Genomic DNA, 55194 nt, shown 5'->3' with positions numbered 1-55194 from the left:
TTGACATAGATCAAGACAGCGCGCCGGGCCTGTCACGCTAGATTGACGCGCACGCGCTCGAGCCGTCGCGTCGGCGCGGCCCGGGAGAAGCAGATGGCAATGCTTGGCGAGATCACGCACACCACGACTTACCGTTATGCCAGGCCCGTCACCTTCGGCACGCACCGGGCCCTGTTCCTGCCGAGGCGTGGGGCTTCGGCGCGCCTGCTCAACTGGTCGGCCACGACCAACCCGCCTTCAAAGATTCACTGGATCACCGACTCCAGATCCAACGCCGTCACGGTGATGGATTTCGTCGAAGCGAGCAGCGAACTGACGCTCACCTTCAGGGTTCGCGGGGTTTATTTCGGCATCAAGGGCATCGAGGCGTTTCCGCTGGAGCCGCGCGCCTATGAGGTGCCCGTACAATATACGTCCGACGAGTGGACGGATCTCTCCGGCTATCTGCGGCCGCACGCCGACGATCCGGATTCGAGCCTGGCGGCCTGGACGAAGAGTTTCGTCGCCGGCGACATGGATCAGACGACCGATGTGCTGCGGCGGATGCTGAGCACGTTCCGCGCCTCGTTCAACTACCGCGCCAGAGACACCGAGGGGACCCAATCCCCAGGCGAAACCTTGCGCACGCGATCGGGCACCTGCCGCGACTTCGCTTGGCTGATGATCGAGGCGCTGCGCCGACTGGGGTTCGCGTCGCGCTTTGTCAGCGGCTATCTGTACGACGCGGCGCTGGACGGCGGCGCCGTCGGCATGACCGGCTCCGGCGCAACGCATGCGTGGCTGCAGGTGTTTCTTCCGGGCGCCGGCTGGCTCGACTATGACCCGACCAACCAGATCAATGCCGGGTTTGATCTGATCCCGGTGGCGGTGGCCCGGCATCCGGCGCAGGCGATCCCGCTGTCAGGCGCCTGGTTCGGCGACGCGCAGGACTATCTCGGCATGTCGGTCAACGTCACCGTCCGCAAGATCGGCGAGATCAACGATCCCTCCGAAGGTTAGAGCGCAGTGCGCTTGGGTGAATCATCATCGCGCTTCAGCTCTTCTCTCAAGCATGATCTCCGCGCAAACGCGGCATACGAACCGAAAAGCGCTCGCCGGAGCGCGTTTCGAACTCCAGCGCTGGGTTGACATGTCGTTCCCAATATGGGAACATGGGCGGTGTGAGGATCATCAAGCAATCCACGCTGGTTCAGTTCGCTGCCGCGAATCCCAAGGCGAAGCCTGCGGTCGGGCGCTGGATCAAGCTGGTGAAGGCCGCGCGATGGACCTCCATGAACGACTTGCAGATGACGGTTCCAGGTGTCGTCGTGCTGAACGCCGAGCGTGCACGCTTTGAGATCGCCGGCGGCAATTTCCGGCTGATTGCGGCATTCTCGTTTAAGCATCAGATCGTGTTCATCAAGTTTGTCGGGACCCATGCCGAGTATGACAAGGTCGATGCGTTGACCGTTGCAAAATATTGAGGAGCGAGCCGTGGAAATTCATCCCATCCGGACCAAGGCCGACTATGAAGCCGCAATCGCCGAGATCGAGCGGCTCTGGAACGCTGAGCCCGGCACGGATGATGGCGACAAGCTCGACATCCTCGCGACCCTCGTCGAGCGGTATGAGAACGAGCACTGGCCGATCGATACGTCGCGCGTCGATCCCGTCGATCTCCTCAACTATCTCGTTACTGATGCGGGTCATACGCAGGCCGAACTCGCCGAATTGCTCGGCTCGCGGTCACGCGCCTCGGAAGTCCTGAACCGGAAGCGAGCGCTGACGGTCGAGATGATTCACAGGATCAGCACAGAATGGAAGGTGCCCGCAGAACTCCTGATCAAGCCATATCGGTTGAAGGCTGCGTAGCTCGAAGGCGAGGGATTGCTTCTGCCTTCGTCCTCGCTAAGACGCACATCCCAAAAAACAAAAGGCGCCTCCTTTCGGAAGCGCCTTTCGCAGTCACCGAGCCGCGTTAGCTCAGTGCGAGTAGTACATGTCGAACTCGACCGGGTGCGGGGTCATCTCGAAGCGCTCGACTTCGGTCATCTTCAGCTCGATATAGGCGTCGATGAAGTCGTCGTCGAACACGCCGCCGTTCTTGAGGAACGCGCGGTCCTTGTCGAGGTTTTCCAGCGCCTCGCGGAGCGAACCGCAGACGGTCGGGATCTGCTTCAGCTCTTCCTTCGGCAGATCGTAGAGGTCCTTGTCCATCGCCGGACCCGGATCGATCTTGTTCTTGATGCCATCGAGGCCGGCCATCAGCATCGCGGCGAAGCCGAGATAGGGGTTGGCCATCGGGTCGGGGAAACGCACCTCGACGCGCTTGGCCTTCGGGTTCGCGGTGTAGGGGATGCGGCAGGAGGCCGAACGGTTGCGCGCGGAGTAGGCGAGCAGCACGGGGGCTTCATAGCCCGGCACCAGACGCTTGTAGGAGTTGGTGGACGGGTTGGTGAAGGCGTTGATCGCCTTGGCGTGCTTGATGATGCCGCCGATGTAGTGCAGGCAGGTCTCCGACAGGTCGGCATACTTGTTGCCGGCGAACACCGGCTTGCCGTCCTTCCAGATCGACTGGTGCACGTGCATGCCCGAGCCGTTGTCGCCGTAGATCGGCTTCGGCATGAAGGTGGCGGTCTTGCCGTAGATGTGCGCGACCTGGTGGATGCAGTACTTGTAGATCTGCATGTGGTCGGCCATCAGCGTCAGGGTGTCGAACTTCATGCCGAGCTCGTGCTGGGCGGAAGCGACCTCGTGGTGATGCTTCTCGACCTTGACGCCCATCTTGGCCATGGCGCCGAGCATTTCCGAGCGCATGTCCTGCACCGAGTCCTGCGGCGGCACCGGGAAGTAGCCGCCCTTGGTGCGGATGCGGTGGCCGAGATTGCCGCCTTCATACTCGGTCGCCGAGTTGGTCGGGAATTCCGCGGAGTCGAGCTTGAAGCCGGTGGAGTAGGGGTCGGACGAGAAGCGGACGTCGTCGAACACGAAGAACTCGGCCTCGGGGCCGACGAACACGCTGTCGCCGATGCCCATCGACTTGACCATGGCTTCCGCCTTCTTGGCCATGCCGCGCGGATCGCGGTTGTAGGGCTCGCCGGTGGTCGGCTCGAGCACGTCGCAGGTGATGACCATGGTGGTCTCGGCGAAGAACGGATCGATCGTCGCGGTCACCGGATCGGGCATCAGGCACATGTCGGATTCGTTGATCGCCTTCCAGCCGGCAATCGACGAGCCGTCGAACATCGTGCCCTCGGCGAAGATGTCTTCGTCGATCATGCTGACGTCGAAGGTCACGTGCTGCCATTTGCCGCGCGGATCGGTGAAGCGCAGATCGACGTATTTGACGTCGTTGTCCTTGATCGATTTCAGGACGTCCTTGGCGGTCTTCATGAATACCCCTTTTGGCTACGGGTCGGTTTCCAGCTTCAGCGACGTTATTCCCGCTTGTGGCGAGTTTGGATGACGAGACAAACGAAATCAGGCCGCGAAAGCGGCCTTTTTTCTCAATCTAGTGTCGCAAAATTCGGGATAGCACCCGGCTCAGATAGCGTCCAGCCCGGATTCGCCGGTCCGGATGCGGATCGCCTCTTCGATGTTGGAGACGAAAATCTTGCCGTCGCCGATGCGCCCGGTCTGCGCCGCGCGGCGGATCGCATCGATCGCTTTCTCGACCAGCTCGTCGCCGATCACGATCTCGATCTTCACCTTGGGCAGGAAGTCGACGATGTATTCCGCACCGCGATAGAGTTCGGCGTGACCCTTCTGCCGGCCAAAGCCCTTGGCCTCGGTCACCGTGATACCTTGCAGTCCGACTTCCTGGAGCGCTTCTTTCACCTCGTCGAGCTTGAAGGGCTTGATGATGGCTTCAATCTTCTTCACTGAGCGCCTCCCGGGCATTTCAGATTGCAGTGTCGTGGTCGATGCGCGTGGGGCGCGGTGGTCGGTTCGAGTGTTCGGCTTCGTCAGCTTCCGGCGCAAGGGCCGAAAGCGCCCCAATGGTCGCAGGTGCGCGAGCCAGCGGAGCGGCTTCCTCAAAAGCAGGGTCTATGCCAAGTTGTTAACGTCCCCGATTTTGGAACGTTATCAGCCTTTTAACGAGCAATCGGCTGATATCGAACCGCTTGCGCATCATAGCGAAGCTCAAAGATTAGGCAAACAGTTCAATCCGTATGCAGATTAGTCTCTCAAATACCGCTGCCGTCGTAGGAACTGCCTGTGCAAGAGGCGGTTGGATCGAGGATTCGGCATGCATGTGCTGACCACCCAGGAAATGGAGCGCGCCGACCGGCTCACGATCGCAGCCGGCACGCCCGGCTTTGCGCTGATGATGAGCGCAGGGCAGGCGGTGGCCGAGGCTGCGATGGACATGGTCGAGGAGGGGCCGATCGTCGTGGTCGCCGGCCGCGGCAACAATGGCGGCGACGGCTTTGTCGCGGCCGCCGAGCTCGCTGCGCGCGGCCGCGAGGTCTGCGTAATCCTGCTCTGCGAACGCGACAGCCTGCAGGGCGATGCGGCGCTGGCGGCCAAGGGCTGGAAATATCCGGTACTGCCGTTCAATCCGCAGGCGCTGGGCCGGCCCGCGTTGATCATCGACGCGCTGTTCGGCGCAGGCCTCAATCGTCCGGTGAAGGGCGATCCGCTGGAGATGATCGCGGCGATCAACGCCAATGGCGCGCCGGTGCTGGCGGTGGACCTGCCGAGCGGCATCAACGGCACCACCGGTGCGGTGATGGGCGCCGCGGTGCAGGCCGCCGAGACCGTGACTTTCTTCCGCAAGAAGCCCGCGCATCTCCTGCTGCCGGGACGGATGCATTGCGGACGCGTGCGGGTCGCCGATATCGGCATCGACGCGAGCGTGCTCGACGAGATCCGGCCGCTGGCGGCGGAGAACGCGCCGGAGTTTTGGCGCACGTCTTTCCCGGTCCCGCGCATCGACGGCCATAAATACGCGCGTGGTCATGCCGTGGTGCTGTCGGGTGACGTCGCGTCCACTGGCGCGGCTCGGCTTGCCGCACGCGGCGCGTTGCGGGCAGGGGCAGGGCTCGTGACGGTGGCCTCGCCGCGCGACGCGCTCGCGGTGAACGCGGCGGCGCTGACGGCTGTGATGGTGCGCGCGGTCGACAACGTCATCCAGTTCGCCGAACTGCTGGATGACAAGCGGCTCAATTCTATGGTGATCGGACCCGGCGCCGGCGTCAGCGCGCGCACCCGCGATTTCGTCTACACCGCGCTGTCGGCAAGGCGACATCTCGTGCTCGATGCCGACGCGCTGACGAGCTTTGCCCATGCGCCCGATACGCTGTTCGAGGCGATCAAGGCGTCAGACGGGCTCGAAGCCGTGCTGACCCCGCATGAGGGCGAGTTCCCGCGGCTGTTCAGCGACATCTCCAACAAGCATCCCGGCCGCTCGAAACTCGAGCGCGTCCGTGCCGCCGCCGAACGCTCGGGCGCGGTGGTGCTGCTGAAGGGCGCCGACACCGTCGTCGCTGCACCCGACGGCCGCGCCACCATCGCCGCCAACGCACCGCCCTGGCTCGCCACCGCCGGCGCCGGCGACGTGCTCGCCGGCATCATCGCGGGCCAGTTGGCGCAAGGCGTTGCCGCGTTCGAGGCCGCCAGCATCGGTGTCTGGATGCACGGCGAAGCCGCGAGCGAAGCAGGGCCGGGCTTGATCGCGGAGGATCTGACGGAAGTGCTGCCGGCCGTGTTCCGACGTCTCTATGACGGGTTTGGGATTGAGTATTAGGAGACTCGACCTCGCCGACATGGACGCCGCCGCGCGCGTGCACCGTGCCGCATTTGATCATGCGCTGCCGTGGCTGACCGGCCTGCACACGCCGGAGGACGACCTGTGGTTCTATCGCGAGCGGATGTTTGCGACGTGCACGCTGTGGGGCGCGTTCGACGATACGGCGATGATCGGCCTCGTCGCATTCCACGATGACTGGATCGAGCAGCTTTACGTGTTGCCGTCAGCGCAGGGGCAGGGCGTCGGCAGCGCGCTGCTCGATGTCGCCAGGCAAAGTTCTGATCGGCTGCAGCTCTGGACATTTCAACGCAACACGTCGGCGCGGCGCTTCTATGAGGCGCGCGCGTTCGTGCTGGTCGAAGAGACCAACGGCAGCCGTAACGAGGAGCGAGAGCCGGACGCGCGGTATGTTTGGATGCGCACGTCGGCCGCCTAGCTCACCAGATATTTCGCCACCGCCGACTCGTTCCACTCCATCCCGAGACCGGGACCACGCGCAATCACCGTGCCATCCACGATCTCCGCCGGCCTTGCCAGGATCGCACCCGCAAAATCCAGGAACTCGAGCCAGTGCGCGGTTGGCGTCACCGCTAGGAGATGCGCGCTGACCTCGGCGAACAGGTGGCTCGACATCGGGATCGAGGCGGCATCGGCCTGGCCTGCGACCTGCAGCCAGCCGGTGACGCCACCGACCTTCATCACGTCGGGCATGATGAAATCGGACGCGCCGGCGGCGATCGCTTCCGCGAAGCCACGCGGGAACCACCAGTTCTCGCCGGCCTGGATCGGCGTCGGCGAGGTCTCGCGCACCTTGGCATGGCCCGACAGGCTTTCCTGCGGCACCGGTTCCTCGATCCAGTGCAGATCGTAGGGCGCAAGGCGCGCGATGCGGCGCGAAGCTTCGGCCGGATCGAGCGACTGGTTGAAGTCGAGCATCAGTGCGATGTCGGGGCCGAGCAGGGCGCGCACGCCCTTCACGACGCGCTCGTCATTGGCGGCATCGCCGTCGCCGCCCTTGATCTTGATGCCCCTAAAACCCTGGTCGAGAGAGCGGCGCAGCGCGCGCTCGTCTGCGATGGGATCGACGACGCCGTAGCTGTCATAGGCTTTGATCGGTTTCACGGTGCCGCCGAGCAGTTCGGCCAATGGCCGACCGGCTTGCTGGCCGATGATGTCCCAGTAGGCCATGTCGAGGCCGGAAACGGCCATGCCGACCAGGCCCTGCCAGCTCAGCAAACGAAACTTGGCGTCCATCGCCTTCATCAGCTCGAACGGCGCGACCGGCTTGCCGATCAGCTCCCGGCCGATCTGCTCGATCAGATAGGCAAGCGGCTTCAGCGTGAGCTTGCTGTAGGCGAAGATGTAGGAGCGGCCGGTAACGCCCTGATCGGTCTCCACATCGATCAAGACCAGCGGGCCGGAGTTGAACACGCCGAAGGCGTTCTTCAGGGGACGCTTGAGCGGCACCTCGACGCTTCGCGCACGGACTTCGCGGATCGCTGCAACTGTCTGGCTCATTGAGGCTTCCTTGGGTGTTTCCTCTTGTTCTTATTCGACACTGTACCATCGCAGGAGGCGCGGCGCCGCCCAATCGGTGGCAACCGACTCGATCAGATAGCGCCCGGGATGCTCGGCGAGGAAGGCGATGCGCTGGGTCTCGCCGGGCGCGAGCGCCAGCGTATCGAGCCAGAACGGCTTCCAGCCGTCGTCGAGCCGGTCGAGCAGGCGGAAGTGGTGGCCGTGCAGGTGGAAGACGTTGGTCAGCGGCCCGCGGTTGGCCAGGGCAAGAACCACCGGACGACCGGGCTTGACCTTGAAGGCGGGGGCAGAGGACGGCTTGAAGTCGATCGGCTTGAGCCAGTCGGCGGAATTGCCGAGCGGCAAGTCGACGCGCGCCGCGTTCTTCAGGTCGATGTTGGTCGGCAGGCCGTTGGAGGGCAGCGGCGGTGCCGGCGGCAACGGGGCTGGCCGAACAGGTGCTTCCTTCGAGATGCTCACTTTACCGGCCGGCCGCGCCTCCTTGCCATCGTGGAGCAGGACCGCGAAGCTGGTTCCCGCCGCGCCGACAACATCGACAAAGGCATCGGTCCGGCCGCCGGGCGCGAGGACCAGCGCGCCGTTGCGGGCCGGGAACGGCTCGGCCGGCTGGCCATCGACGCCCATCACGCGGACCTCGAGGTTTTCGATCTTCACCGCCATCACAGTCCGCTGCCCGGCATTGATGAAGCGGAGTCTCAGGCGGTCGTTGGCTCGGGCCGAGATATCGAACGAAGGCTTTCCGTTAATACTATGAAATACCTTAGCATTCTCTGGACTGAGGCCGGAAGCGAGGGCCTTCCCGTCGGGCTTGAGCCACCATTCTTCGATCAGCAGGAGCTCGTCGCGATCGACTGAAATCGGGGTGCTTTCGGTCACTACGATGGCCCGGCTCCGTGCTGGTCTGATGCCGCCATCCCCGAGCAATCCGGCCTCGCACAAGAAGGTGCCTGCATGCCGGAACTGGAGAGGGAACGTTTCGGAGGAGCCGGGTGCGAGCGGCGCCCGGGAAGCTAGCGGTTCGACAGCCGCTGCACCGTCGATTCCCCGCCAGTTCAGCGCGACCGGCCCAGGCTGGCCATTGGTGAAATTGACGTCGAGCAGGTCGCCCCGCTTGAACCGGAGTTCCGGGCCGCCGATCGACCAGACCGGAGTTTCGGCTTCGCCCGGACGCAGCGAAATCTGGTCCGCTTTGGCTTGAAGCGCGAGGGCGGCGCGGGCCTGGGCGACGGCTACGGAGGGCAGCGCCGGGATAAGCGCGGCGGCGCCAATTCCGGCTATCAGCCTGCGTCGATCTAGCGGGAAATCAGCACTTGCCATCGGCCCGATCCGGACCATTTTCTCACCGATCTGTCCAGCCGCGATCGGCCGCAGGGCAGGGTGCAAAACCGGCCATTTTTTTGCTGCGAACCGGTGAGCCCATGTTATAAGCCCGGCCGCCCGCGGCATCGCGGCCGGATTGGGATGCTTTCACGCGGGCGTGGCGGAATTGGTAGACGCGCTGGATTTAGGTTCCAGTGACGAAAGTTGTGGGGGTTCGAGTCCCTCCGCCCGCACCAAGCGCTTATCGCGTTTGCATGACGATTCCTTGGAGAACCTTCGCCCGCAAGGACGTCGGTTCGCCGAACCCACAGACGTTAGGCCTTAAAGGTCGCGCGTTAGATGATTTGAACAGAGTCGCGACCGTTCGGGCCGCGGCGCAAGCGGAAGAAGAAGATGCAGGTCACCGAAACCCTCAACGAGGGACTGAAGCACGAGTTCAAGATCAGCGTCCCGGCATCCGATCTCGATGCCAAGGCCGGCGCCAAGCTGACAGACCTGAAGGACAAGGTCCGCATCAACGGCTTCCGTCCGGGCAAGGTGCCGGTCGCGCATCTGAAGAAGGTCTATGGCCGCTCGGTGATGGCCGAGACCATCGACCAGACCATCCGCGACACCAACACCCAGATCTTCACCGATCGCGGCTTCCGCCTCGCGACCGAGCCGAAGATCACGATGCCGACCGAGCAGAAGGACGTCGAAGAGCTGCTCGCGGGCAAGACCGACCTGACCTACACGGTTGCGATCGAAGTGGTGCCGGCGATCACGCTCGCCGACTTCAAATCGTTCTCGGTCGAGAAGCCGGTGGTCGACGTCTCAGACAAGGATGTCGATGACGCGATCCAGCGCATCGCCGATGGCAGCCGTCCCTACAATGCGAAGGCCGAGGGCGCCAAGGCCGAGAAGGGTGACCGCGTCACCATCAACTTCAAGGGCACCATCGACGGCGTCGCGTTCGATGGCGGCACCGGCGAAGGCATCCAGGTCGTGATCGGCGCCGGCCAGTTCATCCCGGGCTTCGAGGAGCAGCTGATTGGTGTCGGCGCCGGCGAAACCAAGACGCTCAAGGTTGGTTTTCCGACCAACTATCTGAACGCCGAGCTCGCCGGCAAGCCGGCCGAGTTCGAGACCACGGCGACCCAGATCGAGGCGCCCGGTGAGGTCACGATCGACGACGAGTTCGCCAAGAACCTCGGCCTCGAATCGCTCGACAAGCTGAAGGACGCCGCGCGCGAGCGGCTGAAGGCCGAGTTCGCCGGCGCGACGCGCCAGCGCGTCAAGCGCGCGCTGCTCGACCGTCTCGACGAGAGCCACAAGTTCGAAGCGCCGCCGTCGCTGGTCGCCGAAGAGTTCAACCTGATGTGGACCTCGATCGAGTCGGAGATGAAGCAGTCGGGCAAGACCTTCGCCGACGAGGACACCACCGAAGAGAAGGCCAAGGACGAGTACCAGAAGATCGCCGACCGCCGCGTCCGCCTCGGCCTCGTGCTGTCGGAGATCGGCGAGAAGAACAAGATCACCGTGACCGACGATGAAGTGGGTCGCGCCGTGATCGAGCGCGCCCGCCAGATGCCCGGCCGCGAGAAGGAAGTCTGGGACTACTACCGCAACAACGCCCAGGCGCTCGCCCAACTGCGCGCGCCGATCTACGAGGACAAGGTGGTGGACTACATCCTCGAGCTTGCCAACGTGACCGAGAAGAAGGTCACCAAGGAAGAGCTGTTCAGGGATGAAGACGCTGAGAAAACTGCCGCTTAATCGCAGCACCTCGTGTTAATGATGAACCGTGAAAGCGCATCCGCGGCAGCCTTCCGTCGCTAGGCGCGGAGCTACGAATCGGTTTGAACTGACCGGCGTTCAGACCGCCCGTGATCCGGCCTTGCCGCCGGGGAATTGGCGCCTATCTGAACGCCGTATCTGCATCACGGGGCCTCTGTCCTCGCGGCCGGTTCTCAAGCCGGCCCTTATCCGGACAGGTGTCCCATCCAACCCCCAGGGTGATACATGCGCGATCCCGTTGAAACCTACATGAACCTCGTGCCGATGGTCGTCGAGCAGACCAATCGCGGTGAACGCGCCTACGACATTTTCTCGCGCCTCCTGAAGGAGCGCATCATCTTCGTGACCGGCCCGGTCGAGGATGGGATGTCGACGCTGATCGTCGCGCAGCTCTTGTTCCTCGAAGCCGAGAATCCGAAGAAGGAAATCTCGATGTACATCAACTCGCCGGGCGGCGTGGTGACATCGGGCCTTGCGATCTACGACACCATGCAGTTCATCCGCCCGCCGGTCTCCACGCTCTGCACCGGGCAGGCGGCTTCGATGGGCTCGCTGCTGCTGTGCGCGGGTGAAAAGGACATGCGCTTCTCGCTGCCGAACTCGCGCATCATGGTTCACCAGCCCTCCGGCGGCTTCCAGGGCCAGGCCACCGACATCATGCTGCACGCGCAGGAGATCCTGAATCTCAAGAAGCGTCTCAACGAGATCTACGTGAAGCACACCGGCCAGACCTACAAGACGATCGAGGATGCGCTCGAGCGCGACAAGTTCCTCACCGCCGACGACGCCAAGGCGTTCGGTCTCGTCGACAAGGTCATCGACAAGCGTCCTGACGATCCGAGCGCGGCGAAGGCTGCCTGAGATTAAGGGGTACTACTCCGGTGATCGCCGGCGTGCCTGACGCGCCGGCGGCTCGCCAATCCGGTCATTTTGGCCGAAGCGGCCTGCCGATATCTGCACGCAGGCAAAAAGTTCCGCTTTCGTGCTCATTGGCTGCCGTGGTAATCCCGCAACGATTGGCGGATTTCGACGTGTATTCCACGTGCGAAGCCGGAAAATCACGGTATTGTCACGGTCTTGAGGCCGCGGCCCGATTAGCGAATTCTTGATAGTCGCCTGCCAGCATGGTTGGCTGTGACGTATCGGATATGATCGCGGGAGATTCGAATAAACCGTGATTCGCACGGTGTGTATTGCGTAGGGTCTTTTTTGGTACGGAATTTGCTCTATCTACCCCAATGCGCCGGCGTCGTGCCGGAATGGGCCGGTCGAGCAAACTGGGATCGAACGGCGGACGGAGATAATGAATGAGTAAGGTCGGCACGAGCGACTCCAAGAACACGTTGTACTGCTCGTTCTGCGGCAAGAGCCAGCATGAAGTCCGCAAACTGATTGCAGGACCGACCGTCTTCATCTGCGACGAATGCGTCGAACTCTGCATGGACATCATCCGTGAAGAGAACAAGTCCTCGCTGGTGAAGTCGCGCGACGGCATTCCGACGCCGAAGGAAATCTGCAAGGTGCTGGACGATTACGTGATCGGCCAGAGCCACGCGAAGAAGGTTCTCTCGGTCGCGGTGCACAATCACTACAAGCGCCTCAACCACCAGACCAAGCACAACGACGTCGAGCTCGCGAAGTCGAACATCCTGTTGATCGGTCCGACCGGTTCGGGCAAGACGCTGCTCGCGCAGACGCTGGCCCGCATCCTCGACGTGCCCTTCACGATGGCCGACGCGACGACGCTGACCGAAGCCGGTTACGTCGGCGAGGACGTCGAGAACATCATCCTCAAGCTGCTGCAGGCCGCCGACTACAACGTCGAGCGTGCGCAGCGCGGCATCGTCTATATCGACGAAATCGACAAGATCAGCCGCAAGTCGGACAATCCCTCGATCACCCGCGACGTGTCGGGCGAGGGCGTCCAGCAGGCGCTGCTCAAGATCATGGAAGGCACGGTGGCTTCGGTCCCGCCGCAGGGCGGCCGCAAGCATCCGCAGCAGGAGTTCCTGCAGGTCGACACCACGAACATCCTGTTCATCTGCGGTGGCGCTTTCTCGGGCCTCGAGAAGATCATCTCGGCACGTGGACGTTCGACCTCGATCGGCTTCGCCGCCCAGGTGCTCGCGCCGGAGGATCGTCGTACCGGCGAGATCTTCCGCCATGTCGAGCCGGAAGACCTGCTCAAGTATGGCCTGATCCCGGAGTTCGTCGGCCGTCTACCCGTCGTAGCGACCCTGGAAGACCTCGACGAGACCTCGCTGAAGAAGATCCTGGTCGAGCCGAAGAACGCGCTGGTCAAGCAATACCAGCGGCTGTTCGAGATGGAGAACATCGAGCTGACCTTCGCCGACGAGGCGCTTGGCGCGGTCGCCCGCAAGGCGATCGAGCGCAAGACCGGCGCGCGCGGCCTGCGTTCGATCCTGGAAGCGATCCTGCTCGAGACCATGTTCGATCTCCCGGGCCTCGAAGGCGTCGAGGAAGTCGTGATCTCGCGCGAAGTGGTCGAGGGAACGGCCCGGCCGCTCTACATCTACGCGGATCGTTCCGACCGCGCGGTGGAGAACGCCAGCGCCTGACGCGCTGCGACAGCGATATGCCAAAAATGCACGGCTGCCGGGCGTCCCGGCGGCCGTTTTTATTTGTGCTGCAACCGCTTGTTTATCCTGAATTTACGGGCTTTTCTCCGGACTTGACACCCCTGTGCCCGATAGCCACCTAATGCTGTCTGTGACGGGTCCTCGTGTGTCGAGATTCGTCGCTCCAACGATGCGGACAAGGCGGCTCAGACGGCCACGAATTCCGCATCACCAAGGCACCTTGTGGCGGTTGCGCTCCTCAAGCGGGCTGCGAGCAAGGGGGCACAACAAAAGGAATAGGCCATGTCTACGTCATCAAAACCCAGGCCAACGATCGTTCACGGCGAAAGCCACTCCTATCCGGTACTGCCGCTCCGCGACATCGTCGTTTTCCCGCACATGATCGTGCCTCTGTTCGTCGGCCGCGAGAAATCGATCCGCGCGCTCGAAGAGGTGATGAAGAACGACGCGCTGATCATGCTCGCGACGCAGAAGAACGCGTCCGATGATGATCCTGCCCCCGACTCGATCTACGAGACCGGTACGCTCGCCAGCGTGCTGCAGCTCCTGAAGCTCCCCGACGGCACGGTGAAGGTGCTGGTCGAGGGCCTGGAGCGCGCGCGCGTCGAGAAATATTCCGATCGCGCCGAATATTACGAGGCGACCGCGGTCGCGCTCGCCGACACCGACGCCAACTCGGTTGAGGCCGAGGCGCTGGCGCGTTCGGTCGTGTCCGACTTCGAGAGCTATGTGAAGCTCAACAAGAAGATCTCCGCCGAGGTCGTCGGCGTCGTGCAGGCGATCACCGATTTCGCCAAGCTCGGCGACACCGTCGCCTCGCATCTTGCGGTCAAGATCGCCGATCGCCAGGGCATCCTGGAGACGTTGTCCGTCACGCAGCGCCTGGAGAAGGTGCTGGGCCTGATGGAGAGCGAGATCTCGGTGCTGCAGGTCGAGAAGCGGATCCGCTCGCGTGTCAAACGCCAGATGGAGAAGACCCAGCGCGAGTATTACCTGAACGAGCAGATGAAGGCGATCCAGAAGGAGCTCGGCGACGACGAAGGTCGCGACGAGTTGGCCGATCTGGAGGAGAAGATCTCCAAGACCAAGCTCTCCAAGGAAGCGCGCGAGAAGGCCCAGCACGAGTTGAAGAAGCTGCGCCAGATGTCGCCGATGTCCGCGGAAGCGACCGTCGTGCGCAACTATCTGGATTGGTTGCTGTCGATCCCGTGGGGCAAGAAGTCCAAGGTCAAGAAGGACCTCGAGGCCGCGCAGGCGGTTCTGGACTCGGATCACTACGGGCTGGAGAAGGTCAAGGACCGCATCGTCGAGTATCTCGCCGTGCAGTCGCGCGCCAACAAGCTGACCGGACCGATCCTGTGCCTGGTCGGGCCTCCCGGCGTCGGCAAGACCTCGCTCGGCAAGTCGATCGCGAAGGCCACGGGGCGCGAGTTCGTGCGCGTGTCGCTCGGCGGCGTGCGTGACGAGGCCGAGATCCGCGGTCACCGCCGCACCTACATCGGCTCGATGCCCGGCAAGATCATCCAGTCGATGCGCAAGGCGAAGTCCTCGAACCCGCTGTTCCTGCTGGACGAGATCGACAAGATGGGCGCCGATTTCCGCGGCGATCCGTCATCGGCGCTGCTCGAGGTTCTCGACCCCGAGCAGAACTCGACCTTCAACGACCACTATCTCGAGGTCGACTACGATCTGTCCAACGTGATGTTCATCACGACCGCGAATACGCTGAATATTCCGGGCCCGCTGATGGACCGCATGGAGATCATCCGGATCGCGGGCTACACCGAGAACGAGAAGGTCGAGATCGCGCGCAAGCATCTGATCCCGAGCGCGCTGTCGAAGCACGGCCTCGACTCCAAGGAGTGGTCGATCGACGACGAGGCGCTGCTTCTGATGATCCGCCGCTACACCCGCGAAGCGGGCGTGCGTAACCTGGAGCGTGAGCTCTCCACACTCGCCCGCAAGGCGGTGAAGGAGCTGATGATCTCCAAGAAGAAGTCGGTCAAGGTCACCGAGAAGAACATCGAGGAGTTCCTCGGCGTTCCGAAGTACCGCTTCGGTGAGATCGACGACGAGGATCAGGTCGGTATCGTCACGGGTCTGGCCTGGACCGATGTCGGCGGCGAGCTGCTCACGATCGAAGGCGTCATGATGCCCGGCAAGGGCAAGATGACGGTCACGGGCAATCTGCGTGACGTGATGAAGGAATCGATCTCGGCGGCGGCGTCCTACGTCCGCTCGCGCGCGATCGTCTACGGCATCGAACCGCCGATGTTCGATCGCCGCGACATCCACGTTCACGTGCCGGAGGGCGCAACCCCGAAGGACGGTCCGTCGGCCGGTGTCGCGATGGCCACCGCGATCATCTCGGTGATGACCGGCATCCCGGTCCGCCACGATGTCGCGATGACCGGCGAGATCACGCTGCGCGGCAGGGTGCTGCCGATTGGCGGTCTGAAGGAGAAGCTGCTGGCGGCGGCCCGTGGTGGCATCAAGACGGTGCTGATCCCCGAGGACAACGCCAAGGATCTCACGGAGATTTCCGATGCGATCAAGGGCGGCATGGAGATCATCCCGGTCTCGCGCCTGGATGAGGTCGTCGCGAAAGCGCTGACCCGCGTGCCGACGCCGATCGTCTGGGAAGAGGATGCCAAGGTCGACGTCAAACCCGATACCAAGGACGAGGCGGGCGGCGGCCTGACGGCCCACTGAGCCGGTCACCACTGGGCCGGTCTGTGTTGCAAGGACATGAAAACGGCGCCTTCGGGCGCCGTTTTTGTTTCGCCGTTCCATTGTCGCGGTGCAGCTACCGCCGTGTCCGCGCTTGCGCCGCAGGGGCGGGCAGGGCTAAACAGGGCGCCTCAAGGGCGGCTAGCTCAGCTGGTTAGAGCATCTCGTTTACACCGAGAGGGTCGGGAGTTCGAATCTCTCGCCGCCCACCAGCCTTCGCCCTGCGGGCTACGGCTGGGCATGCCAGCCTTCGCGGCAGAGAGTCCTCTTGCTCAATTCGCAGGGCGAAGGCTGTCGCGCCGAAGCTCGAAGAGCGAAGGCGGACCGTCTCAGATGCCCTGCGGGCTGCGGCTCGGCATGCCAGCCTTCGCGGCACTTTTGCCACAAATTCACTGCGCGCAGGGCGAAGGCTGTCACGCCGAGCTCGCAGAGCGTAGGCGGACTCCTTCGGCAGACTCGACGCTCTCCCTCCAAACATCACGGCGCGCCGCATTGGCGCCGTCATCGGGGCGATGGTATGGTCCCGCGCCAAATCCGGGAGCGAAAAGCAATGCGAATTCTTCTTGCCGTGATCATCAGCGCGCTGCTGGCAGGGCCGGTTTGTGCGCAGTCGCAACAGCCGATCCCGAAGTATGGCGAGGAGGACAAGGAGAAGACCCAGGCCGAGAAGAACCGCGAGCGCGACGAGCAGCGGGCCTATCAGCGCTCGCTCAACAACATTCCCGCCAAGGGCAATACCGATCCCTGGGGCACCGTGCGTAGCGAAAACCCGCCGCAGGGGGCCGCGAAGGCGCCCGCCAAATCCGCTGCGAAGACGGCTGCGCCGAAAGCCACCAAGTCGCCCGGTTCGGCGTCGAACTGATCCGGCGGCGCACGCAGCCATGAAATACTATGTCTGCCGATTGACCGGCCCGCGTCCGACCTTCCCGCAGGACATGACGCCTGCGGAGGCCCAGATCATGCAGGCGCATGTCGCCTATTGCGGCGCGCTGCTGCGCGACGGCAAGGCGCTGGTGTTCGGACCGGTCGCCGATCCCGCCGGCGTCTGGGGCCTCGGCGTGCTGCAACTGCCTGACGACGCCGATCCGCAAGTGATCATCGCTGATGATCCCGTCACCAAAGCCAATGCCGGTTTCAGCTATCAGGTCATGCCGATGCTGCGCGCCGCCACGAAAGAGACCTGCTGATGGCTACCGCGACGGGCCACGAACGCAACGCCGACCAGATCGCCTACTGGAACGGCCCCGGCGGCGAGCGCTGGGCCGCGCGGCAGGCGGCGCAGGACATCATCCTCAAGCCCGTGCTCGACGTTCTGGTCGATCGCGCGGCGCCTGTTGGCGGCGAGCGGATCGTCGATGTCGGTTGCGGCAGCGGCGCGTCGAGCTTTGCGCTCGCCGCGAAGGTCGCGCCCGACGGACACGTGTTCGGCGTCGACGTCTCCGAGCCGATGCTGACGCGGGCCCGCGCCAGCGCGCCAAAGGGACTTCCGGTCGATTTCGCGCTGGCTGACGCCACCGTCTATCCCTTCGATCCCGCCAGCTTCGATCTGCTGGCCTCGCGCTTCGGCGTGATGTTCTTTGCCGATCCGGTGCTGAGCTTCACCAATTTGCGCAAGGCGCTGCGGTCGACCGCGCGGCTTGCCTTCGCCTGCTGGCGCGAGCCGCGCGAAAACCCGTTCTTCATGGCGCCGCTGCAGGCGGTCTACAAGCACGTGCCGAAGCTGCCGCCGATGGGCCCCGAGGATCCCGGTCCGTTCGCCTTCGCTTCCGAGGAGCGGGTGAATCGCATCCTCAGCGGCGCTGGCTTTACTGATATCGCGATGGAGGCTGTACCGCTCGCGCTCGATATCGCGATCGGCGGCGGCCTCGACGCCGCCCTGCAGGGCGCACTCGAGATCGGTCCCGCCAGCCGCGCCCTCGACGGCCATCCCGCCGAGATCCGCGCCGCCGCCGTGCAGTCGATGCGCGAGACGTTGACGCCGTACGTGAAGGGGAACGCGGTGCTGCTTCCGGCTTCGATCTGGATCGTGACGGCGAGGGCGGGGTAACCGTCCCGTCATTGCGAGCGAAGCGAAGCAATCCATCTGTCCGCGTGTGCGGGGGCATGGATTGCTTCCGCCTTCGCCAAGGCTTCGGCGGACAAGTCGTCGCGATCGCTCCTCGCAATGACGGGGAGGGAGCGGTGCCCAGCTAGGCCTTCTCCTCCCAGATCATCGCCAGATGCACGATGGTCTGCACCGCCTTTTCCATGTCCTGCACGCTGACCCATTCGAGCCTGGAGTGGAAGGCGTGCTCGCCGGCGAAGATGTTGGGGCAGGGCAGGCCCATGAAGGAGAGGCGCGAGCCGTCGGTGCCGCCGCGGATCGAGGTTTTCACCGGCACAAGGCCGGCGCGCTTGATCGCCTCGATCGCGTATTCGACGATCTCGGGGTGGCGGTCGATCACCTGCTTCATGTTGCGATACTGCTGCTTGACCTCCATGCGCCAGCTCGAGCGCGGGTAGGATGTCATCACCGCCTTGACGATGTCCGCGAGCAGCGCCTCCTTTTGCTTCAGGCCCTCATCGGTGAAATCGCGTACGATGAAGTCGATCCGCGCCTTCTCCAGCGCACCGGAGATTGCGACCGGATGCAGGAAGCCTTCCTTGCCCTCGGTGGTCTCGGGCGAGCAGGTGGTCTTCGGCAGCCGGTCGACGATGGCGGAGGCGATCTTGACCGCGTGCTCCATCTTGCCCTTGGCGAAGCCCGGATGGGTCGAGACGCCCTCGATGGTGATGCTGGCGCCGTCGGCGGAGAACGTCTCGTCCTCGATATGGCCAGCGGTCTCGCCGTCCATGGTGTAGGCGAAATCGGCGCCGAGCTTCTTCAGATCGACCTTGTCGACGCCGCGGCCGATCTCCTCGTCCGGCGTGAACAGGATCTTGATGGTGCCGTGCTTCACCTGCGGATTGTGGATCAGGAAGTGCGCGGCATCCATGATCTCGGCGATACCGGCCTTGTTGTCGGCGCCGAGCAGGGTGGTGCCGTCGGTCGTGATGATGTCGTTGCCGATCTGCTCAGCCAGCGCCTCGTGCTCGGCGGCGCGGATGATTTGCGTGGGATCGCCCGGCAGCACGATGTCGCCGCCGGTATACGCCTTCACGATCTGCGGCTTGACGTCCTTGCCGGTGCAATCGGGCGAGGTGTCCATGTGCGAGCAGAAGCAGATCACCGGCACGGTCTTGTCGGTGTTGGCCGGGATCGTCCCGTAGACATAGCCGTGCTCGTCGAGATGGGCGTCCTTGACCCCCATCGCCTGCAGCTCGGCGACCAGCACGCGGCCGAGGTTCTTCTGCTTCTCGGTGGAGGGGCAGGTCGGGGAATCCGGATCGGACTGGGTGTCGATCACGACATAGCGCAGGAAACGCTCGGTGACGGTGTGCTTGAAGTCGAGGGCCGGTGCCAGCATGTGGTCCACGTCAGATGAGGGTGGGGCTGGAGCTATAACAGAAAAGCGCCACTCCGGGTCCGCAAGGCGCGGTCCGAAGTGGCGCTTTGATTTTTGACCGGGGCGAAGGCTTAGACGGCTTCCTTCAGCTCCTTGGCGGCGCGGAATGCGACCTTCTTGCTCGCCTTGATCTGGATCGCCTCGCCGGTGGCGGGGTTGCGGCCCATGCGGGCGGCGCGCTTGCGGACCTGCAGGATGCCGAGGCCGACGATGCGGATGCGGTCGCCCTTCTTGAGGTGCTTGGTGATGCGGCCGACCATGTCGGTCAGGATGGTCTCGGCCTGCTTCTTGGACAGTTCCTGGTCCTCGGCGATTCCCGCCGCCAGGTGCTTCAGCGTGATGGTCGCCGGGGTCGCTGCCTTCTTCGCCATGTCTGGCCCTCCTCGTTGCTGATGGCTGAATTTTCGTCTTCGGGTGGAACGCGCGCCGCCACGTCGCGTCAGGAAATCGCGTTCATGGGAGTCCCCGAAACCGCCGGTTTTTCAAGGCTCCGCGCCCGGCATGCCTCAGGAAACCCAGACGTATCAGGCCTTATTCGATTCGGGTCTTTGCTGACTACGCAGTTTGCCCTGAAAAGCAGGGCATAATTCGCATCGGCGGCGCGAAAACGGCCATCCCACGGGACGATTTGCAACGTCCTTGACTAACGGGATGCGGGCCTTTATGCCCTCGGTCCTGCGCGGATCAGTCCTGATCGGCATCCGCGGGAGTAGCTCAGTTGGTTAGAGCGCCGCCCTGTCACGGCGGAGGCCGCGGGTTCGAGTCCCGTCTCTCGCGCCATTCATTTCAATGGCTTAGCGCATTCCTCGTTCCCTCCAGCCCAGACGCCGGCTTCAGGTGCGAGCCGTCGCAATGCTCAACGATCATCGCTAGGTTGCAGACTTGGTAGACGCCGGCGCAGAGTCGGCAAATGCGGGTTCGCCATTGCCATCCTTGAGGATTAGCGATGCCTCTCTCCGTTGAGGATCTGCGTTTTGCGGTTAATGATGCGCGCGAACGGCACAAGGCCACGGTTGACTTGATCGGTCGGATCGATCAGCAGGCCTTAAGCTTGTTGCAGCTTTACGTGACGTTGGCTGGCGCTGCCCTGAGTGGGGCGGGCGTGATCCTCCTATCTGCACAATCGGGCTATCCAAGGGCGCTAGGCTTTGGGCTAATCGGATTTGCTGCACCACTAGTCTTCGGAGCGGTTCTTTGCGTTGCAACGATCTGGCCAGCCGCTGTCAATCTCCCAGGCCGTGATCCCGACTTCTGGCTGTGGGCAACCCACGATGGCGTGCAGGCTCAAGACGTGTACCGTTCTTACCTCGAAGCGCTTGCTCCTAAGGCCAAGCAAAATGTTGAGCTGAACCTACGAATGTCTAGGCTAATGCTCGTCGCGAAGATTGCAGGTATCGCTGCGCCGCTTCTAGGTGCCTTCGGTGCGGCGATCGCAATGCGCTCGATCTAGACTTACCTTTCGCGCGGTATCGGGGTCTCGCTCTTTCTGCGGTCAGTATCCGGTGGCGGTGGAGGCGGTGGAGAGGGCGTCGGCTGCCGTTTGTCATCGTCGGCGCTCATCGAACAGTTCTCCAACTGGGTCATCATTCGGTGATAGAGGCTCACCCCAAAGGCGAATCGGGATGTGCCATTTCTATAATAGCGGGTGGAAACGCGCTTGGTATTGGCAACTGCGCAGGAATACCCGCGGGCGTGGCGCTCGGTAAACTGGCAGTTTTCTGTGAATTTCGCGGAATACGCGTAACACGCATTGCGGAAGTCACGCTGGGTGGGACAACCTCGGATCTTTAGGACTTCCGATTCGAGGTTCAGAATGCCCTTTACGTACAGACCGTTACTCAAGACGAAGACAGGCGAAGCCGTAGCTCTCCTGCAGCTATCGACCGAAGACAAGGACCGCATTGAACCAATCTTTAGTGTGGGGGAAAAACCTCCGGCAAATTTCATTGCACGGATGGGGGCGGCGTGGCAGGGGCGCCGTTGTTTTCTCGACGGTTCCTTCAACTACAACGTCACTGGCGGCCCGTCAGATTTCGACACCATGTTTGCTGGACTAGGTGGCGCGGGCATTGCTGCGCTTCCGGTGATCGAGATCGGGGCTCTAGCCAACTATAACTTGGCGGCTTTCGCTCACAGGGGCCAATTCGCACCCGGCCTCATGCTCAAGTGCACCCACGGCCATCTTTCGTCCGCAGCTGGCTGGGCCCAGCAGATGGGGCTGCAACAAGCGCAGATTGATCTCCTAGTCGATGCAGGACACGTGGCAGAATTCGATCCAACCTCATTCGGAGGTTACATTGGCCATATTCTCGCAAACAACTTGCAAGGATCAAACTGGCGGTCAGTAACGCTGGCGACGTCAGCCGCTCCCAAGGACTTTGGCCAGCTCGCTCTCGGAACATCGCTGATTCCTCGCAACGATTGGCTCACCTGGACGCAGATTCAACAGACTGCCAACCCTATTGATTTCGGGGACTTTGGCATTTCACACCGCGATCTCGCCGAGCCACCCGGAGTGGCTATGGCGGGTGCTACCGTGAGTGTTCGCTACACGATCGATGGCGCTTGGGTAATGATCAAGGGAAGACGAATTACGGGCCCTACAGGCGTTGCGATGGGGGATCAGTACCGCCAGCACGCTCAGACACTATTCGCACGTCCGGATTTCGACAGGTTGCCAAATTGCTGGGGCGATCAGCGCATCACCACCATTGCAACCGATCCCACCGCCAGCGCCGGCGGAAGGGCGCAATGGGTCGAGATTAGCGCCAATCGTCACTTTGCTTTCATCGCCTCCACGCTTCCGTGACCAGTGCGGACGGGATTTTAGCGTCTCTCTCACTTCATCTCTTAGGAGTTCAAGAGGCAATTCCCCAGCCAAATAACGAAAAACTTTCTCAGCTGGCGCACTGCGGTAGCCTTTCGAAAGTCCATGCTGATGTAAGATCGTGAGCGCTTCTGACCGCCAAAGCAGGCGCGTCAACTGCAACGCGTTGACCGAAGGATTCAAAGCAGCAGGTCGACCCAGCTTGAGTGCCACGGTCCCATCTGATTCGGGAACGGCGACTATCGACCCCCACCAGTCTGGGACGAGCCCCCGCGACTTTGCAGCATGTTGCTCCGCGACTACTAGCGTGACGCGATCGAACACTTGGCTGTAAAGGTTCTCCTGGGAGGGCAGCCGGAGGAGATTGTCACGAGCGCTTTTTATCTCGTAACCACAAAGCTCTCCGTTGATAACCGCAACATCTACGCGAACCGTACCAGACCAAACACCCATCTCTTCGACGATCATGGTTCTGTCGTCGCCGTGATGTTGTCGCTCGAGTTCTCGGCGCAACGCGGTGCGCACATCGAGATCTCTCATCTGGATAATCCAAAGTTGCCAGCCCATGCGCGCTTAGCGCACCCGCGTATCGTATACAACACAGGGATTTATGGAACCCAAATGCTCCGAGCCACACAGCGACCTGTCAGCGTCATACCTCCGACGTCGATCGCTCAGGCGAAGAATGCCGCGATCGTGCCGAGGTCGGAAGTATCAGGGGTTCCGTTGCACAGATTGGCGTCGATGACGCGGCGGCAGGCCTCGACGGTTTGCGTGTCGCCGAGCTCGTTGGCGGCTTCGAGGATGGACCAGACGGTGTCCAGCGGGATGTTTTCGGCCAGTCCGGTTTTGGAGTCTGACATCATCGGCGGGGGCTTCTAAGGGTTAGAACTCGAAGACGTCGCGGCTGCGGCGGGCGAGCACCTGCAGGTCGGCCAGCGTGCCGCGGACCGCGTTGCAGTGACGGCATTCAATGATCGTGTCGTCGGAGGCGTGCGCCGGGTCGGTCGGCTTGATCGACAGGCTGCCGCAGTCCGTGCAGACGATCTTGAAGCCGGTCGTAACCGTGTCCTGATGCAAATTCATCTCGGTTGGCGTCCCTGTTGACGCTGACCTTAGGGAACAAATTTTAAAACTGGGGTCGTGGGAACCGTCGCAATCAAATGACCGAATTAGGAATTCTTAAACTAACACACTCTCAGTCGACGCGCCCCTGCAAATGTATCGCAGGCTTGCCGAGCGCGCGCGCCGCGCTGCGGACCGTGTCGCTGGCGGCGACCGTCACGATGCCGGCGGCCTCGCGCCAGACCGCGAGATCGGCGCGGCTGTCGCCGGCGTAGATAAATCCTTGCGGAAAGGTCCGGCGCAGCAGCGCGGCCTTGTTCGCGCCCTTCAGATTGTGCTCGCCGTCGGAGGCGAAGACATGGTCGATGCAGGGGATCATTGCGGCGAGTTGTCCGGCGAGCACGGCATCGGCCGCGGTCGCCAGCACGACGCGGCGGCCGGCGGCCTTCTCATGGTTGGCCAGCGCGACGACGTCGTGGTGCAGCTCGATGTTGTCCCAGTTGATCCGGTTGCGCAGCGCGAGCTGCCGCTTCAGCGCGGCACGGCCGCGCAACAGCCAGGCCGCGCAGGCGACCACGATCAGCGGATTGCGGCGCAGGATCGAGAAGAAGCTCTTGTAGAGCAGATCGCCCCTGATCAGCGTACCGTCGAGGTCGAGCACCAGCGGGATCGTGCTGGGCAGGCTGAACACGGTGCCGGCGCGGCCGCGGTGCGGTACGCCGTAATCGTCGTCGATTCCATCGGCTTCGGTGAAGAGATCAGTCACGCGCGCTCACCTGGGTTGATACCTTGCACACATTGATTTCACGCGCGCCGGTCCGGGTTGTCAGGCAATCGCCGTAACCCAATTTGCCGGCAATGGCCGCGCCGTCGGTGTCGGACGCCGAGACGATCAGCACCTGCGGGGCGCCACGGTTGGTGGCGCGGAATTTCGCGACGGAGGCAGCGTCGGGCGCGTCCTGCCAGTCCGGCGTGGCGCGCATGAAGTCGTGGGCCTCCGCATATTGCAGCGGGAAATAGCCGAAATAGCGTGTCGACGGCAGCGGCGACGACAGGCCGGCGCCGTGGCCCGCCAATGCGGCGACCTGTGAGGCATGCAAAGTGGGGCGGATGCGCCAGGCGAACAATTGGCTGTTGCGATCGGCGATCAGATCGGTGCTGACGAAGGTCCGGCCGGGATTGTCGCGGCCGGCGGCGAGCTCGCTCTCCAGCGTCGGCGCCCAGCTGAGATAGGCGAAGGCGCGAACCACGGTCTGACCGATCAGGCCGCACAGTGCCGCGACGCAGAGCAGCCGCGCCAGCGCCTGGCCGGGCTGGCGGCTTGCGATCGCCAGCACGATCGCGATCCCGCTAAAGGGCGCGAGCCGCTCCGACAGCAGCGCCGAGCCGGTCTTCAGGTTGAGCAGCGACAGCGCGACCACGAGGATGAAGAAGGCCGGCCACAGCAGATCGCCCGAGCGGAAACGGCGCAGCGCGATGAGACCGGCAAACGCGACGGCGCCGAGCAGCGGCGCGAGCGCCGCCACTTCCCACCAGGTGAAGGTGAAGAGATAGGTCGCGGCGGCCATGCGGCGGATGATCTGCGCCACGCCGCCTTCATTGCTGGCGGCCTCGCCGGGGATATTCTGGTAGGCGAGCAGGAAGCTTGCGATCAGCAGCAGGATCGGCAGCGCGGCAGCCGCAGCCCAGGCGCCGTCGATGAGGAGACGCCGCAGCGCAGCCTTCGATCCGGAGCGTTCCAGCGTCTCGACGGCACGCGCAATGCCGTCGGCGGCCAGCAGCAGGCAGGTCGCGACCACCGACGTGATGTGAGTGAGGTAAAGCGCTGCCAGGAACAGCGCGGTGGCAATGAACGCGAGCGGATCGCGCCGGCCGTTCAGCGCGCGCCAGAAGCTCGCAAACAGCAGGAACAGCGGAATGCCGAGCGCGAAATTGTAGAAGCCCCAATGGATGAAGACGCCGAACGCGATCGGCAGCAGCATCAAGGTCGGCAGCCACGGACGCTCGGCCTCGGCGCGGCTGATGATGTGGGCGGCGACCAGCCAGAGCAGCCCGTAGAGGCTGAGGAACAGGCTGTGGGCGACCAGCGCGTCGCCGGTGAGGCGGATCAGGCCGGCGAGCAGCAGATAGATCGCCGAGTTCGGCTCGATGCGTGAATTCCACTGATAGAAGGATGCCGCCGGCTCCTGCAGCGCCCCGCCCCAGCCGAACCGCGCGATCAGGTCGGCCTGCGCCAAATGCACCGGCCCGTCCTGGGTCGGCACCAGCTTCACCAGCCAGATCGGGCCGTCCAGAAGCACGAGCAGCCCTGCGAACAGCAGGGCGATCGTGAGGGCGCCGAGATTGGCTTTTGGCGTATCGAGGGGGGCCGCGATCGACATCAGCGGATCCCGCTGAGATGGATCAGGTCGGAGCTGGTCAGGCTGTTGAGCGTGGGCAGGTCGACGAAGGTCAGCACGCCGAACAGTGCCATGGTGACGCCGGCCGCGATCAGCATCGCCGGCTGCCGCATCAGCTCCTCGGGCCGGGCCGCCGCCGAGTCCGGCGTCAGCGCAAGGCGCATGTAGGAGGCGAACAGCGCGATCAAGAGCGGAATGACCACGAGATATTCAATGCGGTACTTCAAGAGGAAGATCGCCATCATGAAGGCAAAGCCCTGGGCGTAGACGAGGCAGCTCGTGACCAGGCTCGAATGGGTGTAGACGGCGAACGACGGACGGTAGGCCGCGAGATTGGCGGTGCCGCCGGCCTCGACGATGGCGCGGTGCTCGGAGACGCGCTTGGCCGCCATCAGGAAGGCGCCGCCGCACCAGTAGGCGAGCAGGATCGACACCGGCGGGGCGATCGCCGGCACCACCGCGAACCAGCCGAACAGGAAGCGCAGGGGATTGTTGAGGGACTCGACGATGACGTCGAGGAAGGCGCGGTCCTTGGCGCGGATCGGGCGCACATTGTAGATCACGCCGAACACCGCAAACACGGTCGCGGTGATCGCGAAGGCGTAGCCGAGCGTGTTGGCGGCCCAGATGCCGGCGGCGGTCAGCAGGATGTACTGCGCGAACACGATGGTCGGCGACATCGCGGTCTGCACCGCCGGCCGCGACCGCTTGGTCGGGTGCATGGCGTCGAAGGGCGCATCGAGCCATTCATTGATGGTGTAGTTGGCCGACGACAGCGCCATCGCCACGAACAGGCAGACCAGCAGGCGCTCGGCGAGCGTCGTGACGTCGATCGGCCCGGTCTGCGACATGATCATCGCAAAGGCGATGCCGGGGATGATCAGCACGTGCTTGATCCAGTGGTCGGGCCTCGCAATCGCGATGTAGTCGGCGATACCGGCGGTCGGCAGCGCGTGATTGGTGAGGGCCATGCAATCCTCCAAAACTCGACCTGTGCCGCATCGGGGCGGATGCGGGGATGAGATGCTTTGGATTGGCAGCGATCATGCCGCGGCGGCCGCCATGGCCCGGGCTCCCGAAAATGGCCGACAACGCGGTTAACGGCGGTATTGGGTGCGGGCCCGCTGCGGGTTTCCGGGGCCATGGCTGGTGTCGGGAAGCCGGGCCTCCCCGGCGTCGGACGGTTGCTCACGGGGCCATGTCGGCCCGGTGCGCCGGAACGGGACAGTTGTACCATTCCGGCCGGCCATCCCGGGCAACAAAAAAAGGCCGCCCCGGGGGCGGCCGAATTTCCTTGGGAGGTTGGATTGAAGGGCCTTAGCGGACCGTCGAGGTCTCCGACGACGTCACGACCACCGGCTTGCCGGCCTTCATGACGTGGGTGGTCTGGGCGGTCTCGGTGAAGTCGGCGTTGGTCCGGGCGGCGATGCCGAAACCGGCAACCGCGATGCCTGCCACGAGGGCGACAATCACGATCTTCAGGTGGGTTCCGCGATCTGCCGAATGAATTGAGTGGTTCATGGTCGCCTCCGGGCGTCTATGCGCCGTCTGTTGGCGACAGGTGTAGGCCCCATCTGTTTCCGGATCGTTTCGTGGTTTCCGTGAAATGGTTTCGTGCTGCGGCCCGTTTGGTTTCGCCGTGGGGTTCGCATTGAGGCGGTGAACGGGGACCGGCCCGGCCGGGGGCGGCAAAAAACACCGTGAAAACAATCAGACGGCCCCGGAATTGATGCGCTCATCCGCGAGCTATCGGCGCCGACGCCGCGGCGTCTGCGTCAACACGTAAGAAACCATACGCGCGTGATCCGGTAGGGACTGCGCGTCGTCGCGAGTCGATGAGAGCGACGTTTTACCTGCCACGTAATCGCCGGTGCGATCACCCTTCGTCATGATCGGTGCATCGGCCGCGCATGGCGTGCCGACCGAACTGCCCAGGGAAAAGCACGATGAATCGTCGGACCGTCCTCGAAGCCACCTTACTCGGAACCGCCTTCGCCGCGGCGTAAGTCGCGAGCGCCCCTGCGACCCCCGCCGCGCGGCCGCTCTATGCGACCGCTAAGGATGGCACAAAACTGTTCGTGCAGGACTGGGGGAGCGGACGGCCGGTGGTGCTGCTGTCAGCCTGGACCTTCGATGCCAGCTTCTGGGGCTGCCATATCGCAGCGCTCAACGCCGAAGGGTTTCGCTGCGTCGCGCCCGACCGGCGCGGGCATGGCCGATCCGACATGCCATCGACGGGCTATGACCTGGATACGCTCACCGATGACGTTGCCGCAGTGATCGAGCAACGGGATCTCCGCGACGTTGCGCTGGTCGGCTTCTCGATGGGGACGGCCGAGGCGGTGAACTATCTGGCGCGCCATGGATCGGAGCGGATTTCGCGGTTGGTGCTGGTGGCGCCGACGACGCCGTTCCTGGTGAAGACCGAGGACAATCCGGACGCAGTGCCGAAGGCGATGATCGACGCCGACAACGCGGCCGTCGCGCGCGACTTCGCGAAATGGATTGCGGCGAACGAGGCACCGTTCTTCACGCCGGAGACGCCGGAGATCACGCGGACCTGGATCCGCGAGATGATGCTGAGCGTACCGCTGCCGGTGGCGCTGGCATGCCGTAGGACCATCGCCTTCGCCGATCTGCGCGCGGCCGCGGCGAAGATCGATCGGCCGACGCTGATCCTCCACGGCGACAAGGATGCCAGCGCGCCGCTGTCGTTGACGGGGGCGAAGACGGCGAAGCTGATCAAGGGCAGCAGACTGATCGTCTATGAGGGCGCACCGCATCCGCTGCCGCTCACCCATGGCGAGCGCCTGCTGGCGGACATGCTCGCCTTCATGGCGGCGTGAGTGCGCCTCAGTTCGCCCGCTTGATATCCGTGCGGATGGTTCGTGCCGCCCAGATGAACAGCAGCGCACCGACGGTGGTCGTCACCGCGGCCGACAGCAGCGAGTAGCGCACCGCGTCGGTGCCGTAGGTGCCCTTCAGCGCGTCGTTGAGCGCGCCGACGACGAGCGGGCCGACGCCCTGGCCGAAGCAGGTGGCGGTGAGCGCGATCAGCGCCGAGGCCAGAGCGCGCATGCTGGGCTTTGCCACGGTCTGTGCGATCGCGAAGATCGGGCCGAGGTGGAAGCCGACCAGGAACGAGGTCAGCGCCAGCATCGCGACCATGGTGGCGAAATCCTGCGTCAGCATGCACAGCGCAAAGACTGGGCCGGCGAGGCCCGAGGTGATCGCCGGCGCCCACAGCTTCCAGCGGTCGTCGCGGCGGCTGATCTGCGCCACGACGAAGCCGCCGAGCAGGGTGCCGGCCATGCCGGCGAGGCCCTTGAAGGTGCCGGCATAGGTGCCGATCTCCGCGCTCGACAGATGATGCACGCGGGCGAGGAACGGCGGGATCCAGGCGGCGGTCGCGTAGTTGGTGTAGGTCGTCAGGCAGAAGCCGATCAGCACGATGATGAAGCTCTGTTGCGAGCCGAGGAAGCTGAGCGTCGGGCCGAGCGGCTCGGGCGTGAAGGTTTCCGCCATCGCACCGCGCTTCGGCTCCTTGATGGTCAGCCACAGCAGCACGGCGAGCAGGATGCCGGGGAGGCCCGCGACATAGAACGCCATCCGCCAGCCATAGTGCTGGTTGACGTAGCCGCCGACGAAATAGCCGAGGAAGACGCCGAGATAGGTGCCGATGGCGTAGATGCCGAGCGCGCGGGGCCGCTCGTTCTTGGCGAAGAGATCGGCGACGATCGATTGCGAGGCCGGCGAGCCCGCGGATTCGCCGATGCCGACCCCGATCCGCGCGAACGCCAGTGACGTCAGGCTGCCGGCCATGCCGCACAGCGCGGTCATCGCGCTCCAGAACGCAAACGCGATCGCGACGATGTTGCGACGGTTGATCCGGTCGGCGAGGCGGGCAATGGGGATGCCGAGCAGGGAGTAGAACAGCGCGAAGCCGAAACCTGCGAGCAGGCCCATCATGGTGTCAGAGAGCGCAAACTCCTTTTTGATCGGCTCGATCAGAACATTGAAGATGGTGCGGTCGAGGAAGTTCAGCGCGTAGACGACGGTGAGCAGGCCGAGCACGTAATAGCGCCGCGCGGACGGCGCGGCGGCTGTGGCCTGCGGTTGCACGACGGCCTGCGGCGCGAGATCGACCATGGCTTCCCCCTGCAATGATTTGTTCGATCAGCTTTCAATCCGGGGCGACACGGACGCCGCTTTTCAATCCGGCTTGATCGATGGCCTTTTGAACGACGCCTGTACGCTTCGCTTCACTGACAATTTCGGCGAGCCGCGCCTGTGCGGCGGCCGATCGTCCCTTGGGCAGCGCAAGGGCTGCTCGAACCGTATTGAACGCGCCCGGAACGATGGTCGCGCCGGGATAGCCGGCTGCAATGGATGCGATCAGGCCGGAGTCCGCGCCGAACACATCCGACTTTCCGGCACGCAGCAGTTCGATGGCATCTCCCGGAAAGTTGGCGCTCAGCGGGATGCGCACCAGTTCAGCCGATTTCAGCGCGCGTGTGAGAAACCGGTCGGAGGGACTGTTCTGGATGGTGCCAACCTTGACGCCCGCGCGATCGACCTGATCGGCGGAGGCAAATGTCTTTCCCTCGGCCTCCAGGTAGAGAAGATCGATCAGCCAGACATCGGCGGTGACATCGGCCTTGTCGGCAGGAGCCAATACGCGGGGCCCGATCGCGATATCCCATTCGTCCTTACCGAAGCTTTGCTCATAGGCCTGCGGATTGGGGTAGACCACGGGCTCGAACGATACGCCGAGCTTCTCCGCGACAAATCTGCCGATCGGCTCGCCCACACCGCCGAGCACGCGGATGCCGATCACCGCACCGCGCAATTTCCCTCCCGGGGCGATCTCAGAGCCGGGCATCGGCTGTCCAACGGCGGTCCCGACCGAAAGAAAGGTCAACACAAAGGCAGCAAGCAATCTCCACAAACCGCGCGGCATGACGACCTCCATGTCTAGGCTTCGCGAATGTAATTCCCCGCCTCGAATTCCACCGGCTTGGCATCCGCCGCGAACGACACGCCGATCGGATCCTTGCCTTCAGCAAGCGCTGTGAGCTGATCGCCGAGCATGCGGCGGATCATCAGGATGCCGCGGTCGCTCTGGCCAAAGTGTTCTTCGGAATGGATCGTCGTCGGCCCCTGGCCGACCTGCGCCTCGTAATCGCCGGGGAATTGCTGGTGCTCGCGCTCCGTCATGTCCCACCAGAACTTGCCGTTGAATTTCGATCGCATCCGGCTGATCTCGCCGGCGGTCTTGACGCGGCCGGCGACATAGATGCGGAACGAGGTGTCGTCGATCGGCAGCACCCAGCCGATTGATTCCACGCGGGCGAATTGCGCGACGCGCGGGTTCGGCACCACGCGCAGCGTCGGCAGCGCGGTCTCGCTGACGCGGTAGAACACGCGGCCGTCATCCTGCTTGCGCTCCGAGCGCACCAGCACGCCGCGCGGCGACTTCTCGAACTTCACCTCGGGGATCGAGGCCATCATGTTGGTGAATTGCGGCCCGCTGAACGAGCCGTGCAGCACGGGCACGTGGTAGGGATCGACCACGTTCTCGAAATGCTGCAGCCAGTTGCAGGGGATGATCGCAGGCCCGCCGCCGCCGATCGAGGAATCGTCGGCCTCGACGAACTCGCCGTCGTCCATGTTGTCCAGGCATTCGTAAGCCGGCAGCACCGGCTTCTTTTCGGCCGGCCCCATATAGGCGAAGATTAGGCCGTAGCGCTCCTGGAGGGGATACCAGGGCTGGCGCACCTTGTCCTTGAACAGGCCGCCGTCGGGCTCGCAGGGCTGCTCGAGGCAGCGGCCCTCGGTGTCGAACTTCCAGCCGTGATAGCAGCAGCGCAGCCCGTCCTCCTCGACCTTGCCGTAATACAGCGTGGTGCCGCGATGGCAGCAGCGGGCGTGCAAGAGGCCGGGACGGCCATGCTTGTCGCGGAAGAGGATCAGGTCCTCGCCGAGCGCGCGCACTTTTCTGGGGATATCCGTCGCGTCGGAGACGAGCCCGATCGGGTGCCAGTAACGGCGCAAGAGCTCGCCCATCGGCGTGCCGCGGCCGACCGCGGTGAGCTCGGTGCGGGTCGCCGGCGGCTTCATGGCATAGGCCGTGCCGAGGTCGCGATCGGCTTGCGTGATCGTCATGCGGTTTCCTCCTGCCGCGGCTCTCAAAGGGCCCTGCGGTCGATAGCGTTGACCAAGTCAACGATAGATCGATGACAATGTCAACGATCTCGTCTAGCTTGGCAGCGAGAGCCTTTGTTGGCAGAGGTTGGCGCATGACCGAGAAGCTTCGAGCCACGCGGGCACAGCCTGCGGAAATCCTGTCCGACGCCGAGCTGGCGCCGATCACCGCGATGATGTCGTCGCGGCTGATGGTGCTGGCGAACCTGCTCAAGCGGGGCGCGATGCTGCGCTACAAGCGGCTGACCGGCCTGTCCTCGGTGGAATTCGGCCTGGTCGCCTCGCTCGGCCGCCGGCCGCCGATGAGCGTAGTGCGGTTGGCGGAAGCGGTCGGCATGGACAAGGGCCAGATCAGCCGGGCGCTCGCCGAGCTCGTGGCGCGCAAGCTGGTCGCCAAGGCGGTGAACCCCCGCGACAACCGGGAAACGCTGGTGTCGCTGACCAAGGCCGGCCTTGCCGCCCACGACACCATCGTGGCCGGCGCGCAGGAGCGAAACCGGGCCTTGCTGGAACAACTGAGCCCGCAGGAGCTGGAGCAGTTGCTCGGCCACATCGACCGCCTGACCGAGACTGCCGCTGCCATGCTCGCGGCCGAGCGAGAGATTTGAGCTAATCCTACGGCCTGAAAATCAGGCACCGATCCGCCGCCGAAGCGTTGCTCAGCAAGGGCAGGAGGGGCGCGCCGAGATGGCAAAGACAGACAAGACTGGGACCCGGTAAAGCGTCAAAATTGCTTGTCTTGCGCCCCCTGTTGCGCTGCGCTAAGGCTCAAGAACAATTCCAATCAACGAATCTGCGGCGCTCCCGAAACCGCAGCGAGAAGGCCCCGCCGATGACCGGCATCCTGCAGAATTATCTCCCACTTGTGGTTTTTATTGGGGTGGCCAGCCTGATCGGCCTGGCGCTCCTGATCGCGCCGTTCCTGGTGGCGTTCCAGTCGCCGGACCCGGAAAAGCTCTCCGCCTATGAATGCGGATTCAACGCTTTCGACGACGCGCGCATGAAGTTCGATGTCCGCTTCTACCTGGTGGCCATCCTCTTCATCATCTTCGACCTCGAAGTGGCGTTCCTGTTCCCCTGGGCCGTGGCGTTCGGAAAGCTCGGTGCGACCGGATTCTGGTCGATGATGGTGTTCCTGGCCGTGCTGACGGTCGGATTTGCTTATGAATGGAAGAAAGGCGCGCTCGAATGGGATTGAGCCCCACCGCTGCACATTCGGGGCCGGCGATAGCGCAAGCTCCGAAAGGCATCCTCGATCCGTCGACCGGCAAGCCGGTCGGCGCCAATGATCCGTTCTTTCTCGAGGTCAACCACGAGCTCTCCGACAAGGGCTTCTTCGTGGCCGCTGCCGACGACCTGATCACCTGGGCGCGCACCGGCTCGCTGATGTGGATGACCTTCGGTCTCGCCTGCTGCGCGGTCGAGATGATGCAGGTGTCGATGCCGCGCTACGACGTCGAGCGCTTCGGCTTCGCGCCGCGCGCCTCGCCGCGGCAGTCCGACGTGATGATCGTGGCGGGCACGCTGACCAACAAGATGGCGCCGGCGCTGCGCAAGGTCTACGACCAGATGCCGGAGCCGCGCTACGTCATCTCGATGGGCTCCTGCGCCAATGGCGGCGGCTACTACCACTATTCCTACTCGGTGGTGCGCGGCTGCGATCGTATCGTGCCGATCGACATCTACGTGCCGGGCTGTCCGCCCACTGCGGAAGCGCTGCTCTACGGCGTGCTGCTGCTGCAGAAGAAGATCCGCCGCATCGGCACCATCGAACGCTAAAGGGTGCTGTCATGACCGATCCAGCTGACATGATCGTGCCGTTGCTCCGTGAAATGCGAGCTGAAAACTTGGCGCAGCACGAGCAGACCCGCGTGATGATTGCGGCTCTCGATAAGCGGCTCTGCGTCGAGGGTGCGCAGAGCAGCTTCCGGCAAGCGCTGACGGCCGATTCCCTGTTGAGCAAGCTCGTCACTGGAGAGTTTGAGGAACGGATCGAGGCCCTCGAGAACAAGGTCAAAGAGCTAGAGGGACACAAGTGAGCAAGCTTGCCGAACTCGGAGAAACCATCAAGGCTGGACTGCCGGGCGCCGTGACGGGATATGACGTAGCGTTCGACCAGCTTTCGATCGACGTTGATGCGAGCAAGATCATCGACGTCATGACGTATCTGCGTGACGATGTGGCCTGCCGTTTCGTCAACATCACCGACGTCACCGCGGTCGACTATCCCGGCCGCGAGCGGCGTTTTGACGTGGTCTATCATCTGCTGTCGCCGACCTTGAACACCCGCATCCGCGTGCGTGCCGAGGCCGACGAGACCACGCAGGTGCCGTCGATCATCGAGGTCTTCCCGGGCGCCGACTGGTTCGAGCGCGAGACCTACGACTTGTATGGCGTGATCTTCACCGGCCATCCCGACATGCGCCGGCTGCTCACCGACTACGGCTTCGACGGCCATCCGCTGCGCAAGGATTTCCCGCTCACCGGCTTCGTCGAGGTCCGCTACGACGACCAGGAGAAGCGGGTGCTCTACGAGCCCGTGCGTCTCAACCAGGAATTCCGCAAGTTCGATTTCCTCTCGCCCTGGGAAGGTGCGGACTATCCGCTGCCCGGTGACGAGAAGGCCAAGGCGGAGCCGAAAGCATGAACGAGCAACCGGATCACCTTCGCAACTTTACGATCAACTTTGGTCCGCAGCATCCTGCGGCGCACGGCGTTTTGCGCCTCGTCCTCGAATTGGACGGCGAAGTTGTCGCGCGTGTCGATCCCCACATTGGGCTCTTGCATCGCGGCACCGAGAAGCTGATCGAGCACAAGACCTATCTGCAGGCGATCCCGTATTTCGACCGGCTCGATTACGTCGCGCCGATGAACCAGGAGCACGCCTTCTGCCTCGCGGCCGAAAAGCTGCTCGGCATCGAGGTGCCGCGCCGCGGCCAGTTGATCCGCGTGCTCTATTGCGAGATCGGCCGCATCCTGTCGCATCTGCTCAACGTCACCACGCAGGCGATGGACGTCGGCGCGCTGACCCCGCCGTTGTGGGGCTTTGAAGAGCGCGAGAAGCTGATGGTGTTCTATGAGCGCGCCTCCGGCTCGCGCATGCACGCAGCGTTTTTCCGCGTCGGCGGCGTGCATCAGGACCTGCCGCCAAAGCTGATCGACGACATCGAGGCGTGGTGCGATCCGTTCCTGCAGGTCGTCGCCGACCTCGACACGCTCTTGACCGGCAACCGCATCTTCAAGCAGCGCAACGTCGACATCGGCGTGGTGCCGCTGAAGGAAGCCTGGGAATGGGGCTTCTCCGGCGTGATGGTGCGCGGCTCCGGCGCGGCCTGGGACCTGCGCAAGGCGCAGCCCTATGAATGCTACGCCGAGATGGATTTCGACATTCCGATCGGCAAGAACGGCGACTGCTACGACCGCTATCTGATCCGCATGGAAGAGATGCGCCAGTCGGTGCGCATCATGAAGCAGTGCATCCAGAAGCTGAAGGCAGCGGACGGGCAGGGGCCGGTCGTCGTCGCCGACAACAAGATCGCGCCGCCGCGCCGCGGCGAGATGAAGCGCTCGATGGAAGCGCTCATCCATCACTTCAAGCTCTATACGGAAGGCGTCCACGTGCCGGCCGGCGAAGTCTATGCCGCGGTCGAGGCGCCGAAGGGCGAGTTCGGCGTCTACCTGGTCGCCGACGGCAGCAACAAGCCCTACAAGTGCAAGATCCGCGCGCCGGGCTTTGCGCATCTGCAGGCGATGGACCACATCTGCAAGGGCCATCTGCTCGCCGACGTCTCGGCCATTCTCGGCTCGCTCGACATCGTGTTCGGAGAGGTCGATCGGTGATGGCGCAGCCGCCCATCCAGTTTGACCGCGCCTCAGGGGCCCTCGAGGGGGCCAACCTGTGGGAGCGGACGGCTGCGCTGGCGCTGTCGACGGGATCGAAGATCTCGTCCCACTTCTCGCATATGGGCTACATCGCCTGCGCCAACCTGCTGCGCAAGACGCTGCCCGCGCGCAACATCGCGGTGAAGCTCAACGAGGACGCAACGTTCGAGTTTCCCTATGGCGACGGTTACTGGAGCAAGCTGCTCAACCGCTCCTACATCTATGAGGACGAGCTCGAGCTGTTGTTCGCCGACTCCGCCGACGTCGACTACACCTTGCTCGATTGCGGCGCCAATTACGGCTACTGGTCCGTTCTCGTGTCGAGCAAGCCGTTCGGCACCCACAAGGCGATCGCGATCGAGCCGTCGGGGCAGAATTTCCCGAAGCTCGCCAACAACGCCCGCATCAACGGCAACCGCTTCGAGACCCTGAAATGCGCGATCGGCTCCGGCCGCGGCACCGCGCGTCTCTCCGGCACCAAGCACGAGGCCTTCAGCATCGCCGGCAGCCAGTCGGACGGCGAGGAAGTGCCCGTCATCGCGCTCGACAATCTGATCGACGACGGCAAGGTCACCGCGCAGGGCAAATATCTGATCAAGCTCGACGTCGAAGGCGTCGAGATCGAGGCGATGAAGGGCGGCAAGCGGTTGATGGAAACCGACAGCGTGCTGCTCTGCGAGGAGCATGGCGCCGATCGCGCTCACACCGTGTCGCGCTACATCCTCGAACACACGCCGCTGAAGCTGATCGTGTTCGATCCCTCGACCAATCGCCTTGAGACCGTGAGCGAGCTCTCGATCCTCGATCGCATCAAGACGTCCACCCATGTCGGTTACAACGTGTTCGGCACCGCGAGCGCCTTCTGGCTGGACCGGATCAATGCGCTGAACGCCAAGACCGCACGCCGCACGCAATGAGAGTCTGAACGATGTCCGTCCGCCGCCTTGCCCCGAAGGAATTGCAGCCCGCGAGCTTCACGTTCACGGACGAGAATCTGGCATGGGCCAGGAAGGAGATGACGAAATATCCGGCCGGCCGTCAGGCTTCGGCCGTGATCGCGATCCTGTGGCGCGTGCAGGAGCAGCATGAGGGCTGGGTGTCGGAGGCCGCGATCCGCGCCGTCGCCGACCTCCTGGACATGCCCTATATCCGCGTGCTCGAAGTCGCGACCTTCTACACGATGTTCCAGCTGCAACCGGTCGGCAAGAAGGCGCATGTACAGGTTTGCGGCACCACGCCGTGCCGCCTGCGCGGCGCCGGCGACCTGATCGAGGTCTGCCAGCATCGCATCCATCACGATCCCTTCGAACTGTCGAAGGACGGCAACTTCTCCTGGGAAGAGGTCGAGTGCCTCGGTGCCTGCGTGAACGCGCCGATGGTGCTGATCTGGAAGGACACCTATGAGGACCTGACCAAGGAAACCTTCGGCAAGGTGCTGGACGGCTTCGCCGCCGGCAATCCGCCGAAGCCGGGTCCGCAGATCGACCGCCAGTTCTCCGCGCCGGTCGGCGGTCCGACCACGCTGAAGGAGACCACCTGATGCGTGGGGTGCCAACCAGCGGAACGGGGAGGGCCGAAGCGATGAAAGGCTGGCGCTACATCGCCCTGCATACCGTGGTGGCTGCGGGCTTCATCTTCCTGCTGCAGCGCTACGGGCTCAATGCCTCGCTGGAATCCAGCCTGCTGTGGGCGCTGGTGTTCGGCGGTTGCGCCGCCGGCCTCGCTTATTCCCAGACCAATCGGTGACGTTCGGAAAGTTTTGAGAATGCTCGACGACAAGGACCGCATCTTCAAGAACCTCTACGGCCTCCACGATTGGGGGCTGGAGGGCGCGCGCCGTCGCGGCGCCTGGGATGGCACCAAGGCGATCATCGACAAGGGCCGCGACTGGATCATCAACGAGATGAAGGCCTCCGGCCTGCGCGGCCGCGGCGGCGCCGGCTTCCCGACCGGTCTGAAGTGGTCCTTCATGCCGAAGGAATCGACCGACGGGCGGCCGAGCTATCTCGTCGTCAACGCCGACGAGTCCGAGCCCGGCACCTGCAAGGACCGCGAGATCATGCGGCACGATCCGCATCTGCTCGTCGAAGGCTGCCTGATCGCGAGCTTCGCGATGAACGCGCATGCCTGCTACATCTATGTCCGCGGCGAGTTCATCCGCGAGCGCGAGCATCTGCAGGCCGCGATCGACCAGGCCTATGAGGCCAAGCTGGTCGGCAAGGACAACGTCACGGGCTGGCCGTTCGACATCTATGTCGCGCATGGCGCCGGCGCCTACATCTGCGGCGAGGAAACCGCGCTGCTCGAAAGCCTCGAGGGCAAGAAGGGCCAGCCGCGGCTGAAGCCGCCGTTCCCGGCCAATGTCGGCCTCTATGGCTGTCCGACCACCGTCAACAACGTCGAGTCGATCGCGGTTGCGCCGGACATCCTGCGCCGCGGCGCGTCGTGGTTCGCGGCGATCGGCCGTCCCAACAATGTCGGCACCAAGCTGTTCTGCGTGTCCGGCCATGTGATGCGGCCCTGCAACGTCGAAGAAGCCATGGGCATTCCGTTCCGCGAGCTGATCGACAAGCATTGCGGCGGCATTCGCGGCGGCTGGGACAATCTGAAGGCCGTGATCCCCGGCGGCTCGTCGGTGCGCATGGTGCCGGCCGAGCAGATCATCGACACGCCGATGGATTTCGACAGTCTGAGCAAGCTGCGCTCCGGCCTCGGCACCGCGGCCGTGATCGTGATGGACAAGTCGACCGACCTGATCCGGGCGATCGCGCGCATCTCCTATTTCTACAAGCATGAGAGCTGCGGCCAGTGCACGCCGTGCCGCGAGGGCACCGGCTGGATGTGGCGCGTGCTGTCCCGCATGGCCGACGGCCGCGCCCACAAGCGCGAGATCGACATGCTGCTCGAAGTGACCAAGCAGGTCGAAGGCCACACCATCTGCGCGCTCGGCGACGCTGCGGCATGGCCGATCCAGGGCTTGATCACGCACTTCCGGCACGAGATCGAACAACGTATCGACCAATACACGCACAAGGCCGACATCGACGATGCCGGTGTCCGCGATCCCGTCAATATGGTCGCGGCGGAGTAGAGCAATGGGCGTCCTGACCGACATCCGTTCTGGTAAGCGAGGCAGTCTCGGCCTCGGCTATGAGATCGTGTTCTGGTCGATGGCTGGAATGGCGGCGGGTGCCGGTATTGGAAGTTGGATTGGGTTGAATATGGAGAAGGCGCTGCTGCCTCTCGCACTGATCGGTTTCACGGTCGGGATTTGCGTTGGGTTCTATGCAGCGTTTGGCGCAACGCGGATGGCACGGGTGCTTGCGCTCCCGGGTGCCGCGCTCGCAATCATCGGAATGTTGGTAGGCTTGTAATGACCAAGATCATCGTCGATGGCAAAGAGATCGATGTGCCGCCGGAGTACACGCTGCTGCAGGCGTGCGAGGCGGCCGGCGCCGAGATCCCGCGCTTCTGTTACCACGAGCGGCTGTCGATCGCCGGCAATTGCCGGATGTGCCTCGTCGAGGTGAAGGGCGGCCCGAAGCCGGTCGCAAGCTGCGCCTGGGGCGTGCGCGACTGCCGTCCGGGCCCGAAGGGCGAGCCGCCGGAAATCTCCACCCGTTCGCCGATGGTGAAGAAGGCGCGCGAAGGCGTGATGGAATTCCTGCTGATCAACCATCCGCTGGACTGCCCGATCTGCGACCAGGGCGGCGAGTGCGACCTGCAGGACCAGGCGATGGGCTACGGCGTCGACACCAGCCGCTTCGCCGAGAACAAGCGCGCGGTCGAGGACAAGTATCTCGGGGCGCTGGTCAAGACCTCGATGAACCGCTGCATCCAGTGCACGCGCTGCGTCCGCTTCTCGGCGGAAGTCGCCGGCGCGCCGGAGATGGGCGCGACCGGTCGCGGCGAGGACATGGAGATCACGACCTATCTCGAGCACGCGCTGACCTCGGAATTGCAGGGCAATCTCGTCGACATCTGCCCGGTCGGCGCGCTGACCTCGAAGCCCTATGCCTTCGCGGCGCGCCCGTGGGAGCTCGGCAAGACCCAGTCGGTCGACGTGATGGACGGCCTCGGCTCGGCAATCCGCGTCGACACCCGCGGCCGCGAGGTGATGCGCATCCTGCCGCGCGTCAACGAGGCGGTGAACGAGGAGTGGATTTCCGACAAGACCCGCCACGTCGTCGACGGCCTGCGCACCCAGCGCCTCGACCGGCCCTATGTCCGCGAGAACGGCCAGCTCAAGCCGGCGTCGTGGCAGGAGGCCTTCGCGGCGATCTCGGCCAAGGTCGGCCGCAGCGACGGCAAGCGGATCGGCGCGATCGCGGGCGATCTTGCCGCGGTCGAGGAGATGTTCGCGCTCAAGGAGCTGCTGGCGAAATTCGGCTCGACCAATCTGGCGGTGCAGGGCGGCGATGCCTTCGACGGCAAGGCCGGCCGCGGCGGCTATATCTTCAACCCGACCATCGCCGGCATCGATCAGGCCGACGCGCTGCTGATCATCGGCTCCAATCCGCGCAAGGAAGCGGCCGTGCTGAACGCGCGGATCCGCAAGCGCTGGCGGAGCGGCCAGCTCAAGGTGGCCGTGATCGGCGCCAAGGCTGACCTGACCTATGACTACGACTATCTCGGTGCGGGCACCGACACGCTCGCCGATCTCGCTGCCGGCAAGCACTCCTTCGCTGACGTGCTGAAGAACGCCAAGCATCCGATCGTGCTGGTTGGCGCGGGCGCTTATGGCCGTCACGACGGTGCGGCGGTGCTGGCGCAGGCCGCCAAGCTCGCGGCCGATGTCGGCGCGCTGAAGGACGGTTGGAACGGTTTTGCGGTGCTGCAGGATACGGCCTCGCGCACCGGCGCGCTCGATATCGGCTTCTCGGCGGCAGCCGGCGGCCTGACCGCGGCGCAGATGACGACCTTCGGCACGCTCGATGTGCTGTTCCTGCTCGGCGCCGACGAGATCAAGGCGCCGGACGGCACCTTCGTCGTCTATATCGGCACCCATGGCGATCGCGGCGCGCATCGCGCCGACGTCATCCTGCCGGGCGCGGCCTACACCGAGAAGTCCGGCCTCTTTGTCAACACCGAGGGCAGGGCGCAGATGGCCAACCGCGCGGCCTTCCCGCCCGGCGAGGCCCGCGAGGACTGGGCGATCATCCGCGCGCTGTCGGACGTGCTGGGCAAGAAGCTGCCGTACGACTCCGCGCAGGCGCTACGGGCTGCGATCTTCAAGGCCTATCCGCACCTGATGCGGCTCGACCAGATCGAGGCCGGCGCCGCCGACCACGTCAAGGCGATTGCGGCCAAGGGCGGCGCGCTCGACAGGGCGGCGTTCAAGGCCTCGGTCGAGGATTTCTATCTGACCAACCCGATCGCGCGGGCCTCCGCCGTGATGGCGGAATGCTCGCGCCTGGCATCGGGCAAGTTGCTGACGGCAGCGGAGTGAGCGTGATCTGATGGCTGAATTCTTCGCAAGCTCGTTCTGGACCGGCTTCCTCTGGCCGCTGATCGTCATGGTCGCGCAGAGCCTGCTGCTGCTCGTCGTGCTGCTGGTCGCGATCGCCTACATCCTGCTCGCCGACCGCAAGATCTGGGCGGCAGTGCAGATCCGCCGCGGCCCGAACGTGGTCGGACCGTGGGGCTTGTTCCAGTCCTTCGCCGACCTCCTGAAGTTCGTGCTGAAGGAGCCGGTGATCCCGTCCGGCTCCAACAAGGGCGTTTTTCTGCTGGCGCCGCTGGTGTCCTGTATCCTGGCGCTCGCCGCCTGGGCCGTGATCCCGTTTGATCTCGGCTGGGTGATCTCGGACATCAACGTCGGCATTCTCTACATCTTCGCGATCTCGTCGCTGTCGATCTACGGCATCATCATGGCCGGCTGGTCGTCGAACTCGAAGTACCCGTTCCTGGCGGCGCTGCGCTCGGCGGCGCAGATGGTGTCCTACGAGGTCTCGATCGGCTTCGTGATCATCACCGTGCTGCTCTGTGTCGGCTCGCTGAATCTGTCGGCCGTGGTCGAGGCCCAGAACTCCCGCGGACTGGCGCACCTGATCGGCGTGCCGCAGCTCACCATCCTGAACTGGTATGTCTGGCCGCTGTTCCCGATGTTCGTGGTGTTCTACGTCTCGGCGCTGGCGGAAACCAACCGTCCGCCGTTCGACCTGGTCGAAGCGGAATCCGAGCTGGTCGCGGGCTTCATGACCGAGTACGGCTCGACGCCGTATCTGCTGTTCATGCTCGGCGAGTATGTCGCGATCACCACGATGTGCGCGCTGGCGTCGATCCTGTTCCTGGGCGGCTGGCTGCCGCCGGTGAACCTGCCGCCGTTCACCTGGATCCCGGGGATCGTCTGGTTCGCGCTCAAAGTGTTCTTCATGTTCTTCATGTTCGCGATGGCGAAGGCAATCGTGCCGCGCTACCGCTACGATCAACTGATGCGGCTCGGCTGGAAGGTGTTCCTGCCGCTGTCGCTGGCGATGGTGGTGATTGTGGCCGGCGTGCTGCAATTCGCCGGCATCGCGCCGAAGTGAGGCCGTCATGGGTGTGAATATCAACGCAACAGCCCGTTCGCTTCTGCTGTCGGAATTCGTCTCGGCGTTCTTCCTCGCCATGCGCTATTTCTTCAAGCCGAAGCCGACCCTGAACTATCCGTTCGAGAAGGGCCCGATCTCGCCGCGCTTCCGCGGCGAGCATGCGCTGCGCCGCTATCCGAACGGCGAGGAGCGCTGCATCGCCTGCAAGCTGTGCGAGGCGATCTGCCCGGCGCAGGCGATCACGATCGAGGCCGGGCCGCGCCGCAACGACGGCACCCGCCGCACGGTGCGCTACGACATCGACATGGTGAAGTGCATCTATTGCGGGCTGTGCCAGGAGGCCTGTCCGGTCGATGCGATCGTCGAGGGCCCGAACTTCGAGTTCGCGACCGAGACGCGCGAGGAGCTGTATTATGACAAGGCCAAGCTGCTCGCCAATGGCGACCGCTGGGAACGCGCGATCGCCAAGGCGATCGAGCTCGACGCGCCGTACCGGTGAGGTGAGGGCATGATCCTTCCGGCGCTGTTCTTCTATCTGTTCGCCACGATCTGCGTGGCCTCGGCCGTCATGGTGATTGTCTCGCGCAATCCCGTGCACTCGGTGCTGTATCTGATCCTGGCGTTCGTCAACGCCTCGGGCCTGTTCGTGCTGATGGGCGCCGAATTCCTCGGCATGATGCTGATCGTGGTCTATGTCGGCGCGGTCGCGGTGCTGTTCCTGTTCGTGATCATGATGCTCGACGTCGACTTCGTCGAGCTGCGCGAGGGCTTCATCCAGTATCTGCCGGTCGGCCTCGTGATCGGCGGCATCTTCATGTTCGAATTGCTGCTGGTGGTCGGCGCCTGGGCGATCAACCCGAGCGTGACCAAGACCATCACGGCGGCGATCCCGACCAACGTCACCAATACCGAGGCGCTCGGCCTCGTGCTCTATACGAAGTACATCCATTACTTCCAGCTCGCCGGCATGGTGCTGCTGGTCGCGATGATCGGCGCCATCGTGCTGACACTGCGGCACAAGGTGATGGTCAAGCGGCAGGACATCAACGTGCAGAACGCGCGCACGCCTGAGATGGCGATGGCGATGCGCAAGGTGGCGTCGGGGCAGGGCCTCTCGGATGCCGACGCGGCGGAGTGGGTGAAATGACGATCGGGCTCGGACATTATCTGGCGGTCGGCGCGATCCTGTTCACGCTTGGGATCCTCGGCATCTTCCTCAACCGCAAGAACATCATCGTCATCCTGATGTCGATCGAGCTGATCCTGCTCTCGGTCAACATCAACCTGGTGGCGTTCTCGACGTTCCTGGGCGACATCGTCGGCCAGGTGTTCGCGCTGCTGGTGCTCACGGTCGCCGCCGCCGAGGCCGCGATCGGTCTCGCCGTGCTGGTGGTGTATTTCCGCAACCGCGGTTCGATCGCGGTTGAAGACGTCAATCTGATGAAGGGCTAGGCTCACCAATGGTTCAGGCAATTGTATTCCTGCCGCTGCTGGGCGCTATCCTCGCAGGCATCATCTCGCTGGTCGGTGCGCATGCGCGCAACCCGAGCGGCGATACCGTCGATCATCACGACGATGCTCATGGCGACGCGCACGCCCATGCTGCGGCCGCCCATGACGATCACGGCCACGACGACCATGGCCATGACGACCATCACGTCTCCGAGCCGGCCGCGGCGGGCTCGCGGGCGGCCGAGCTGATCACGACGGGCCTGCTGTTCGTGTCGGCGGCGCTGTCCTGGTACACGCTGGTGCAGGTCGGCTTCATGCATCAGGACGCGCGCATCACGCTGCTGCCCTGGATCACCTCGGGCGACCTGCAGGTCGCCTGGACGCTGCGGGTCGATACGCTGACCGCCGTGATGCTGGTGGTGGTCAACACCGTGTCGTCGCTCGTCCACCTCTACTCCATCGGCTACATGGACGAGGATCCGAACCGGCCGCGCTTCTTCGGCTATTTGTCGCTGTTCACCTTCGCGATGCTGATGCTGGTGACCTCGGACAACCTGGTGCAGCTGTTCTTCGGCTGGGAGGGCGTGGGTCTGGCGAGCTATCTCCTGATCGGCTTCTGGTATCAGAAGCCGTCGGCGAACGCCGCGGCGATCAAGGCCTTCGTGGTCAACCGCGTCGGCGACTTCGGCTTCGCGCTCGGCATCTTCGCGATCTTCGCACTGGTGGGCTCGACCGACTTCGAGACCATCTTCCACGCCGCGCCCGGCCTGACCGGCAAGACCATTCCGTTCTTCGGCTGGCAGGCCGACGCGCTGACCTTGACCTGTCTGCTGCTCTTCATGGGTGCGATGGGCAAGTCGGCGCAGTTCCTGCTGCACACCTGGTTGCCTGACGCGATGGAAGGCCCGACGCCTGTGTCGGCGCTGATCCACGCCGCGACCATGGTCACCGCCGGCGTCTTCATGGTGGCGCGGCTGTCGCCGCTGTTCGAGCTGTCACCGACCGCGCAGGCGGTGGTGATGTTCTTCGGCGCGACCACGGCATTCTTCGCCGCCACGATCGGCCTCGTCCAGAACGACATCAAGCGCATCGTCGCCTACTCGACCTGTTCGCAGCTCGGCTACATGTTCGTGGCGATGGGAGCAGGGGCCTATTCGGTCGGCATGTTCCATCTGTTCACCCACGCCTTCTTCAAGGCGCTGCTGTTCTTGGGCTCCGGCTCGGTGATCTACGCGATGCATCACGAGCAGGACATCCGCAACATGGGCGGCCTGTGGCGCAAGATTCCCTACACCTACGCGGTGATGGTGATCGGCACGCTGGCGCTGACCGGCTTCCCGCTGACGGCGGGCTACTTCTCCAAGGACGCGATCATCGAGTCCGCCTATGCCGCGCACAATCCTTTCGCGGTCTATGCCTTCCTGCTGACGGTCGTCGCGGCCGGCCTGACCTCGTTCTATTCCTGGCGTCTGATCTTCAAGACCTTCCATGGCACGCCGCACGACGAGCATCACTACGAGGCTGCGCATGAGAGCCCGATCTGGATGCTGATCCCGATCGGCGTGCTGGCGGTCGGCTCGATCCTGGCCGGCTTCCCGTTCAAGGAGCTGTTCACCGGCCATCACGGCGTCGAGGAGTTCTTCCGCGAGTCCGTGAAGATGAACCCGCACATCCTCGAGGAGATGCACCACATCTCCCCCGTCATCGCGTTCCTGCCGACCGTGATGATGGTTGCGGGCTTCCTGGTCTCGTATCTCTTCTACATCCGCCGGCCGTACCTGCCGGTCGAGCTCGCGAACCAGCAGCCGATGCTGTACCAGTTCCTGCTCAACAAATGGTATTTTGACGAGCTGTACGAGCTGATCTTCGTGCGCCCGGCCAAGTGGATCGGCTATCAGCTCTGGAAGAAGGGCGACGGCTTCGTCATCGACGGCTTCGGTCCGGACGGCGTCTCGGCCCGCGTGCTCGACGTCACCCGCAACGTCGTCAAATTGCAGACCGGCTATCTCTATCACTACGCCTTCGCGATGCTGATCGGGGTTGCCGGATTGATCACCTGGTTCATGTTCGGCTTGGGAGGCCAGTAATGACAACCTGGCCAATCCTTTCCGTCACGACCTTCCTGCCGGCGCTCGGCGCGATCCTGGTCTACCTGCTGGCGCGGGGAGGCGACGAGACCGCCAACCGCACCGCGCGCTGGATTTCGCTGTGGACCACGCTGATCACCTTCGTGGTGTCGCTGATCCTGGTGGCACGCTTCGATCCCGTGCAGACCGAGTTCCAGTTCGTCGAGAAGGCGTCCTGGCTCGCCACCGGCATCACCTACCACATGGGCGTCGACGGCATCTCGCTGCCGCTGATCATCCTGACCACCGCGATCATGCCGTTCTGCATCATCGCGAGCTGGAAGTCGGTGACATCGAGAGTCAGCGAATACATGATGGCGTTCCTGATCCTGGAAACGCTGATGGTCGGCACCTTCTCGGCGCTCGACCTCGTGCTGTTCTACCTGTTCTTCGAGGGCGGCCTGATCCCGATGTTCCTGATCATCGGCGTCTGGGGCGGCCCGCGCCGGGTCTATGCCTCGTTCAAGTTCTTCCTCTACACGCTGCTCGGCTCGGTCCTGATGCTGCTCGCCATCATGGCGCTGTACTGGAATGCCGGCACGACAGACATTCCGACGCTGATGCACACGGCGGTGCCGCGCAACATGCAGACCTGGGCGTGGCTCGCCTTCTTCGCCTCCTTTGCGGTAAAGATGCCGATGTGGCCGGTGCACACCTGGCTGCCGGACGCGCACGTCGAGGCGCCGACCGCGGGCTCGGTCGTGCTGGCCGCGATCCTCTTGAAGATGGGCGGCTACGGCTTCCTGCGCTTCTCGCTGCCGATGTTCCCGCTGGCCAGCCACGACTTCGCGCCGTTCGTGTTCACGCTCTCGGTCATCGCCATCATTTACACCTCGCTGGTGGCGCTGATGCAGGAGGACGTGAAGAAGCTGATCGCGTATTCCTCCGTCGCGCATATGGGCTTCGTCACCATGGGCATCTTCGCGGTGACGACGCAGGGCGTCGCGGGCGGCATGTTCCAGATGATCTCGCACGGCATCGTCTCCGGCGCGCTGTTCCTCTGTGTCGGCATCGTCTACGACCGCATGCACACCCGCGAGATCGCGGCCTATGGCGGCCTGGTCAACCGGATGCCGCTCTATGCCTTCGTGTTCATGGTCTTCACCATGGCCAATGTCGGCCTGCCCGGCACGTCCGGCTTCGTCGGCGAGTTCATGACCTTGCTCGGCACCTTCAAGGTGTCGCTGCCGACCACGTTCTTCGCCACCTTCGGCGTGATCCTGTCGGCCGGCTACGCGCTCTGGCTCTACCGCAAGGTGGTGTTCGGCGCGCTGGTCAAGCCCTCGCTCGCCAGCATCAAGGATCTGACCTTCCGCGAGGGCCTGGTGCTGTTCCCGCTGGTCGCGCTGACCATCCTGTTCGGCGTCTATCCGAAGCCGGTGCTCGACATGTCGGCGGCCTCGGTCCAGCAGCTCGTCAACAATTACAATACCGCCGTGACTGCCGTGAAGGCAGCCGCGCTGGTTGCTCAATAGCGTAGCGTTTTCAAGCGAAGTGGCACCCGGTTCGCGTGAAGAAAACGCGTCAAACAAAAAGGTAAGAACCTCGATCTGAGTTGGGGTTCTCGATTAGGACGATATCATGGGCTTTTCGACCGCAGGTTATCAGTTGCAGCCGGTGCTGCCGGAGCTCGTGCTCGCGGTCGGCGCCATGGTGCTGTTGATGCTCGGCGCGTACCGCGGGCAGGGGACGACACGGCTCGTCACCGCGCTCTCCGTGCTCTTGCTGATCCTGACCGGCATCCTGGAGCTGACCCTGCCGGCCGGCAAGCTCGTGACCTTCGGCGGCAGCTTCATCGTCGACGATTTTGCCCGCTTCCTGAAGATCCTCGCTTTGATCGGCTCGGGCGTGACCTTGATCCTGGCGACCGAATTCCTGTCCGATCCGTCGCGGCGAATCTTCGAGTTCGCGATCCTGGTGCTGCTGTCGACGCTCGGCATGATGGTGCTGATCTCGGCCGGCGATTTGATCTCGCTCTATCTCGGCCTCGAGCTGATGAGCCTTGCGCTCTATGTCGTGGCCTCCAGCCACCGCGACAACGCCAAGTCGACCGAAGCCGGCCTGAAGTATTTCGTGCTCGGCGCGCTGTCGTCGGGCATGCTGCTCTACGGCTCATCGCTGATCTACGGCTTCACCGGCACCGTCAGCTTCGCGGGCATCGCAGCGGCTGCCACGACCGGCAGCGTCGGCATCGTGTTCGGCCTGGTCTTCCTGCTCGCCGGCCTCTGCTTCAAGGTCTCCGCGGTGCCGTTCCACATGTGGACGCCCGATGTCTATGAGGGCGCGCCGACGCCGGTGACCGCGTTCTTCGCCTCGGCCCCGAAGGTCGCAGCGCTCGCCGTGTTCACCCGCGCGACGCTGACGGCGTTTCCGGGCATCGTCACCCAGTGGCAGCAGATCCTGGTGTTCGTGGCGATCGCCTCGATGGCGCTGGGCTCGTTCGCCGCGATCGGCCAGACCAACATCAAGCGCCTGATGGCCTATTCCTCGATCGGCCATATGGGCTTTGCGCTGGTCGGCCTTGCCTCCGGCACCGTCGAAGGCGCGCAGGGCGTGCTGACCTATGTCGCGATCTACGTGGCGATGACGCTCGGTACCTTCGCCATCATCCTGGCGATGAAGCGCAACGGCCAGGCCGTGGAGCAGATCAGCGATTTCGCCGGGCTGTCGCGCACCAACCCGCTGCTTGCCTTCGTGTTCGCGATGCTGCTGTTTTCGCTGGCCGGCGTGCCGCCGCTCGCCGGCTTCTTCGCCAAATGGTACGTCTTCGTCGCCGCCATCAAGGCGAACCTGTTCACGCTGGCTGTCATCGGCGTGCTGACCAGCGTGGTGGGCGCGTTCTACTATCTGTCGATCGTCAAGGTGATGTACTTCGAGGAGCCCCTGCCGAAGCTCGATCCGATGCGCCTTGAGTTGCGCGTCGTGCTGGCGGTGGCCGGTATCTTCGTCATCTTCTTCTGGGTCTATCCGGGACCGCTGGTCAGTGGCGCCGCGGCCGCGGCAAAGTCGCTCTTTTAACGCGCATGATCCCGAAAAGTGGAGACCGGTTTTCGGAGATGATCATGCGCCAAAGATCAACATGACCTTCGCGCTCGGACCCCGGGCCTCATCGGCGGGCTATCGGCTCGCCGCTTACGATCAGATCGGTTCGACCAATGTGGAAGCCATGGCGTGTGCCCGCCAGGGCGAGCGCGGGCCGATGTGGTTTGTCACGACTGAGCAAACCGCAGGCCGCGGTCGCCGCCAGCGGGCCTGGATCGCGCCGCGCGGCAACCTCGCAAGCTCCATTCTCGAGGTGATGGACGTGCAGCCGGCTGTGGCCGCGACGCTCGGCTTTGCCGCCGGCCTTGCGCTGGAGGCGGCGCTGCAGAAGGTCAGCGTCGAGGCCGTGCTTCGGCTTGGCCCGAGCGCGCCGAAATACACGCTGAAATGGCCGAACGACGTGCTCGCTGACGGCAGGAAGCTCACCGGCATTCTGCTGGAGGCCGAGGCCGTCGGTGACCGGCTGGCCGTTGTTGCCGGCATGGGCACCAATGTCGTGGCCGCGCCTGAGGGCACCCCGACGCCCGCCGTGTCGCTCGCAGCCCTTGGCGTGCAGATCAGCGCGGAGGAGCTGTTCGCCGCGCTGTCGGACGCCTGGGTCGAATTCCGCGGCATCTGGGACAATGGCCGCGGCTTTGGCGAGATCCGCCGTCTCTGGCTGGAGCGTGCCGCGGGCCTCGGCGAGAAGATCGCAGTTCGCACCGGGCAAGCGACGCTGGAAGGCACCTTCGACACGATCGACGACACCGGCTGCCTGATGGTGCGCACCGCCGACGGCAGGCTGATGCCGGTCACCGCCGGCGAGGTCCACTTCGGCAATGCCGCCTCCGCGGGAGCTGTCTGATGGCGCGGCCCGACGAGCTCACCTTTGCGCCGCTCGGCGGTGTCGGCGAGATCGGCATGAACCTGTCGATCTACGGCCTCGGCAATCGCCACCAGCGGTCGTTCCTGGCCGTCGATCTCGGCGTCTCCTTCGGCGACGAGGAGCATCTGCCCGGCATCGACCTGATCATGCCTGACATCCGCTTCCTGGAGAAGCAGCGCGACAATCTGATGGGCCTGGTGCTGACCCACGCCCATGAGGACCATTTTGGCGCGATCATCGATCTCTGGCCGAAGCTCGGCTGCAAGATCTACGCGACCCAGTTCAGCGCGGCGCTGTTCGAGGCCAAATGCGCCTCCGAGCGCAATCCGCCCAAAATTCCGGTCACCGTGATCCCGTCGGGCGGCCGGGTCGATATCGGCCCGTTCAACGTCGAGTTCATTCCGGTCGCGCATTCGATTCCGGAATCCCATGCGCTGGCGATCCACACCGAGGTTGGCACCGTCCTGCACACCGGCGACTGGAAGATCGATCCGACCCCGATTCTGGGCCCGCCGACCGACGAGCGGCGGCTGCGCGAGCTCGGCGATGCCGGCGTGCTGGCGCTGGTCGGCGATTCCACCAACGCGGTGCGCGACGGCCGTTCGCCGTCCGAGACCGAGGTCGCCGCCACCATCAAGAAGCTGGTCAGCGCGGCCAAGGGGCGGGTGGCCGTCACCACCTTTGCCTCCAACGTCGCACGGGTGAAGGCGGTGGCGGATGCCGCGCGCGCCGCCGACCGCGAGGTCGTGATCGTCGGCCGCGCCATGGAGCGCGCGGTGCAGGTGGCGCGCGAATGCGGCTATCTCGACGGCGGCTACCGCTTCCGCGGCATGGATGTCTACGGCCACTTCCCGCCGGACAAGGTGCTGGCGCTGTGCACCGGCAGCCAGGGCGAGCCGCGCGCCGCGCTGGCGCGGATCGCCAACAATGATCATCCGCAGGTGACGCTCAACAAGGGCGACACCGTGATCTTCTCCTCGCGCACCATTCCCGGCAACGAGAAGGCGGTCGGCGGCATCATCAACGGCCTGGTGGTGCAGGGCGTCGAGATCATCACCGACCGCGACCATCTGGTCCATGTCTCCGGCCATCCGCGCCGCGACGAGCTGCGCGACATGATCTCCTGGGTTCGCCCCCAATTGCTGATCCCCGTCCATGGCGAGGCGCTGCATCTGGCCGAACATGCCAAGCTCGCCCGCGCCTGCGGCGTGCCGAAGGTGCTGACCTGCCGGAACGGCGATCTGGTCAAGCTCGGCCCTGGCGAGCCCGGCATCATCGATGAATTGCCCGCCGGCCGGCTCTACAAGGACGGCATCATCCTGGAGGATGCAAAATCCCGCGCCGTGGTGGAGCGGCGGCGGATGGCCTTCGCCGGCTGCGCCTTCGTCGCGATCGCGGTGACCGACAAGGGCGATCTCGTCGACGATCCCGAGGTTGATCTTGTCGGCATGCCGGAGAAGAATGCGGCCGGCGAGCTGCTCGACGACATCGTGTTCGATGTGGTGGTATCGACCGTCGAGGGCCTGCCGAAGGCGCGGCGGCGCGATCCGGATGCACTCGGCGAATCGGTGCGCCGCGCGGTGCGGGCGGTGCTGAACGAGCAGTGGGGCAAGAAGCCGCTCTGCTACGTCCACGTGCTGACGGTCTAGCGCATGATCCGGAAAAGTGTGAAGCGGTTTTCCGAACAGATCATGCGCAAATAAAAGAGCCAAGGCGTGACGCAAAATCTGATCGCGCTTTAGAACAGGGAGACGAACATGCTGGGTCGGCTCAATCACGTCGCCATCGCAGTCAAGGATGCAAGGCAAGCCGCAAAAATCTACGGCACGGCATTCAATGCACCGATTTCCGATGCGGTGCCGCTGCCGGAGCATGGCGTAATTACCGTGTTCGTCACCTTGCCGAACACCAAGATCGAGTTCATCGAGCCGCTCGGCGAGGCCTCGCCGATCGCCAAATTCGTCGAACGCAATGCCGACGGCGGCATCCATCACGTCTGCTACGAGGTGGTCGATATCATCGCCTCGCGCGACCAGATGATCGCCGGCGGCGCCCGCGTGCTCGGCGACGGCCAGCCCAGGATCGGCGCCCACGGCAAGCCGGTGTTGTTCTTCCACCCGAAGGATTTTTCGGGCGCGCTGGTCGAGATCGAGCAGGCCTGAGGCGATGGCGTACCAGATCTCCACCGCGGTCGCGATCTACTTCGTGGTGTGGTGGCTCGTGTTGTTCCTGACCTTGCCGTTCGGCGTGCGCAGCCAGCACGAGGACAATGTCGGTGCCCCCGGCACCGATCCCGGCGCGCCGATCCTGGCGCGGATGGGCAAGAAGCTGCTGTGGACCACGATCCTCTCGACCGTGTTCTTTGCTGCGGGCATGTGGGCCTACCACGCCGGCTATCTCAACATCGACCGGCTCGCCAGGCTGATGGGGACGCCGTTTTAGCAGCGGGCTCGGCTTCACCTCTCCCCGCCCTTTTGCGGGGAGAGGTCGAATTCTCGCAAAGCGAGAATTCGGGTGAGGGGCGAGGCACGAGACCAACTACAACGGCAGTGCTCGCCGGATGGAAGCCCCTCACCCCAACCCTCTCCCCGCAAGTGCGGGGCGAGGGGGCGCAGTCCCGTCGCCGCGCCATTTGATCTCGCCTGACCGCGCCTCTAGAATTCGACACCAGTCTTTGGGGGGAGGCGAATGAATTTCCAGAGGATCGCAATCGCGCTTTTCATCCTGCTTGGCGCCGGCCTTGCCGGCTCATTCTACGCCAACTGGAAGACGCTCGGGCAGCTCCGCACCGTGAAAGCCTTCGTCGAAAGCGCCGTCTTCGCCGACGCAGTCGCGGCCTGCGAGCGTGCGCAGAGCACGACGCCGTTCAAATGGAACGGCGCCAAACAGGCCGCGGCAATCGGGCTCAGTTCGGTCAAGCCAAGCAAGGACACCATCATCGCAAGCTACACGCTGGTCGCCGACAGCGTTTACTGCGACTACGATCCGCTGAAGAAGAAAGCCGACATCGGCTCGAACTTCCTCGAGCGGGAATAATTGACCCGCTTCAGGCGCCGGCGATCTCCCCATCGATTGTCGCAAGATCCGTGCGCTGCAGGCTGACCTGGACGCCGACCTGTTCGATCGCATGAGCAATCGGCGGGCTGGATTTCGCAACGGCGACCGTCACGCTGTCCATGCTGACGAAGCGCCGCAGCAGGCCCATGGCGATCGTCTCGCCGAGCGCCTCCAGGGTCTGGAACCTGTTCGACGCTGCAATCTGCACGGCTTCATCGACGACGGCATCATATCGCACGGATGAGTCCAGATCGTCACCGAGGTGGGTCCGCACCTCGCGTAATGTGGCCGAAATATCGAAATTGAACTTTTGTCCGAGGGTTCGTTCCTCCTCGAACAGGCCGTGATAGCCGTAGGTCTGCAGTCCGGTGATTTTGATCGACGTCAGCATGGGCAGCTCCAGACGAAGCGTTTTGATTGGGAGTTTTCCCAATTGCCCAGGCGAACGGCTAATACCTCGCGCTTCCCGATGGTGCTCCATCCGATGTCGCCAGTCACGCGAGAGGCCGCAAGCTAGCAAGTTTCCGCAACGTCCACAATCGGCATCGCGCGTGCTCGCGGCGCCTAGAGTTGAGCGCTGGTCGCCGCAGACATTTTGCGATTATGATCAAGCCGGTACGGGAGCGAGGATCAACCTTGCCCCGCAAGATTCGGAGGAGGCGACCATGGCACCAAAGGAGCAGCAAGACCCGTCCTACCGCATCCTCCACGAAGCCGATCTGAGGGCCTATCTCGCTGATGTCCCCGCCATCGCCGCGCAGCTCGGCGGCGCCGCGGCCGACTGGGCGATCACCGAGGTCGGTGACGGCAATCTCAACCTCGTCTTCATCGTCAAGGGCGCGCGCGGCGGCATCGCCGTGAAGCAGGCGCTGCCCTATGTCCGCCTGGTCGGCGAGAGCTGGCCGCTGCCGCTGTCGCGCGCCCATTACGAGCATCTGGCGCTGGTGCATCAGGCGCGGCTGACGGGACAACTGGTGCCGGCGGTGCTGCATCACGACCGCGCGCTGGCGCTGACCGCGATGGAGCTGCTGACGCCGCACATCATCATGCGCAGGGGCCTGATCGAGGGCATCCGGTATCCACGCTTCGTCGATGATATCTCGACCTTCATGGCGAACACGCTGTTCTTCTCCTCCGACCTCGCGCTGACAGCGGCCGAGAAAAAGGAGGGCATCGCGGCGTTTGCCGGCAACCATGCGCTCTGCAAGATCACCGAGGACCTGATCTTCACCGATCCCTATCGCGTGGCCGAGCAGAACCGCTGGACCACGCCTTGGCTCGATGCGACCGCGCAAGACTTTCGCGACGATCTCGACCTGCATGTCGCGATCAGCCGTCTCAAGCTGAAATTCATGGCGAGCCCGGAGGCGCTGATCCATGGCGATCTCCACACCGGCTCGATCATGGTCACGCAAGACCAGACGCGGGTGATCGATCCCGAATTCGCGTTCTACGGTCCGATGGGGTTCGACATCGGCGCCGTCATCGCGAACCTGCTGATGGCCTATCTGGCCTCCGCCGGGCATGAGCGCGCGCCGGGCGACCGGGCGGTGTTCGAGGCCTGGGTGCTGGAGACGGTCGAGGGTGTCTGGAGCGAATTCGCGCGCAAATTCCTGGTGCTATGGCGGAGCGAGGCGAGGGGCGACGGCTATCCGGTCGCGCTCTTCCCCGGTGAAGCCGGGACGGCGCGGCTGGAGACCGAGCGGCAGGCCTATATGGCGCGGTTGTTCCAGGACACCGTCGGCTTCGCCGCGGCCAAGACCATCCGGCGCATCCTCGGCCTCGCGCACAATCTCGATTTCGAGGCCATCGCTGACGAGAAGCAGCGCGCGATCTGCGAAGCGCGCGCTCTTCGGCTCGCGCGCAGCATGATGCTGGAGGCGCCATCGTTCACGACGATCGATGCGGTGACGAAGGCGGCGCGCGAGGTGCGGGATTGGCAGCCGGAGTTTGCGCGATAGAAGCAGAGCGCTCTTGGGCGGAAATGAGAAGAAACCTGGAAGCCCGCTTATAGTCTGTTGCTTTGTCGCGAGCGACGTAGGCAGGGGGCTTGCAACGGGTCTTAGTTGTTCGTCGGGATCGGAGCGACGATAATAGTGATGATGGTTTCCCACGTATGATCGTTAGGTCGACCAAACGTCCTTTTTGATCGCGGACCATAGTCCGCTCCGGTCATTTCGGGTCAATCCCGGCCAGGAGTGTAGGAGGAACTGTGGCAAATTCGACACGACGGGCAAATCAGAAAACCGTGTCAAGGTCGCCTTGCAGAAAGAATCAGATTTACACGAACTTCCGATTATGCTAACAATGGCCCGTCTCACCCGACACGAGGGGCGCTCGCGAACGCCACGAACGTGGGTGAAGATGCGGTGGCCGCCGGGCGTGCGACAGGCGTGTGCGCGCAGGGCGGACGGTGAAGTCGTGTGGGCCTGCCGCCCCGATGCTGGTGGCAAGTCTATGAGAGGCCCAAAGCCGATCGCGGATGATGGTGGCACAAACGCAGAGTCTCACCAGGGCGAGCACGTATAAGCCGTAAAGCCATCGCGCAGGGAAGGCCGGAT

56 protein-coding genes, 3 tRNA genes, 1 pseudogene and 1 riboswitch are annotated in these 55194 nt (G+C 63.9%); of the genes and pseudogenes, 43 read left to right on the top strand and 17 right to left on the bottom strand.

Going from position 1 to position 55194, the window contains the following annotated elements:
* Positions 1–93: 93 nt before the first annotated feature.
* The 3 genes from JQ604_RS10085 to JQ604_RS10075 all read left to right on the top strand — a co-directional run bounded on the left by JQ604_RS10085 (position 94) and on the right by JQ604_RS10075 (position 1851).
* Positions 94–999 carry a transglutaminase family protein gene (locus tag JQ604_RS10085; protein WP_212356070.1) on the top strand — a complete coding sequence of 302 codons (906 nt, stop codon included), beginning with the start codon at positions 94–96 and terminating at the stop codon, positions 997–999.
* A 152-nt stretch (positions 1000–1151) separates the two neighbouring features.
* Entirely contained in the window at positions 1152–1463 is a 312-nt protein-coding gene (locus JQ604_RS10080) for a type II toxin-antitoxin system HigB family toxin (RefSeq protein ID WP_212356068.1), read from the top strand.
* Positions 1464–1473: 10 nt separating this feature from the next.
* A complete protein-coding gene (locus JQ604_RS10075; protein WP_212356066.1) occupies positions 1474–1851 on the top strand; it encodes a helix-turn-helix domain-containing protein in 378 nt (125 codons plus the stop codon).
* A gap of 111 nt (positions 1852–1962) precedes the next feature.
* Here JQ604_RS10075 and glnA read toward each other — a convergent pair whose 3' ends face one another.
* A complete protein-coding gene (glnA, locus tag JQ604_RS10070; RefSeq protein WP_212356064.1) occupies positions 1963–3372 on the bottom strand; it encodes a type I glutamate--ammonia ligase in 1410 nt (469 codons plus the stop codon).
* A gap of 150 nt (positions 3373–3522) precedes the next feature.
* The gene (locus tag JQ604_RS10065; RefSeq protein WP_044542445.1) at positions 3523–3861 is read right to left on the bottom strand and encodes a P-II family nitrogen regulator; all 339 of its coding nucleotides are present in this window, start codon (positions 3859–3861) and stop codon (positions 3523–3525) included.
* A gap of 367 nt (positions 3862–4228) precedes the next feature.
* Between JQ604_RS10065 and JQ604_RS10060 the strand changes: the two genes are divergently transcribed.
* Positions 4229–5728, top strand: coding sequence for an NAD(P)H-hydrate dehydratase (locus JQ604_RS10060; RefSeq protein ID WP_212356062.1), 1500 nt, complete (start codon positions 4229–4231; stop codon positions 5726–5728).
* A 19-nt stretch (positions 5729–5747) separates the two neighbouring features.
* Positions 5748–6167, top strand: coding sequence for a GNAT family N-acetyltransferase (locus tag JQ604_RS10055; RefSeq protein ID WP_433996240.1), 420 nt, complete (start codon positions 5748–5750; stop codon positions 6165–6167).
* Here the strand turns inward: JQ604_RS10055 and JQ604_RS10050 are convergent.
* The gene (locus tag JQ604_RS10050; RefSeq protein WP_212356058.1) at positions 6164–7249 is read right to left on the bottom strand and encodes an enolase C-terminal domain-like protein; all 1086 of its coding nucleotides are present in this window, start codon (positions 7247–7249) and stop codon (positions 6164–6166) included. The genes JQ604_RS10055 and JQ604_RS10050 overlap by 4 nt on opposite strands.
* 30 nt (positions 7250–7279) lie before the next feature.
* Positions 7280–8587, bottom strand: coding sequence for a multicopper oxidase family protein (locus JQ604_RS10045; protein WP_249158175.1), 1308 nt, complete (start codon positions 8585–8587; stop codon positions 7280–7282).
* 154 nt (positions 8588–8741) lie between these two features.
* On the opposite strand from JQ604_RS10045, the gene JQ604_RS10040 reads away from it, so the two are divergent.
* From JQ604_RS10040 to JQ604_RS10000, 9 genes are all read left to right on the top strand, one after another.
* Positions 8742–8826: transfer RNA gene (locus JQ604_RS10040), tRNA-Leu, on the top strand.
* A gap of 157 nt (positions 8827–8983) precedes the next feature.
* Positions 8984–10345, top strand: coding sequence for a trigger factor (gene tig / locus JQ604_RS10035; protein WP_212356054.1), 1362 nt, complete (start codon positions 8984–8986; stop codon positions 10343–10345).
* Positions 10346–10591: 246 nt separating this feature from the next.
* Complete coding sequence (locus JQ604_RS10030) at positions 10592–11227, top strand: ATP-dependent Clp protease proteolytic subunit (RefSeq protein ID WP_212356052.1); 636 nt, start codon at positions 10592–10594, stop codon at positions 11225–11227.
* Positions 11228–11673: 446 nt separating this feature from the next.
* On the top strand, positions 11674–12945 hold the full coding sequence (gene clpX / locus JQ604_RS10025; protein WP_211386005.1) for an ATP-dependent Clp protease ATP-binding subunit ClpX: 1272 nt from the start codon (positions 11674–11676) through the stop codon (positions 12943–12945).
* A 303-nt stretch (positions 12946–13248) separates the two neighbouring features.
* The gene (gene lon, locus JQ604_RS10020; protein WP_212356050.1) at positions 13249–15678 is read left to right on the top strand and encodes an endopeptidase La; all 2430 of its coding nucleotides are present in this window, start codon (positions 13249–13251) and stop codon (positions 15676–15678) included.
* 153 nt (positions 15679–15831) lie between these two features.
* Positions 15832–15908 (top strand) — tRNA-Val (locus JQ604_RS10015).
* A gap of 338 nt (positions 15909–16246) precedes the next feature.
* Positions 16247–16558 (top strand): hypothetical protein, encoded by a 312-nt coding sequence (locus tag JQ604_RS10010; RefSeq protein ID WP_212356048.1) that lies wholly within the window; start codon positions 16247–16249, stop codon positions 16556–16558.
* Between the two features lie 19 nt (positions 16559–16577).
* A complete protein-coding gene (locus JQ604_RS10005) occupies positions 16578–16883 on the top strand; it encodes a YciI family protein (RefSeq protein WP_212356046.1) in 306 nt (101 codons plus the stop codon).
* Positions 16883–17743 carry a class I SAM-dependent methyltransferase gene (locus JQ604_RS10000; protein WP_212356044.1) on the top strand — a complete coding sequence of 287 codons (861 nt, stop codon included), beginning with the start codon at positions 16883–16885 and terminating at the stop codon, positions 17741–17743. Before JQ604_RS10005 ends, JQ604_RS10000 begins: the two co-directional genes overlap by 1 nt.
* A 142-nt stretch (positions 17744–17885) precedes the next feature.
* Here JQ604_RS10000 and pepT read toward each other — a convergent pair whose 3' ends face one another.
* A complete protein-coding gene (gene pepT, locus JQ604_RS09995; protein ID WP_212356041.1) occupies positions 17886–19142 on the bottom strand; it encodes a peptidase T in 1257 nt (418 codons plus the stop codon).
* Between the two features lie 110 nt (positions 19143–19252).
* Entirely contained in the window at positions 19253–19552 is a 300-nt protein-coding gene (locus tag JQ604_RS09990) for an HU family DNA-binding protein (RefSeq protein WP_212356039.1), read from the bottom strand.
* Positions 19553–19884: 332 nt separating this feature from the next.
* Here JQ604_RS09990 and JQ604_RS09985 point away from each other — a divergent pair.
* The 3 genes from JQ604_RS09985 to JQ604_RS09975 all read left to right on the top strand — a co-directional run bounded on the left by JQ604_RS09985 (position 19885) and on the right by JQ604_RS09975 (position 21990).
* Positions 19885–19961: transfer RNA gene (locus tag JQ604_RS09985), tRNA-Asp, on the top strand.
* A 166-nt stretch (positions 19962–20127) separates the two neighbouring features.
* The gene (locus JQ604_RS09980; protein WP_212356037.1) at positions 20128–20631 is read left to right on the top strand and encodes a hypothetical protein; all 504 of its coding nucleotides are present in this window, start codon (positions 20128–20130) and stop codon (positions 20629–20631) included.
* 363 nt (positions 20632–20994) lie between these two features.
* Positions 20995–21990 carry a beta family protein gene (locus tag JQ604_RS09975; RefSeq protein ID WP_212356035.1) on the top strand — a complete coding sequence of 332 codons (996 nt, stop codon included), beginning with the start codon at positions 20995–20997 and terminating at the stop codon, positions 21988–21990.
* Between the two features lie 21 nt (positions 21991–22011).
* Here the strand turns inward: JQ604_RS09975 and JQ604_RS42130 are convergent.
* The 7 genes and pseudogenes from JQ604_RS42130 to JQ604_RS09945 all read right to left on the bottom strand — a co-directional run.
* Positions 22012–22548 (bottom strand): annotated as a pseudogene (locus JQ604_RS42130) (sce7726 family protein); the annotation flags it as partial.
* Between the two features lie 134 nt (positions 22549–22682).
* Positions 22683–22874 (bottom strand): hypothetical protein, encoded by a 192-nt coding sequence (locus tag JQ604_RS09970; protein ID WP_212356033.1) that lies wholly within the window; start codon positions 22872–22874, stop codon positions 22683–22685.
* Positions 22875–22893: 19 nt separating this feature from the next.
* A complete protein-coding gene (locus tag JQ604_RS09965) occupies positions 22894–23094 on the bottom strand; it encodes a hypothetical protein (RefSeq protein WP_212356031.1) in 201 nt (66 codons plus the stop codon).
* A 112-nt stretch (positions 23095–23206) separates the two neighbouring features.
* Positions 23207–23839 (bottom strand): haloacid dehalogenase-like hydrolase, encoded by a 633-nt coding sequence (locus JQ604_RS09960; protein ID WP_212356029.1) that lies wholly within the window; start codon positions 23837–23839, stop codon positions 23207–23209.
* Positions 23832–25454: a hypothetical protein gene (locus JQ604_RS09955; protein WP_212356027.1), complete on the bottom strand. Its 1623-nt coding sequence runs from the start codon at positions 25452–25454 to the stop codon at positions 23832–23834. The genes JQ604_RS09960 and JQ604_RS09955 overlap by 8 nt, the downstream gene beginning before the upstream one ends.
* Positions 25454–26443 (bottom strand): UbiA family prenyltransferase, encoded by a 990-nt coding sequence (locus tag JQ604_RS09950; protein WP_212356025.1) that lies wholly within the window; start codon positions 26441–26443, stop codon positions 25454–25456. Before JQ604_RS09950 ends, JQ604_RS09955 begins: the two co-directional genes overlap by 1 nt.
* A 346-nt stretch (positions 26444–26789) precedes the next feature.
* Positions 26790–26993: a hypothetical protein gene (locus JQ604_RS09945; RefSeq protein WP_212356023.1), complete on the bottom strand. Its 204-nt coding sequence runs from the start codon at positions 26991–26993 to the stop codon at positions 26790–26792.
* A 557-nt stretch (positions 26994–27550) separates the two neighbouring features.
* Between JQ604_RS09945 and JQ604_RS09940 the strand changes: the two genes are divergently transcribed.
* Positions 27551–28318: an alpha/beta fold hydrolase gene (locus JQ604_RS09940; RefSeq protein WP_349631085.1), complete on the top strand. Its 768-nt coding sequence runs from the start codon at positions 27551–27553 to the stop codon at positions 28316–28318.
* A gap of 7 nt (positions 28319–28325) precedes the next feature.
* On the opposite strand, the gene JQ604_RS09935 is transcribed toward JQ604_RS09940, so the two are convergent.
* The 3 genes from JQ604_RS09935 to JQ604_RS09925 are packed head-to-tail and all read right to left on the bottom strand — an operon-like array spanning position 28326 to position 31637.
* Positions 28326–29621, bottom strand: a complete 1296-nt coding sequence (locus JQ604_RS09935; RefSeq protein WP_212356021.1) for a spinster family MFS transporter — start codon at positions 29619–29621, stop codon at positions 28326–28328.
* A gap of 34 nt (positions 29622–29655) precedes the next feature.
* On the bottom strand, positions 29656–30444 hold the full coding sequence (locus JQ604_RS09930) for a transporter substrate-binding domain-containing protein (RefSeq protein ID WP_212356019.1): 789 nt from the start codon (positions 30442–30444) through the stop codon (positions 29656–29658).
* A 2-nt stretch (positions 30445–30446) separates the two neighbouring features.
* Positions 30447–31637 carry an aromatic ring-hydroxylating dioxygenase subunit alpha gene (locus JQ604_RS09925; RefSeq protein ID WP_212356017.1) on the bottom strand — a complete coding sequence of 397 codons (1191 nt, stop codon included), beginning with the start codon at positions 31635–31637 and terminating at the stop codon, positions 30447–30449.
* 134 nt (positions 31638–31771) lie between these two features.
* Between JQ604_RS09925 and JQ604_RS09920 the strand changes: the two genes are divergently transcribed.
* The 24 genes from JQ604_RS09920 (at position 31772) to JQ604_RS09805 (ending at position 52612) form a co-directional block, all read left to right on the top strand.
* The gene (locus tag JQ604_RS09920) at positions 31772–32284 is read left to right on the top strand and encodes a MarR family winged helix-turn-helix transcriptional regulator (protein WP_212356015.1); all 513 of its coding nucleotides are present in this window, start codon (positions 31772–31774) and stop codon (positions 32282–32284) included.
* Between the two features lie 224 nt (positions 32285–32508).
* Positions 32509–32874 carry an NADH-quinone oxidoreductase subunit A gene (locus JQ604_RS09915; RefSeq protein WP_018271860.1) on the top strand — a complete coding sequence of 122 codons (366 nt, stop codon included), beginning with the start codon at positions 32509–32511 and terminating at the stop codon, positions 32872–32874.
* Positions 32865–33455, top strand: a complete 591-nt coding sequence (locus JQ604_RS09910) for a NuoB/complex I 20 kDa subunit family protein (protein WP_433996235.1) — start codon at positions 32865–32867, stop codon at positions 33453–33455. The genes JQ604_RS09915 and JQ604_RS09910 overlap by 10 nt, the downstream gene beginning before the upstream one ends.
* 11 nt (positions 33456–33466) lie before the next feature.
* Positions 33467–33715, top strand: a complete 249-nt coding sequence (locus JQ604_RS09905) for a hypothetical protein (protein ID WP_212356013.1) — start codon at positions 33467–33469, stop codon at positions 33713–33715.
* Positions 33712–34323, top strand: a complete 612-nt coding sequence (locus tag JQ604_RS09900; protein WP_212356011.1) for an NADH-quinone oxidoreductase subunit C — start codon at positions 33712–33714, stop codon at positions 34321–34323. Before JQ604_RS09905 ends, JQ604_RS09900 begins: the two co-directional genes overlap by 4 nt.
* Positions 34320–35516 carry an NADH-quinone oxidoreductase subunit D gene (locus tag JQ604_RS09895; RefSeq protein WP_212356009.1) on the top strand — a complete coding sequence of 399 codons (1197 nt, stop codon included), beginning with the start codon at positions 34320–34322 and terminating at the stop codon, positions 35514–35516. Before JQ604_RS09900 ends, JQ604_RS09895 begins: the two co-directional genes overlap by 4 nt.
* The gene (locus tag JQ604_RS09890; RefSeq protein WP_212356007.1) at positions 35516–36475 is read left to right on the top strand and encodes an FkbM family methyltransferase; all 960 of its coding nucleotides are present in this window, start codon (positions 35516–35518) and stop codon (positions 36473–36475) included. The genes JQ604_RS09895 and JQ604_RS09890 overlap by 1 nt, the downstream gene beginning before the upstream one ends.
* Positions 36476–36486: 11 nt before the next feature.
* Complete coding sequence (nuoE, locus tag JQ604_RS09885; RefSeq protein WP_212356005.1) at positions 36487–37098, top strand: NADH-quinone oxidoreductase subunit NuoE; 612 nt, start codon at positions 36487–36489, stop codon at positions 37096–37098.
* On the top strand, positions 37098–37304 hold the full coding sequence (locus JQ604_RS09880; protein ID WP_212356976.1) for a hypothetical protein: 207 nt from the start codon (positions 37098–37100) through the stop codon (positions 37302–37304). The genes nuoE and JQ604_RS09880 overlap by 1 nt, the downstream gene beginning before the upstream one ends.
* Before the next feature lie 19 nt (positions 37305–37323).
* The gene (gene nuoF, locus JQ604_RS09875) at positions 37324–38649 is read left to right on the top strand and encodes an NADH-quinone oxidoreductase subunit NuoF (RefSeq protein WP_212356003.1); all 1326 of its coding nucleotides are present in this window, start codon (positions 37324–37326) and stop codon (positions 38647–38649) included.
* A gap of 4 nt (positions 38650–38653) precedes the next feature.
* Positions 38654–38932: a hypothetical protein gene (locus JQ604_RS09870; RefSeq protein ID WP_212356001.1), complete on the top strand. Its 279-nt coding sequence runs from the start codon at positions 38654–38656 to the stop codon at positions 38930–38932.
* On the top strand, positions 38932–41007 hold the full coding sequence (gene nuoG, locus JQ604_RS09865) for an NADH-quinone oxidoreductase subunit NuoG (RefSeq protein ID WP_212355998.1): 2076 nt from the start codon (positions 38932–38934) through the stop codon (positions 41005–41007). The genes JQ604_RS09870 and nuoG overlap by 1 nt, the downstream gene beginning before the upstream one ends.
* 10 nt (positions 41008–41017) lie before the next feature.
* On the top strand, positions 41018–42088 hold the full coding sequence (nuoH, locus tag JQ604_RS09860; protein WP_212355996.1) for an NADH-quinone oxidoreductase subunit NuoH: 1071 nt from the start codon (positions 41018–41020) through the stop codon (positions 42086–42088).
* Positions 42089–42101: 13 nt separating this feature from the next.
* Positions 42102–42590, top strand: a complete 489-nt coding sequence (gene nuoI / locus JQ604_RS09855; RefSeq protein WP_212356905.1) for an NADH-quinone oxidoreductase subunit NuoI — start codon at positions 42102–42104, stop codon at positions 42588–42590.
* 9 nt (positions 42591–42599) lie between these two features.
* Positions 42600–43238, top strand: coding sequence for an NADH-quinone oxidoreductase subunit J (locus JQ604_RS09850; protein WP_212355995.1), 639 nt, complete (start codon positions 42600–42602; stop codon positions 43236–43238).
* Complete coding sequence (gene nuoK, locus JQ604_RS09845; protein ID WP_027537255.1) at positions 43235–43543, top strand: NADH-quinone oxidoreductase subunit NuoK; 309 nt, start codon at positions 43235–43237, stop codon at positions 43541–43543. Before JQ604_RS09850 ends, nuoK begins: the two co-directional genes overlap by 4 nt.
* 8 nt (positions 43544–43551) lie before the next feature.
* Positions 43552–45630, top strand: a complete 2079-nt coding sequence (gene nuoL, locus JQ604_RS09840; protein WP_212355993.1) for an NADH-quinone oxidoreductase subunit L — start codon at positions 43552–43554, stop codon at positions 45628–45630.
* On the top strand, positions 45630–47144 hold the full coding sequence (locus JQ604_RS09835) for an NADH-quinone oxidoreductase subunit M (protein ID WP_212355991.1): 1515 nt from the start codon (positions 45630–45632) through the stop codon (positions 47142–47144). Before nuoL ends, JQ604_RS09835 begins: the two co-directional genes overlap by 1 nt.
* Before the next feature lie 106 nt (positions 47145–47250).
* Complete coding sequence (nuoN, locus tag JQ604_RS09830; protein WP_212355988.1) at positions 47251–48687, top strand: NADH-quinone oxidoreductase subunit NuoN; 1437 nt, start codon at positions 47251–47253, stop codon at positions 48685–48687.
* A gap of 61 nt (positions 48688–48748) precedes the next feature.
* Positions 48749–49555 (top strand): biotin--[acetyl-CoA-carboxylase] ligase, encoded by an 807-nt coding sequence (locus JQ604_RS09825; RefSeq protein ID WP_212355986.1) that lies wholly within the window; start codon positions 48749–48751, stop codon positions 49553–49555.
* Entirely contained in the window at positions 49555–51225 is a 1671-nt protein-coding gene (locus tag JQ604_RS09820; RefSeq protein WP_212355984.1) for a ribonuclease J, read from the top strand. The genes JQ604_RS09825 and JQ604_RS09820 overlap by 1 nt, the downstream gene beginning before the upstream one ends.
* A 108-nt stretch (positions 51226–51333) precedes the next feature.
* A complete protein-coding gene (gene mce / locus JQ604_RS09815) occupies positions 51334–51738 on the top strand; it encodes a methylmalonyl-CoA epimerase (protein ID WP_212355982.1) in 405 nt (134 codons plus the stop codon).
* Positions 51739–51742: 4 nt separating this feature from the next.
* Positions 51743–52018: a DUF1467 family protein gene (locus JQ604_RS09810; protein WP_212355980.1), complete on the top strand. Its 276-nt coding sequence runs from the start codon at positions 51743–51745 to the stop codon at positions 52016–52018.
* Between the two features lie 246 nt (positions 52019–52264).
* Positions 52265–52612, top strand: a complete 348-nt coding sequence (locus JQ604_RS09805; protein ID WP_212355978.1) for a hypothetical protein — start codon at positions 52265–52267, stop codon at positions 52610–52612.
* A 10-nt stretch (positions 52613–52622) separates the two neighbouring features.
* On the opposite strand, the gene folB is transcribed toward JQ604_RS09805, so the two are convergent.
* On the bottom strand, positions 52623–53024 hold the full coding sequence (folB, locus tag JQ604_RS09800) for a dihydroneopterin aldolase (protein ID WP_249158173.1): 402 nt from the start codon (positions 53022–53024) through the stop codon (positions 52623–52625).
* 37 nt (positions 53025–53061) lie between these two features.
* A riboswitch (ZMP/ZTP riboswitch) is annotated at positions 53062–53141 on the bottom strand.
* Positions 53142–53298: 157 nt separating this feature from the next.
* On the opposite strand from folB, the gene mtnK reads away from it, so the two are divergent.
* Complete coding sequence (gene mtnK / locus JQ604_RS09795; RefSeq protein ID WP_212355974.1) at positions 53299–54594, top strand: S-methyl-5-thioribose kinase; 1296 nt, start codon at positions 53299–53301, stop codon at positions 54592–54594.
* The last annotated feature ends 600 nt before the right edge of the window (positions 54595–55194 follow it).

The organism is Bradyrhizobium jicamae (genome assembly GCF_018130695.1).
Taxonomy (GTDB): domain Bacteria; phylum Pseudomonadota; class Alphaproteobacteria; order Rhizobiales; family Xanthobacteraceae; genus Bradyrhizobium; species Bradyrhizobium jicamae_B.
This window is presented reverse-complemented; position numbering and strand designations above follow the sequence as displayed.

What these genes read in the sequence shown, in the direction of transcription:
- JQ604_RS09920 (WP_212356015.1), top strand. Translation starts at nt 31,772, where the DNA reads ATGACCGAGAAGCTTCGAGCCACGCGGGCACAGCCTGCGGAAATCCTG.
- JQ604_RS10050 (WP_212356058.1), bottom strand. Translation starts at nt 7,249, where the DNA reads ATGAGCCAGACAGTTGCAGCGATCCGCGAAGTCCGTGCGCGAAGCGTC.
- JQ604_RS10030 (WP_212356052.1), top strand. Translation starts at nt 10,592, where the DNA reads ATGCGCGATCCCGTTGAAACCTACATGAACCTCGTGCCGATGGTCGTC.
- JQ604_RS09805 (WP_212355978.1), top strand. Translation starts at nt 52,265, where the DNA reads ATGAATTTCCAGAGGATCGCAATCGCGCTTTTCATCCTGCTTGGCGCC.
- tig (WP_212356054.1), top strand. Translation starts at nt 8,984, where the DNA reads ATGCAGGTCACCGAAACCCTCAACGAGGGACTGAAGCACGAGTTCAAG.
- nuoE (WP_212356005.1), top strand. Translation starts at nt 36,487, where the DNA reads ATGTCCGTCCGCCGCCTTGCCCCGAAGGAATTGCAGCCCGCGAGCTTC.
- JQ604_RS09945 (WP_212356023.1), bottom strand. Translation starts at nt 26,993, where the DNA reads ATGAACCACTCAATTCATTCGGCAGATCGCGGAACCCACCTGAAGATC.
- JQ604_RS09990 (WP_212356039.1), bottom strand. Translation starts at nt 19,552, where the DNA reads ATGGCGAAGAAGGCAGCGACCCCGGCGACCATCACGCTGAAGCACCTG.
- JQ604_RS09870 (WP_212356001.1), top strand. Translation starts at nt 38,654, where the DNA reads ATGGGCGTCCTGACCGACATCCGTTCTGGTAAGCGAGGCAGTCTCGGC.
- mtnK (WP_212355974.1), top strand. Translation starts at nt 53,299, where the DNA reads ATGGCACCAAAGGAGCAGCAAGACCCGTCCTACCGCATCCTCCACGAA.
- JQ604_RS09965 (WP_212356031.1), bottom strand. Translation starts at nt 23,094, where the DNA reads ATGAATTTGCATCAGGACACGGTTACGACCGGCTTCAAGATCGTCTGC.
- JQ604_RS09935 (WP_212356021.1), bottom strand. Translation starts at nt 29,621, where the DNA reads ATGGTCGATCTCGCGCCGCAGGCCGTCGTGCAACCGCAGGCCACAGCC.
- JQ604_RS09950 (WP_212356025.1), bottom strand. Translation starts at nt 26,443, where the DNA reads ATGGCCCTCACCAATCACGCGCTGCCGACCGCCGGTATCGCCGACTAC.
- JQ604_RS09955 (WP_212356027.1), bottom strand. Translation starts at nt 25,454, where the DNA reads ATGTCGATCGCGGCCCCCCTCGATACGCCAAAAGCCAATCTCGGCGCC.
- lon (WP_212356050.1), top strand. Translation starts at nt 13,249, where the DNA reads ATGTCTACGTCATCAAAACCCAGGCCAACGATCGTTCACGGCGAAAGC.
- JQ604_RS10010 (WP_212356048.1), top strand. Translation starts at nt 16,247, where the DNA reads ATGCGAATTCTTCTTGCCGTGATCATCAGCGCGCTGCTGGCAGGGCCG.
- nuoL (WP_212355993.1), top strand. Translation starts at nt 43,552, where the DNA reads ATGGTTCAGGCAATTGTATTCCTGCCGCTGCTGGGCGCTATCCTCGCA.
- mce (WP_212355982.1), top strand. Translation starts at nt 51,334, where the DNA reads ATGCTGGGTCGGCTCAATCACGTCGCCATCGCAGTCAAGGATGCAAGG.
- JQ604_RS10085 (WP_212356070.1), top strand. Translation starts at nt 94, where the DNA reads ATGGCAATGCTTGGCGAGATCACGCACACCACGACTTACCGTTATGCC.
- JQ604_RS10080 (WP_212356068.1), top strand. Translation starts at nt 1,152, where the DNA reads ATGGGCGGTGTGAGGATCATCAAGCAATCCACGCTGGTTCAGTTCGCT.
- nuoF (WP_212356003.1), top strand. Translation starts at nt 37,324, where the DNA reads ATGCTCGACGACAAGGACCGCATCTTCAAGAACCTCTACGGCCTCCAC.
- JQ604_RS09910 (WP_433996235.1), top strand. Translation starts at nt 32,865, where the DNA reads ATGGGATTGAGCCCCACCGCTGCACATTCGGGGCCGGCGATAGCGCAA.
- JQ604_RS09905 (WP_212356013.1), top strand. Translation starts at nt 33,467, where the DNA reads ATGACCGATCCAGCTGACATGATCGTGCCGTTGCTCCGTGAAATGCGA.
- JQ604_RS10060 (WP_212356062.1), top strand. Translation starts at nt 4,229, where the DNA reads ATGCATGTGCTGACCACCCAGGAAATGGAGCGCGCCGACCGGCTCACG.
- JQ604_RS10005 (WP_212356046.1), top strand. Translation starts at nt 16,578, where the DNA reads ATGAAATACTATGTCTGCCGATTGACCGGCCCGCGTCCGACCTTCCCG.
- clpX (WP_211386005.1), top strand. Translation starts at nt 11,674, where the DNA reads ATGAGTAAGGTCGGCACGAGCGACTCCAAGAACACGTTGTACTGCTCG.
- pepT (WP_212356041.1), bottom strand. Translation starts at nt 19,142, where the DNA reads ATGCTGGCACCGGCCCTCGACTTCAAGCACACCGTCACCGAGCGTTTC.
- JQ604_RS09880 (WP_212356976.1), top strand. Translation starts at nt 37,098, where the DNA reads ATGCGTGGGGTGCCAACCAGCGGAACGGGGAGGGCCGAAGCGATGAAA.
- JQ604_RS09895 (WP_212356009.1), top strand. Translation starts at nt 34,320, where the DNA reads ATGAACGAGCAACCGGATCACCTTCGCAACTTTACGATCAACTTTGGT.
- JQ604_RS09835 (WP_212355991.1), top strand. Translation starts at nt 45,630, where the DNA reads ATGACAACCTGGCCAATCCTTTCCGTCACGACCTTCCTGCCGGCGCTC.
- JQ604_RS09890 (WP_212356007.1), top strand. Translation starts at nt 35,516, where the DNA reads ATGGCGCAGCCGCCCATCCAGTTTGACCGCGCCTCAGGGGCCCTCGAG.
- JQ604_RS09930 (WP_212356019.1), bottom strand. Translation starts at nt 30,444, where the DNA reads ATGGAGGTCGTCATGCCGCGCGGTTTGTGGAGATTGCTTGCTGCCTTT.
- glnA (WP_212356064.1), bottom strand. Translation starts at nt 3,372, where the DNA reads ATGAAGACCGCCAAGGACGTCCTGAAATCGATCAAGGACAACGACGTC.
- JQ604_RS09925 (WP_212356017.1), bottom strand. Translation starts at nt 31,637, where the DNA reads ATGACGATCACGCAAGCCGATCGCGACCTCGGCACGGCCTATGCCATG.
- nuoN (WP_212355988.1), top strand. Translation starts at nt 47,251, where the DNA reads ATGGGCTTTTCGACCGCAGGTTATCAGTTGCAGCCGGTGCTGCCGGAG.
- JQ604_RS09980 (WP_212356037.1), top strand. Translation starts at nt 20,128, where the DNA reads ATGCCTCTCTCCGTTGAGGATCTGCGTTTTGCGGTTAATGATGCGCGC.
- JQ604_RS09915 (WP_018271860.1), top strand. Translation starts at nt 32,509, where the DNA reads ATGACCGGCATCCTGCAGAATTATCTCCCACTTGTGGTTTTTATTGGG.
- JQ604_RS10000 (WP_212356044.1), top strand. Translation starts at nt 16,883, where the DNA reads ATGGCTACCGCGACGGGCCACGAACGCAACGCCGACCAGATCGCCTAC.
- JQ604_RS09810 (WP_212355980.1), top strand. Translation starts at nt 51,743, where the DNA reads ATGGCGTACCAGATCTCCACCGCGGTCGCGATCTACTTCGTGGTGTGG.
- nuoH (WP_212355996.1), top strand. Translation starts at nt 41,018, where the DNA reads ATGGCTGAATTCTTCGCAAGCTCGTTCTGGACCGGCTTCCTCTGGCCG.
- JQ604_RS09970 (WP_212356033.1), bottom strand. Translation starts at nt 22,874, where the DNA reads ATGATGTCAGACTCCAAAACCGGACTGGCCGAAAACATCCCGCTGGAC.
- JQ604_RS10055 (WP_433996240.1), top strand. Translation starts at nt 5,748, where the DNA reads ATGGACGCCGCCGCGCGCGTGCACCGTGCCGCATTTGATCATGCGCTG.
- folB (WP_249158173.1), bottom strand. Translation starts at nt 53,024, where the DNA reads ATGCTGACGTCGATCAAAATCACCGGACTGCAGACCTACGGCTATCAC.
- JQ604_RS09825 (WP_212355986.1), top strand. Translation starts at nt 48,749, where the DNA reads ATGACCTTCGCGCTCGGACCCCGGGCCTCATCGGCGGGCTATCGGCTC.
- JQ604_RS09975 (WP_212356035.1), top strand. Translation starts at nt 20,995, where the DNA reads ATGCCCTTTACGTACAGACCGTTACTCAAGACGAAGACAGGCGAAGCC.
- JQ604_RS10045 (WP_249158175.1), bottom strand. Translation starts at nt 8,587, where the DNA reads ATGGCAAGTGCTGATTTCCCGCTAGATCGACGCAGGCTGATAGCCGGA.
- nuoK (WP_027537255.1), top strand. Translation starts at nt 43,235, where the DNA reads ATGACGATCGGGCTCGGACATTATCTGGCGGTCGGCGCGATCCTGTTC.
- JQ604_RS09850 (WP_212355995.1), top strand. Translation starts at nt 42,600, where the DNA reads ATGATCCTTCCGGCGCTGTTCTTCTATCTGTTCGCCACGATCTGCGTG.
- JQ604_RS09820 (WP_212355984.1), top strand. Translation starts at nt 49,555, where the DNA reads ATGGCGCGGCCCGACGAGCTCACCTTTGCGCCGCTCGGCGGTGTCGGC.
- nuoG (WP_212355998.1), top strand. Translation starts at nt 38,932, where the DNA reads ATGACCAAGATCATCGTCGATGGCAAAGAGATCGATGTGCCGCCGGAG.